This window comes from Arthrobacter sp. LAR12-1-1.1 (assembly GCF_040676555.1).
In the GTDB taxonomy this organism is placed as follows: Bacteria; Actinomycetota; Actinomycetes; order Actinomycetales; family Micrococcaceae; genus Arthrobacter.
Window position 1 is genome coordinate 117,285 of record NZ_JBEGIG010000078.1, and the last position, 55,469, is coordinate 172,753.

Below are 55,469 nucleotides of genomic sequence, written 5' to 3' on the forward strand. Positions count from 1 at the left end.
TGCCCGCAGGCCGCGCCTACATCAAAATCTACGGCGAAAACAGCCAGGCAAGCTGGGGCAGGACCTACACCCTCAACACCACCCTGACCGCGGGGACCGGCGAACTCGAACCCAACAGCAGCACCGCAGCCGCAACAGTGGTGCCCCTTGGAACCACCATTTCCGGTTCAACACTTAGCGCAAACTACTACGACACCGATTACTACGCGATCGACCTGCCCAAGGCAGGCAGGGCCGGCCTGAACTTCAAGTTCCCCGCCGGCCTCGGCACCGGTTCCCTCTATACGCTCAGGATCTACAGCGCCAACGGCACCGAGCTCTACGGCTTCGACCTCGACGGCACCGACGCTGACGGAACCTCGCTCGCCAGCCAACAAATCAACCTCCCCGTTGGCCGCGCCTACATCAAAATCTACGGCGAAAACAGCCAGGCAAGCTGGGGCAAGACCTACACCCTCAACCTGGGCTGGATTTGGTCCACAACTCCGGTACCAGGCATCTCCGGGACTGCCCAAGTGGGCCGGACCCTGACCGCGGTTACTGGAACCTGGTCGCCCACGCCGGACGTACTGCGTTTCCAGTGGTTCCGCTCCGGAACCGCCATCACGGGGGCGACAGGGAACGCCTACACCCTGCTTGCCGCCGACTACGGCAAGATCATCACTCTGAAAGTCACCGGGAGCAAGGCCGGGTACCCCAGCATCACCAAGACCTCCGCCGCCACAGCAGCAGTCGCGAAAGGCTCCCTAATAGCGCCGATACCGACCATCACGGGCACGGCTAAGGTCGGCTTGATCCTGACGGCGACGCCGGGAACCTGGGGACCATCACCGGTGACCCTGACGTATCAGTGGAAAGCCAACGGCGTCGCCATCACCGGCGCGACCGCCACAACCTACAAGCCTGTTGCAGCCGACGTCGGCAAAACCCTCACCGTCACCGTCACCGGAACCAAGACCGGCTACACCACCGCCGCGAAGACCTCCGCCGCCACAGCAGCAGTCGCGAAAGGCTCCCTAATAGCGCCGATACCGACCATCACGGGCACGGCTAAGGTCGGCTTGATCCTGACGGCGACGCCGGGAACCTGGGGACCGTCACCGGTGACCCTGACGTATCAGTGGAAAGCCAACGGCGTCGCCATCACCGGCGCGACCGCCACAACCTACAAGCCTGTTGCAGCCGACGTCGGCAAAACCCTCACCGTCACCGTCACCGGAACCAAGACCGGCTACACCACCGCCGCGAAGACCTCCGCCGCCACAGCAGCGGTCGTTTGACGGCGGTAGATGGATCCGGCCGCCTAAATTAACGGTCAGACACCACTGCTTCTACCTGCGGGCGCAGATCAAGGCGTAGGAGCCAGCACGAATTGCAGCTCCCAAGCCTTTCGTCGGAATGGAAAGCTGCGGTGCAGCGTTTGCGCCGCCTGGGCGAGCCCCACGTACGTGCCCTGCCTTGGCCTCCCAGATCCACTCCCACTGCCTGGGCGGGGGCCGCCTCATCGCTGCGCTACTCCGGCACTTGTCGGGAATGGCGGCAGTTGGGGGTACACCCTTTTCCGGGCGCGGGAGGGTAGCGTTCCATTATGAGTGCGCAGCAGCCTGACGATGTGTACACGCACGGCCACCACGAGTCGGTGGTCCGTGCCCATGCCTCCCGCACGGCGGAGAACTCGGCAGCGTTCGTGCTCCCGCATCTGATGCCCGGGACCTCCGTCCTCGACGTCGGCTGCGGCCCGGGCAGCATCACCTGCGACTTCGCGGAGCTGGTGGCGCCGGGCATGGTCACGGGCCTGGACCGCTCCCCCGACATCATCGCCCAGGCCGCGGCCCTCGCCGTCGAGCGGGGCCTGGACAACGTCGGCTTTGCCGCCGGCAACATCTACGACCTCGACTTCCCGGACGAATCCTTCGACGTCGTCCACGCCCATCAGGTCCTCCAGCACCTCACGGACCCGGTCGCGGCGCTGCGGGAGATGCGCCGGGCGGCCAAGGCAGGCGGGATTGTGGCGGTGCGCGACGCCGACTTCCACGGAATGAGCTGGTACCCGGCCATCCCCGAGCTCGACGACTGGATGGAGCTCTACCAGCGGATCGCGCGCCGCAATGGCGCCGAGCCCGACGCCGGCCGCCGGCTCGTGTCCTGGGCGCAGGCCGCCGGCTTCACGGATGTGGCGCCGTCCAGCAGCAACTGGCTCTACGCCACTGGGCATGAGCGGCGCTGGCAGGCCCGGGTGTGGGGCGAGCGGGTGCTGCATTCGTCCTTTGCCGACCAGGCGCTCGAGTACGGCCTGGCCAGCGAGGCGGACCTGGCCCGGATTTCCGCGGGCTGGCACCGGTGGGGCTCCACCGACGACGGCTGGTTCCTGATTCCCAACGGCGAGGTCATCGCCCGGGCTTGAGCGGCCGTAGGCGGTCACAGGACCGGCACAGCATGCCGAAAGCGCAGCCATAACTCCACGTCTAAGGCTGGTTCCAGGCCGAAAACTCGGCCGGTCCGGCATCCGGGCCTCTGCGAAGGAGTTTCACAATGGCAAAGATCAACAAGACCACCGCGGGCATCATGCTCGCTGCGGTGATTGGCGGCGGCGCCATCGGCGCGTCGGCCATCCCCGCGATGGCTGCCGATTCGACCAGCAGCTCGTCCTCCACCCAGGCCACCGATGGGTACGGCACCGGCGGCCAGCGGGGCCCGCACCAGGCCAACGGCAAGACGGAGGAGGTCCTTACCGGCGACACCGCCACAAAGGTCGAGGCTGCGGTGAAGGCCGCCCAGCCGGACGCGACGATCGAAAGGATGGAGACCGACGCCGACGGCGCAACCTACGAAGCCCACATCACTAAGGCGGACGGCACCCGCGCTACCGTCCTGCTGGATGCGAACTTCACCGTGACCGAAACCCAGGAAGGCCAGGGCGGCCCCGGCGGAGGCCATGGCGGCCCGGGCAGCACCGCCACGGATGGGTACACTTCCAACGGCTAACCCTCAGCGGGCCTTGGGCGCGCCCCGGGCACGCCCAAGGCTCGCGGGGCTGGCGGCGCAGCCAGCCTCCGGGGCGGGTCGCTGACGAGATTTCGGCAGCCATTCCGTGCTTCCGGATCAGCGGATAGGGTGCACTAGAGACCCGCTAGAGACCCACGGTAAGGAGAACCCCATGCGCAAGTTGACGGCCGGCCTTTTCTGCTCAGTGGACGGCGTGGTTGAAGACCCGTTCCTGTGGCAATTCGACAGCTTCGACGAAGAGCTGGGTGCCGGAATGGGCGAGATGATGGGCCGGATCGACACCGCGCTCCTGGGCCGCGTCGGGTACCAGCAGTGGGCGGAGTACTGGCCAAACGCCGAGAGCGACGCCGACTTCGCCGGGTTCATCAATCCGCTGCCGAAGTTTGTCGCGTCCCGGACCTTGACCGGGGAGCTGGAGTGGCAGAATTCGCGCCTGATCGAGGGCCCGCTGGAGGACTTTGTTGCGGGCCTGAAGGACAGCGACGGCGGCGAAATAGGGGTTTTCAGCAGCATCTCTCTGGTCCACCAGCTGCTGTTCGCCGGGCTGCTCGACACATTGATGCTGATCGTCCATCCCGTGATCGCGGGCAGCGGGCGGCGTTTGTTCAACGACGGCGATCCCCTCACCCGGCTGGAGCTGCAGTCGTCCCAGCAGACCAGCAAAGGCAACATGATCCTCAGCTACGGCCTCCGCCGAGACTGACTCCCGTCATCAATCAGGCCGGCGGCGGCCTGGACCGTAAACTTGGCGGGTGCAACCCTCCCTTTGGCTGGCCCTGGCCGGCGCCGGCGTCCTGATCAGCTTCACTCCCGGCGCGGGCGCCATCAACACGATGAGCAATTCCCTGAACTCGGGATTCCGCCGTTCCCTCTGGGGCATCCTGGGCCAGCAGGCCGCCCTCGTGGTGCACATCCTGATCGTGGCCCTCGGCGTCGGGGTGCTCGTGGCGAGCTCACCGGTCGCCTTCAACGTGATCCGCTACGCCGGCGCCGCCTACCTGGTCTACCTGGGCATCCGGCAGTTCCTGCACAAGCCGGATCTGGACCAGGAGAAGGCCGCCGCCCTGCGCAACGAACCGGGCCTCTCCATGTTCCGCCGCGGCCTGTGGGTCAACCTGCTCAACCCCAAAGCCGTGGTCTTCTTCCTGGCCTTCATGCCCCAGTTCATCCGGCCGGAGCAGCCGCTGCTGCCGCAGTACGTGGTCCTGGCCGCCACCGTGATCGTGATCGACGTCCTCGTCATGTGGTTCTTCTTCGCGGCGGCGGCCCGATCCTTCCAGCGCTTCACCCGCGACGCCGGCGGACAGAAAGTGCTGAACCGGACATTCGGAGGGCTCTTTGTCGGCGTCGGCATCCTGCTGGCGGCGATCCACTAGGCACGTTCCACTAAGTTCGGGGGCCGCCGCCCGGACCGGATCACAGCCCGATCACCAGTCCGGGTCAGAGCCCGGGTGTCACCGACAGCGCCCGCGCCGTACCCGCCAGCTCGGGGGCTTCCCGGGCCACGATTTCCTCGACGTAGGCAGTGGCAGCGTCGGCGAGCCCGTCGTAGAGGCGGACAAGGAGTTCCCTGGCCTCTGTCCGCGGCCAGGCCTCCGGCAGGAGCTCGGCGGGAAGATCCGGGTCACTCCAGGGGAACGCCCGCCACGCATCCATCAGTTCAGTCCTGACCCTGAAGGCCTCCGCCGGGCTGACCGTTCCGGCGTCGAGGCGTTCAGCCCAGGGCGTGAATTTTTCGGTAAAGGGCCGGTATTGTTCCCTGAACTCCTGCGGTGACCAGGCCTCCACGAGCCGTTTGCCGCGGAGGCTGGATTCAGCGGTTCGGAAGATGACGTAGTCGTCCACGCCATAGCCCTTGCAGGTTTTTTCGAGTTCCTCGGAGTGGTCGCGCGGAGAGACCCACAGCGCCCCGAACAGCGGCGCGAATCCGCGCCACCGCAGGCGTGAGCGGAACATCTCGCGGACATCCCGCGACGTCTCCGGAATCGAAAACGCGATGACGGTCCAGTGGCCGTCCCATTGGCGGGACTGTTCGCCGAAGACGGAGACCTGCTCGAGGCCGTGACGGAGCCGGTTGCGCGCGCCCTGGGTGATGCGGTAGCGCGACGTACGCCCGGCACTGGATTGTTCGAGCACACCCCGGGACGCCAGGCGGCTCAGCGCCGTCGCCGACGCCGAGGCCGTAATTCCCAGACCCGCGGCCAGGGCAGCGATGAGCCGGGACGGCAGCCATTCCTCGCTCTTGAACCAGTAGTCAACCAGCAGGGTGAGCAGCTGGTGCTGGGTGGACGGCCCCTTCAAAGGCCGCGGAAAGTCGATGGCCAGGTCCGGGTCCATGCCGGGTAGGGAGGCCGGCCGCTCGCTCATCACGACTCCATCATGCCAGTCACATTCGCCGCCATTTTTATTTTGCACTTACATTGACGGACGCTGAATCAAGTGCATACTATTGCAACCAGAGTGACGGAGGCCACAGCCGACCCCGCCCGCCCTGCTCAGCATGCGAGCCCAAGATCTTCCCCCAGCCTCACCTTTCCCCGCTAAATCCCTGCCCACCTAGGAGATCCGCAATGACCGCTGGTCCCATCGTTCCGCCGACGCCGTTGACGCCGCCCGCGGACCAGGCCCGCCCCGTTTCCCCCGAGGGAACCAAACATGCCCGCCGCGCCGCCACCGCCAGCTTCATCGGCAGCACCCTGGAGTACTACGACTTCTTCATCTACGGTTCGGCGTCCGCCCTGATCTTCAACAAGATCTTTTTCCCCGGCATCGATCCCGCCCTCGGCACTATCCTGTCCATGGCCACCATCGGCATCGGCTACGTCATCCGCCCTCTCGCGGCCAGCGTCATCGGCCACTATGGCGACCGCCTCGGACGCCGTCAGATGCTGGTCCTGACGCTCGTGGTCATGGGCGTGGCCACCTTCCTCATCGGCTGCCTGCCGCCGGCATCCGCCATCGGTGCGGCCGCCCCGGTCCTCCTGGTCGTCCTGCGCGCACTTCAGGGTGCCTCCGCCGCCGGCGAATCCGTCGGCGCCGTCACCATGACCATGGAACATGCCCCCAGCAACAAGCGGGCCTTCTACAGCAGCTGGGTCAACACCGGCGCCGTCGCCGGGATCATGCTCGCCTCTTTGGCTTTCCTGGCAGTGTCCCTGCTCCCGCAGGAGGACCTGCTCAGCTGGGGATGGCGGCTGCCGTTCCTCGCCAGCATCCTGGTGGTCGCCGTCGGCCTCTGGATCCGCCTCCGGTTGCCCGAATCCGAGGTGTTCGAAGCCACGAAGGAAGCGGAAACCGAGAAGGAACTGCCCATCAAGGTGGTCCTCCGCGATCACTGGCGCACCATCGTCAAAGTCATCTTCTTTGGGCTCTGGAGCGTGGTGTCGTCGGTCTTCGCGGCCTTCGGGCTGGCCTACGCGACCGGAAAATTCGGAATCCCGTCCGCTGTCATGCTCGGGGTCACCATCGCCACGGCCGCCCTGGGCATCATCGCCCAGCCCTATGCCGGCATCCTGGCCGACCGGATCGGCCGCAAGCCGGTCTTCATCACCGGCAACATCATTTGCGCCGTGGCCGCCTTCGCCTACTTCTGGTCCATCAGCACCGCGTCCATACCGCTGATCTTCGCCAGCGGGATCCTCTTTATGACCGTCGGCTACGGGATGGTCAACCCGCTGGGCCCGGCCATGACGGCCGAAATGTTCCCGACGAAGATCCGCTACTCCGGTGCCGCCACGGCCTCGCAGCTGGGCCTCGTTGTCACCGGCTTCGCGCCGGCCATCGCCGCGGCCATTGTCCAACCCGGCCCCACCGGGTGGATTCCCGTGGCCGCCTTCACCGCGGCCTGCTGCCTTGCTTCGGCAGCCGTGACCGCCATCTGGGTCAAGGAAACCTACAACGTCCCCACCGAGGCGCTGGGTACCAGGGAATCCGCGAACGCCTAGATCCTGATTCCCGGACAGTGCGGAGGGGGCGGCCGGGCAGCATCTGGCCGCTCCCCTCCGCACTTCCCGAACAACCCACAGCCCTCGAACACACCACAGTCCCTGACCAAAGCAGTGAGGAACCCTTCCGTGACACCGCGCCCCGCGCTAAAACCCGTGCTAATTGAACAAGACGTCGAAACCCGGATGCCGGATGGCACCATCCTGCGATCCACGGTGTACCGCCCGGCGGACGGGGAACCGTGCCCGGTGCTGCTGACCAGGACGCCCTACGGACGCGACCTCTCCGTCAACTCCGCCTACTTCAACCCCGCAACCGTCGCGGCCGCGGGCTACGTGGTCATCATGCAGGACTGCCGCGGGCGCTTCGGCTCCGACGGGGTCTTCGACCCGTCCGCCAATGAAGCGTCCGACGGCGCCGCAACCGTCGAGTGGGCCGCACTGCTGCCGTACTCCAACGGTGCCGTGGGGATGTGGGGCCGGTCCTACTTCGCGGAGACACAGTGGCGGGCAGCGTCCCTGGCTCCAAACGGCCTCACCGCCCTCTCGCTCGGAATCTCCGCCGGGGCCAACGCGAACAACGGCTCCCTGTACCGCGGCGGCGCCTACGAGCTCGGCAGCCGGTTCAGCTGGGGCCACGCCTCTATCTCAGCCAACGAACTCCTCCGCGAATATGCGGGCGACCCGGAACTGCAGGGCAAGGAATTCCAGGCGTGGCTGGATCTGGACCGCTCATTTTCCGACGGCAGCGCCCTCGACACCCTGCCGCTGCGGGAACTCTCGGCACAGCTTGGCACATTCATGAACCGCCATGTCCTTCCTTCGGCCGGAGAATCGCCGGGCAACAGTTTCACGCGCCTGTGGGACGAAGCATCCATCAAGCCGGTGTCACTGCCTACACTGCACATCGGCGGCTGGTTCGACATCTTCTGCCCCAGCACCCTCTCCCAGTACGCGATGCAGCTCGAGCACAGCCGAACGGGGGCTGCACCTGCGCCCCGGCTTGTCGTGGGCCCGTGGGCCCACACGAACTTCTCCGGCAGCTACCCCGAGGTGAGCTTCGGACTGAGCGCGGCCGGGGGGATGATGAACGGCCTTGGGGATCTTTCCGGGCTCCAGACGGCCTGGTTCGACGCCGTGCTCAAGGACGAACCCGAGCGGCTCCACCACGTCCCGGCCGTGCTGCTCTACTTCATGGGCGAAAACCAGTGGCGCGGCTTTGATGAGTTGCCTTCGCCCCGCAGCCACCGCTCCTGGTTCTTCGGCGCGGACGGGTCGCTGCAGGACACTCCGGGATCCGGCGGCTCCGTCGAATACGACTACGACCCCCTGGACCCGGTCCCCACCGCGGGCGGCGCCACCATGATCCACGGGGTCTTTCCCGCGGGCCCAGCCATGCAGCACGCCGTGGAGTCCCGCGCCGACGTCCTCACCTTTACCTCAGAGGCGTTCGAGGAGCCGGTCACCCTGTTCGGCGAGGTCAGCGCCACGTTCTTTGCGTCTTCCACCGCCGTGGACACGGACTTCGTGGTGCGGCTCTGCCGGGTCGCTCCGGACGGCACATCCCTGGGCTTTGCCGACGGCATTGTCCGCGCCTCCTGGCGGGAAAGCCACGCCGGGACAGGGCTGTACCAGCCGGGCCACGCGCCGTCGCTGATCGAACCCGGCCGGCCGTATGAATACACCGTAAACCTCTGGCAGACGGCCTACACCTTTGCCCCCGGCGAGCGGCTCCGCGTCCAGGTCACGTCCAGCTGCCACCCGCGCTGGGACCGCAACCTCAACACCGGCAAGCTGGCCTATGACTCCACCGACGCGGTGGTGGCCACGCAGAGCGTACTGTTCGGTGCTAACAACCCCAGCCGGCTGACGGCTGGAATCCTGTGAGCGCGCCATCGCCTGAAGCCCCAGAAGCCCCGGGGCTGACCTTCCTCGCGGAACTCTCGGTCACCGTCGGCGAGCCGATCGACGTCGGGCCAACGCCGGAGGGCCACCGGCGCGTCATCCCGATCACGGGCGGAACGGTCAGCGGGCCGGCCCTGAACGGGCGGGTCCTCCCGGGCGGCGCGGACTACCAGCTCCTCCGGAGCGCCACGCTGACGGAGCTGGACGCCCGGTACGTCCTGGAAACCGACGACGGCCACCGGATCTTCGTGCACAATTCAGCGCTGCGCCACGGAAGCGCCGGGGACATCGAACTGCTGAACTCCGGCGCCGCCGTCGATCCTTCAAAGATCTACTTCCGCTGCTGGCCGCGGCTCACCACCGCGTCCCCGGCCCTGGAATGGCTGAATACACGCCTCATGCTCGGGACGGGCGAACGGCAGCCCGGGCGGGTGGTCATCAGGATCTTCACGGTCGATTAGCGGCCGCCCGCCTCCCCGACACACGGAAAGGCCGGGGGCGTCCCTGCTCCCGTCAGACGTGCCCGGGCGTCAGCTTCCTCAGGTCTGCCTTCCGGATCTTGCCGCTGGCCGTCCGGGGCATCTCGTCCACGAAGACCACGGACTTGGGGATCTTGTACCGCGCCAGCCGGCCCTCCAGGTGGGAGCGCAGCTGCTCTTCGGTGAGCCGGGCCCCGTCCCGGAGCAGCACCACGGCCCGCGGCACCTCGCCCCATTTCTCGTCCGGCACGCCGATCACCGCGACACTGCCGACGGCGTCGAGCTCGGCGATCGCCTGTTCCACCTCGGCCGGGTAGATGTTCTCGCCGCCGGAAATGATCATGTCCTTGAGCCGGTCGGAGATGAACACGAAGCCGTCCGGGTCCTTGTAGCCCATGTCACCGGATTTGAACCAGCCGTCCGCGGTGTAGGAATCCGCCGAGGCCTCGGGCCGGTTCCAGTACTGGTGGATGACGTTGGGCCCCTTGATCTGGATCTCCCCTACGGTTCCGGGCGCGGCGGGGCCCGCCTCCGGGTCCAGGGGATCGGCCACCCGGACATCGGTGAAGAAATGCGGCAGCCCCGAGGACCCGGCTTTGTCCCTGGACCGGGCCGCCGGCAGCGTGGTGGCGCCCGGGGCCGTCTCGGTCATGCCGTAGCCGTTGGAGAAGCGCAGTCCGCGCCGCTCGTAGGCTTCCAGGACCCGCATCGGCACGGCGGACCCGCCGCACGTCAGTTTGTTCAACGAACTGAGGTCCGTGGCGTCCCAGTCGGGATGTTCACACAGCATCTGGTACGTGGTGGGCACCCCGCTGATGGTCGTTGCGCGGTGCCGCTCGATCAGCTCCAGCGTCCGGCGCGGATCGAACTTGGCCTCCAGGACCACCGTGCCGCCCTTCAGGAGGGTGGGCAGGACGCCCATGTCGAGGGAGGCGACGTGGAACATCGGGGAGATCATGAGGGCGACGTCGGTGGAGGAAAAGTCGAAATCGACCAGTACGTTGACGCAGTTCCACGTGATGTTGCCGTGCGTCAGGAGCGCGCCTTTGGGGTTTCCGGTGGTTCCGGAGGTGTAAAGGATCATGGCCGCGTCGTCCAGGCCCACGGGCTCGTCCGGCGGCAGCGCCGCACCGGAGGCGATCACCGTCTCAAACACCTCAACGCCGGTTCCGCCGGCCGCACCGCCGTCGATGCCGTTGGGCCCTGTTTTGTCGGGCACTGATGAATCCTCGACGACGATCCGCGAACCCACCGCGGTGTCCGCCGAGCCGCGTTCCGCGAGCACCGCGAGCGCCGCCGAGTGGACCAGCAGGACCGCGCCGCTGTCCCGGAGCTGGAACTGGATCTCGGGCGGCGCCAGCCGGGTGTTCAGCGGGACGAAGACCGCCCCGGCCAGGCCGGCGGCGAAGAGGGTCTCCAGGAAGGAGGGATCGTTTTCGCCCAGGTAGGCCACCCTGTCGCCCTTGGCCACACCGCGGTCCCGGAGGGCGTTGGCGAGCCGGGTGGAACGATCCGCGAGCTGGGCGTAGCTCAGCTCCCTGTCCCCTGCGATGACGGCGCTCTTGGTGCCCGACTTCGGGCGGCGCCGTTGCAGCCACGAGCCGATGCCAAAATTCTCCACGGCAAATCCTTTCTAGTTAGACGGTAGCGCCTGCGGGCCGGTCAGGACCCGACAGCCTGCAGATCGTTGTTCTTGGGCTCGCGCGTCAGCAGGATGAAGACGATCGACACGACGGACATGATGGCCAGGTACCAGACCACCGAGGAGATGTCCTGTCCGGAATCCTTGAAGATCTGCGCCACGATGCCCGGCGTGAATCCCGCGCCAAGGAGCGTGGCGAGCTGGTAGCCCAGCGAGGCGCCGGTGTAGCGCGAGGTGGTGCCGAACTGCTCGGATACGAAGGCCGCGAGCGGGCCGAAAAGGGTGGAGTGGATCATCAGGCCGACGGCGAATGCCACGAAGATCAGCCCGATGTTGTTGGAGGACAGGAGCTGGAACATCGGCGTGAGGTACAGGATGAACAGCACCAGGCCGCCGATCATCACGGGCCGCCGTCCCAGCTTGTCGGAGAGCCGGCCGCCCATGATGACGAAGGCGATGGATACGAACGAAGCTGCCGCGAAGGCGTAGAGCACGCCCTGCCGGTCCGCGCCCTTGGACACGGCATAGGTCACGGAGAACGTGGCCAGCACCACCTGGAGCGCAAACCCGGCCGCGCCGGCCAGCATGGTGAAGATCAGGGTCTTGGGCCGGCGCAGGACCTGCAGGAGGGGAATCTCGCGGCGCACCGGCGCGCTGCCCTGCGCCCTCCGCTGCGGCTGGGCGTGGTCCTGTTCGGCCTGCTCCCGCTCGGCTTTCTCTTGTTCGGCCTTCTCTTGCTCCAGTGCCGCCTTGAAGATGGGGCTTTCGGAGACCTTGAGCCGGACGAACATGCCGATGCCCAGGAGGACGAAGGAGAGCAGGAACGGCACGCGCCAGCCCCAGGCCAGGAACTGCTCGTTGGGCAGGGCCGCGAAGACGCCCATGACCAGGGTGCCCAGCACCGCGCCGGTGGGGGCGCCGGCGTTGACGAACGAGGCCGCGAAGCCGCGCTTGCCCGATTCCGAATGCTCCAGCGCCATGAGGGCGGCACCGCCCCACTCCCCGCCCACGGCAATGCCCTGGCACACGCGGAGGAATACGAGCATCACGGCACCCCAGGCGCCGGCCACTGCGGCGCCCGGCACCAGCCCGATCAGGGTGGAGGCGATGCCCATGACCAGCATCGAGACGATCAGCATGTTCTTGCGTCCAAGCCTGTCGCCGAAGTGGCCGAAAATGATGCCGCCGAGGGGCCGCGCGACATAGCCGGCGGCGAACGTCCCGTACGCGGCCACCACGCCCACCCACTCATCCGCCCCGGAGAAGAACACCTTGGGAAAGACCACGGCGGCGGCCGTGGCGTAGAGCAGGAAGTCGTAGTACTCGATGGTGCTGCCGAGATAGCTGGAGGCTATGACGGTCCGTGCTTCACGGCGACGCGTACCCGCGTCCATGGCCTGCAACTGCGAAATTTGGGACATCGTTGTTCCTTGTGGGCAGAGGGATGAGGCAGAGGGATGGTGAAGTGGCTGGGGCGGCTTACTTGTAGAAGCGGGCGAGGAACTCGGCCACGACGGCCGGGCGCTCCTGGCCTTCGATCTCGATCGTGTTGGCCACCTTGATCTGGGCGCCGCCCTTGACCTCGGTGACCTCTGCGATGGTGGCCCGCATGCGGATGCGTGAACCCACCTTGACCGGCGAGGTGAAGCGGACCTTGTCGAGGCCGTAGTTGACCTTGGTGGTGACGCCGTCGACGTCGAAAAGCTCGCCCCAGAACGGGATGATGAGCGAGAGCGTGAGGAAGCCGTGGGCGATCGGGGCGCCGAAGGGGCCGTCCTTGGCGCGTTCCGGGTCCACGTGGATCCACTGATCATCGCCCGTGGCGTCGGCGAACTTGTTGATCTGTTCCTGGGTGATTTCGCGGTAGTCGGTGACGCCGAGGTCGGTGCCGGCGAGGGTGAGCAGTTTGTCGAAGTCGACGACGAGGTTGGGCATCTTTGGCTCCTGTGATGGTTTGGATGAGTCGAACGACGGCGGCGGGACGCGCCGTCGTCAGCGGGTCAAGGGCGTCAGCGGGTGAAGGCGCTTTCGCCGGTGAGGGCGCGGCCGACGATCAGGGCATTGATCTCGTGGGTGCCCTCGTAGGAATAGACGGCCTCGGCATCGGCATGGAACCGCGCGACGTCGGACGCGAGCGTGATGCCGTTGCCGCCCACCACTTCGCGGGCCAGGGCTACGGTTTCGCGCATCAGCAGGGAGGTCTGCATCTTGGCCAGGGCTGAGTCCTGGTCGCGGTAGATGCCCTTGGCCTGCTGTTCGGTCAGCCGGACCACGAGGGACAGCGACGAGGTCAGGTTTCCCAGCATCCGGGCGAGCTTCTCCTGGACGAGCTGGAAGGAGCCCAGCGGGCGGCCGAACTGCTGCCGCTGGGTGACATACTTCAGTGCCGCTTCGAAGGCCCCGGCCTGGATGCCGGTGGCGATCCACGCGACGTCCGAGCGCATGGCCCGCAGCATCGCGGCCACGTCCCGGAACGAGTTCACGTTGTGGAGCCGCCTGGCCTCGGGAACGCGGACGCCGTCGAGGGTGATGTGGGCGTTCTGCATCATCCGCAGCGCGGTCTTGCCGCGGATCTTCTCCAGGGTCACGCCGGCGGCCTCGCGGTCCACGAGGAAGGCCTTGACCTGCCCGTCGGCGACGTCCCGGGCGAAAACGGCCAGGACGTCGGCCGTTGCCGCGCCGCCGATCCAGCGCTTGGCGCCGTCCAGGACCCAGGTGTCGCCGTCCGGGCCGGGCTCCCTGCGGGCGGTGGTCGCGAGTCCCCCGGCGATGTCCGAGCCGGACTCCGGCTCGGTCAGCGAGAAGACGCCCTTGAGCGAGAAGTCGATGACCCTGGGCATCCACTCGGCCTGTTGTTCCGCGGAGGCGCCGACCCGGATGGCGGTCCGGAACAGCCCGGCCTGGGCCGTGTACCAGGTGGCCAGCGAGGCGTCCGTCCGGGCGAGTTCGAAGATCCGGAACCCCTGGTAGATTCCCCGGGCGGGTACCGGCTCTGCACCCGGAGCGCCGGTCAGTTCCGCCGGTTCCATGAGGTCCAGATCGGTCAGCGGCCGGGCCAGCTGGTCCGGGAACTCGCCGCGCTCCCAGTAGTCGGCCAGGAGCGGGCGGGCCTGGGTGTCCAGGAACTCCCGCAGCCGCCCCAGCACTTTCCGCTCCCCGTCCGTGAGGAGGGATTCGGCATCGTAGTAGTCGCACACGCTGTAGAGGCGCTCCTGCGCTGTCTTCTGGGGGGCGGTTTCCACGGACACCTCAGCCACCGAGCCCGAGCAGGCGGACAGCGTTGTCCTTGAGGATCTTGGGCCGAACCTCGTCCTTGAGCGGCAGGTCCGCGAAGGCGCCCAGCCATTTCTGCGGCGTGATGAGCGGGAAGTCGGTGCCAAAGAGGACCTTGTCCTGCAGGACCGAGTTGGCCATGCGGACCAGGGACTCGGGGAAGTACTTCGGAGACCAGCCGGAGAGGTCGATGAAAACGTTCGCCTTGTGCGTGGCGATCGAGTTGGCCTCGTCCTGCCACGGCACCGAGGGGTGGGCCATGATGATCTGCAGTTCCGGGAAGTCCGCGGCCACGGCGTCGAGCAGGAGCGGGTTGGAATAGGCCAGCTTGATGCCGTAGCCGCCGGGGAGACCGGCGCCCATGCCGTTCTGGCCGGTGTGGAAGATGGCCGGCAGGCCCAGCTCCTGGAGGGTTTCCCAGAGCGGGTAGAACTGCTCGCTGGAAGGGTCGAAGCCCTGCAGGCTCGGATGGAACTTGAAGCCGCGGGCGCCGAGGTCCACGGCCTGGTGCTTGGCGCCCTCGATGGCATCGGTGCCGGTCCGGGGGTCGACGCTGCCGAAGGGGATCAGGACGTCGTTGTTCCGGGCTGCGCCGGCGATGAGTTCGGGGATGCTGTTGGGCTCGTGCTTGAGCTGGGTCCGGGCGTCGACGGTGAAGACGACGGCGGCCATGTTCAGTTCGCGGTAGACCTCGGCAATCCGGTCCAGCGAGGGGCTGCGGTCCTCGGCCTTGAAGTACTTGGCGGAGGCCTCGGTCAGGGCCGCAGGAAGGGATTCGTGGCCGTGGCCGTCCACTTCGAGGTGGACGTGCATGTCGATCGCATCCAGGGCGGCGGCGTCGATGCCGAGTTCGTAGCGCTGCGCGGCCATCTCAGCGGACCTGTGCCGTTACTGCGGCCGGTGCCGCCTGCGAGGGTGCGGGCTGCGCCGGCTGCAGGTCCGCCGGCAGCGGCAGGAAGTCCTCGCCCACGCTTTGCAGCTTGTCCCCGAAGAGCGCGCCGAAGTTGTCCACGAGGTCCTGGTAGCCCCAGCCGCCCTCGCGGTACTCGGTGGCGGCGGCCTCGGGGTGGGTCCAGAGCTGCAGCCGGTCGCCGCCGGCGCCGATCGCCTGGCCGGTGACGCCTGCGGCAGCGTCGGAGGCGAGGAAGGCCACCAGCCCGGCAACGTCGTCGGCCGTACCAAAGCCGAGGTCGTGGCGGAAGAAGGCCGGCATCGCCTCGCCGCGCTCATCGGCCTCGACAGCCTTCTGGAAGTACGGGACGGTCTTGGTCATGGCCGTGGCGGCCACGGGAATGACGGCGTTGGCGGTGACGCCTGCCTTCTTCATTTCCAGGGCCCAGGTGCGCACCATGCCCACGATCCCGGCCTTCGCGGCGGCGTAGTTGGTCTGGCCGAAGTTGCCGCGCTGGCCGGTCGGGGAGCCGATGGTGATGATGCGGCCGGCAATGCCGTGCTCCTTGAAGTGGCCGAACGCCTCCCGGGCGCAGGTGAAGGTGCCGCGCAGGTGGACGTTGATCACGGCGTCGAAGTCCTCGTCGGTCATCTTCAGCAGGCTCTTGTCGCGCAGGATGCCGGCGTTGGTGACCAGGATGTCCAGCCGGCCGAACTCCGTGACGGCCGCCTGCACCAGCTGCTTGGCGACGTCGGAGCTGCCCACCGGGGCCACGACGGCGGCTGCGCGGCCGCCGTCGGACTGAATCGTCCGGACGGCATCGGCGGCGACGCCGGCGTCCACATCGTTGACGACGACGGCGGCGCCCTGGCGGGCCAGTTCCCGGGCGTAGGCTAGGCCGAGGCCCCGTCCGCTTCCGGTGACGATTGCTACTTTTCCTGACAGGCTCATTGCCGCTCCTTTGCTAGCTGCCTTGTGCATCCGGCCCCGCGGCATGGGATGCTGTTCTGTATCCATGAAAATATGGATAGTTGAAAAAGTCAACGATTTATTTTTTGGACTATTGGAGTTGGGCATGGCGACCGAAGTTGACGACAAGCCGGGCAGCGAGCCGGCGGAGAAGCTCATGGCGGCGACCATCAGCCAGGACGCGGGCTTCCTGCTGGCCAAGCTGCATGCCGGCGGGTCGGTCCTGAACAACCACGCACTGGCCGCGTTCGATCTCAAGGAGCGCTCGTATTCGGTGCTGGCCCTGGCCAACAGCGAGCTGGAACCAACCCAGCGAGAGATGGCCGAATTCCTCAGCCTGGACCCGAGCCAGATTGTCGCCCTGCTCGATGAGCTGGAGCAGCGCGGGCTGGTGATCCGGGCGCCCGGGAAGCTGGACCGGCGCGCCAAGATCGTCTCCTCGACCCCGGAGGGGGCAGCGGTCTTCCGGCGGGCCGAGGCGGCGGCGCGGGACGCGGAATCCGCCGCCCTGGCCGGCCTCAGCGCCACGGAGATCGCCACACTCAAGGGGCTGCTCCGCAAGGCGCTGTGGGGGCCAGCGGCCTGATCGCGGGCCTGATTCCGGGCCGGGGGCATAGCCTTGGGGCAGGAGGAGCCATGACCGTTCGGAGCGCCGGCATTCTGCTGTACCGGCTAGGAAGTGCATCCCCGCCCAGCGGCGCGCCGCCCCACTCCGGCAGCGCTCAGCAGCTTGAGGTCTGGATAGCGCACATGGGCGGACCGTTCTGGGCCCGCAAGGAAGCTCAAGGCTGGTCCATCCCCAAGGGTGAGTACCCGGCTGACGAGGACCCGCTGACGGCTGCGCACCGCGAATTTGCGGAGGAAATCGGCACCCCGGCACCCGCTGCCGACTACCAACGGCTCGGCGACTTCCGCCAGCCCTCCGGCAAGATCATCACGGTCTTCACGGCCGAATCGGACTTTCAGCCGGAACGAATCGTGAGCAACACCTTCACGCTGGAGTGGCCGAGAGGATCCGGCACGATCAGCAGTTTCCCCGAAATCGACCGCGCCGAATGGACCGCCGAGCCCGAAGCCCGGTCCAGGCTGGTCAAGGGCCAGCTGCCGGTCCTCGACGCGCTGGTCCGGCACCTTGGGCTCGGCCCGGCAGCCCGCGATGCGCCCGCCGACGGGAGGGCGTGACAAAAATTGAATATAGGTTGACATTTGTTGTAATACTTCGCGGGGGCCAGCTAGCCAACAGGCCCGGGATCGTTCATGCTTAGCTATGACCTCAATGTCGAGCCAGTACCGGATCATCGCGGTCTGCACCGGAAACATTTGCCGGTCTCCGATGGCCGAACTCATGCTGGCGGAGGCATTCCGGGCCGGGCACCTCACCGGGGCCGTGGTCGATTCCGCCGGCACCACCGCGTATGAGGCCGGCCGGCCCATCGATCCCCGGGCCGCGCGCAAACTCACAGCCCACAACATCGCATCGGACCGCCACGTGGCGCGCGAATGGCGGCCCGAATGGTTCGCAAACCGGGAGCTGATCCTGGCCCTCGACGTCGACCACTACGGCTGGCTGCGGCAGGCAGCACCGGACCAGGAATCCCTGGCCAAGATCCTCATGCTCCGCAGCTTCGACCCCGCCGTGGCGGACAAGGACCCGCTGGAGCAGGGCATCGAGGACCCGTGGTACGGCGGCCACACCGACTTCGACACCACCTGGAACCTCATCCGGGCCTCAGTTCCGGGGATCGTGCAGCACGTGCGCACCGAGCTTCAGCGGCAGAACGGGCAACATCACGGCAGCGAAGGTCAGCGGGTACGCTCTATTTCATGAGCCCCGCACCCGTCATCATCGCAATCGACGGACGGTCCGGCTCCGGCAAGACCACCCTGGCCATCGAACTGGCGGCGCGGCTCAGGGAACACCACAAAGTCTCGCTCTTCCACCTCGAGGACATCTATCCGGGCTGGAACGGGCTCGCCGCCGGGATTGAACGCTATGTCACCACCGTGCTCTCGCCCTTGCGGCGCGGGGAGAGCGCGGAATGGGTCAGCTGGGACTGGGAGCGGCACTACGACGGCGATGCGCGCACCACCCGCCCTGCCGAAATCGTCCTGGTGGAGGGCGTCGGCGCCGCCGCAGCGGCGGCACTCCCCCTGCTGGACGCCGTGATCTGGGCGGACTCCTCCGACGACGACCGCCGGGCCAGGGCACTGGCCCGGGACGGCGACACCTACGAACCGTTTTGGGACCAGTGGGCGGCCCAGGAAGCGGAGTGGCTGGCGGCCGACGACGTCCCGGCCCGCGCGGATGTGCACGTACTTAACCGTGCGGACGGCACCGCCCCCGACGACGTCCTCCAGGCCCTCCAGTACATCCCGGCCGTCGCCCCCGCCCTGCTGCCTGAACGCGCCGCCCGGCGCGGCCTGCAGCTGCTGGCCGAACGGATCGACGCCCAGCCCGAGGCCGAGCAGCTGTTTGCGGCGCTTTTCGGCGATTCGGCCAACGCCGTATGGCTCGACTCCTCCCTCGACCCGGCAGGCCTCGCCCCGGAGGCCGCGGAGCGCAGCCGCTTCAGCATCCTGGCCGACGACGGCGGCCGCTTCGGCCAGGCCGTCCGGCACAGTTCCGGACGGACCCGTGTCAGTACGGGCCGGGCCACAGCGACCACCGACGGCCCGTTCTTCCGCTGGCTCGACGGCGTTTGGGGGCGCCGGGCGCTCCATGCGCCCGCGGCCTACCCGTGCGAGTTCACCCTGGGCTGGCTCGGGTACCTCGGCTATGAGCTCAAACGCGAAACCGGCGGCAATGACGTGGCCGCCGCCACCCCGGACGCCTGCCTGATCTTCGCCGGCCGCGCCGTGGTCCTTGACCGCGCCGAGGGCACAGCCTGGCTGCTGACCCTGGACGCGCCCGACGCCGGGGACTGGCTCGAGGCGGCCCGCGCGGCCGTCGCCGCGGCCGCATCGGCGCCCGCATCCGCGCCGTCCGCGTCCACGTCCACGTCCACGTCCACGTTCAGTGCCCGGCAACTGGCTGCCCCGCGTTTCACTGCACGGGACACGGAAGCCGGCTACAAGGCAAAGGTCACTGAGGCCCAGCGTGAGATTGCGGAAGGCAATACGTACGAGGTCTGCCTGACCACGGCGCTCACCGCTGCCTCGCCTGCGGGCCGTCAGGGGATGGATCCGTGGCCGACCTATCTGGACCTGCGGCGCCGCAACCCGGCCCCCTTCGCCAGCTATCTGCGGTTCGGCGAGCTCGCTGTGGCGAGCACGTCGCCGGAGCGCTTCCTGCGGATTGCCGCGGACGGCAGGATGCGGGCCGAACCTATCAAGGGCACGCGCCGCCGGGACGCGGAACCGGGCGCGGACGCTGCCCTGCGGGAGGAACTGGAGTCCTCGGCCAAGGACCGCGCGGAAAACATCATGATCGTGGACCTGCTGCGCAATGACCTCAGCCATTTCGCCGTCCCGGGCTCGGTGGCCGTCAGCCGGCTGTGTGCGATCGAGAGCTACGCCACCGTGCACCAGATGGTGAGCACCATCGATGCCCGGCTGCGGCCCGGACTGCCGCGGGCCGAGGCGGTCGCCGCCTGTTTCCCCGCCGGCTCGATGACCGGCGCCCCGAAGGTCAGCACCATGGCCATCCTGGACCGGCTGGAGGCCGCGCCGCGGGGCGTGTACTCCGGCGCGATCGGCTACTTCTCCCTGAACGGGGCCGCCGACCTCTCCGTGGCGATCCGGACCCTCGTGATCAGCGCCCTGGGCGACGGCACCGCCGACGTGAGTCTCGGCGTCGGCGGCGCCGTCACCGCCGACTCGTCCCCGCAGGAGGAGTACGAGGAAGTCCGGGCCAAGGCGTTCGGCGTGCTCTCGGCGCTCGGTGCCGAGTTCCCCCAAGGCTGACGTTCACGACGGCTGACGTTCACGACGCCTGACGTTCCGAAGGCTGCCCCGCCGGCGGCCGGACTACTGCAGGGTTGCGCTCAGCCTTGCCACGTTGTCCACGTACTTGGCTTTCATGGGCCGTTTCATCCAGTCCTCCAGCAGGAGTTCGTGCGAAATGCTCCGGTATGTGTCCTCCACGGCGCGGATCCTCTGCACGATGTCCTCGCCGAGGAGCATCACGGAGACCTCGAGGTTCAACGAGAAGGAGCGCATGTCCATGTTGCTGGAGCCCAGCACGGCAACCTCGTCATCGATGGTGAAGTGCTTGGCGTGCAGCACGAACGGCGCCTTGTAGAGGTAGATCCGCACGCCTGCCTCGAGCAGGGCCTGGTAGTACGACTGCTGCGCGTGGTGGACCAGGAACTGGTCGCCCTTTTCCGAGACGAACAGTTCCACCTCGACGCCGCGCTGCGCCGCCGTGGTCACCGCGTAGAGCAGCGAGTCGTCCGGGACGAAATAGGGGCTGCAGAGCGAGATCCTGTGCTGCGCCGAATAAATGAGGGTGTTGAACAGCCGCAGGTTGTTCTCGGTGACAAAACCCGGGCCGCTGGGGACCACCTGCGCCGTGATGTTTCCGGCGTGGGGCTCGGGCCGGTGTTCCAGCTGCCCTTCAAGGGATTCGTCGGTTTCGCTGAGCCAGTCGGTCGCGAAGGCTACGTTCAGCGTGGTGACAATCGGCCCGCGCATGCAGGCCATGAGCTCCACCCATTCACGGCCCACTTTGCGGTGCTTGGGGTTGTTGTAGGACGGCTCGATCAGGTTCTGGGATCCCGTGAAGGCGATCTCGCCGTCGATCACCATGATCTTGCGGTGGTTGCGGAGATCCGGCCGCCGCCACTGCCCCTGCAACGGGTTCAGCGGCAGCATGGGCCGCCAGCGGATCTTGCTGGCGTTGAGCCGGGCCTTGAGCTGCTTGTAGCCCTTGATGCGAAGGCTGCCGAGGTGGTCGAACAGGACGCGGACCTCGACGCCGCGCTCCGCCGCCTCTTCCATTGCGGTGAACAGATCGTCCGTGACGTGGTCGGTGCTCATGATGTAGAACTCGGCGTTGACGAAGGATTTGGCGCCGCGGACGGCCGCGGCCATCGCCTTGATGGAGTCGGGGTAGCCGGGCAGCAGCTCCACGCTGTTGCCGTCCACCATTGGCAGCGAGCCCAGCGTCTTGTTCAGTTCAGCGGCGGAGGCCACCCATTCGGGTCCGTCGTAGCGGCTTTCGACTTCTTCCAAGTCCGACGTCCCGGCCCGGATCCGGGTGTTGACAGCGTCCTGTTGGGCACGGCGCCGGCGGGAGAGCCGGAAGTTGCCAAACAGCAGGAACAGGGCCAGCCCAAGGATGGGCACAATGAAGATGCCCAGCAGCCACGCCATCGCTGTGGTGGGCCGCCGGTTCCCTGGGATGATGCCCAGGACCAGGACGCGGATGGCGAAGTCGATTACCGTCAGGATCAAAACCGCCCAGGACGGTAAAGTTTCCGCCAGCGGAAATGGCCACAGCACAGGCGAACCCCTAAAAGTACAAGCCCGCGGAACAGTTCCGGAACGGGCAACGAGCAAATCCTATCCCGGGACCACCGAGACTAAGCTGGAGCCATGATCTCTGCAGCCCCTGTTCCTGCGCCCGCGACCGTGCTGGTCTTCCTCGACCCGGCGTTCGACGGCGGCCGCGTTGCCGACGCGTCGCAGCCGCAACTGATGGCCACGGACCTGGGCGCCACCCGCGGCGACGGCGTTTTCGAATCCCTCCTGGCTGTGGGCGGCCGGCCCCGCAAGATCCAGGCGCACCTGACCCGGCTGGCCGGCTCTGCCCGGCTGCTGGAGCTGGACATCCCTGCCGAGGACGCGTGGCGGCGGGCAGTGGAAACCGTCCTCCGCGAGTTCCGGGGGAAGGATCCTGCCGCGGCTGCAACAGGCGGCGCGGACGAAGACGAGGTTGTGGTGAAGCTGCTCGTGACCCGCGGGCCGGAGGGCGCCGCCGCCCCCACGTGCTGGGTCCAGGCCTCCGCGCCCGCGGCCGCGGGCCGCCGGCAGCGCGAGACCGGAATCGACGTCATCCTGCTGGACCGTGGCTACGACAGCGAAGTCGGCGAGCGCGCCCCCTGGCTGCTGCTCGGCGCCAAGACCCTCTCCTACGCCGTGAACATGGCGGCGCTGCGCTACGCCCACCGGCACGGCGCCGACGACGTCATCTTCACGTCCGCGGACGGCCGGGTCCTGGAGGGACCGACGTCGACCGTTCTGCTGGCCCACCTGGAAACCGCGGACGACGGCGCCGGTGGCGTCCGCACAACCCGGCGGCTCATCACCCCGCAGCTGGACAGCGGCATTCTGCCGGGGACCTCGCAGGGCGCCCTGTTCACCGCCGCCAAGGCCGCCGGCTGGGAGCTGGGCTACGGCCCGCTGGAGCCGAAGGACCTGCTGGATGCCGACGCGGTCTGGCTGATCTCCAGCATCCGGCTCCTGGCCCCGGTGAACCACATCGACGGCCAGGAAATCGGCACCCCGGAACTGCGACGCCAGCTCACGGCCGAACTCAACGCCCTGTTCGCCACCATCGAATAGTGCGGCCAGGCCGGTGCTGCACGGCAGGCGCCGCTGATACTCACCGGTTTTGCGGCCAGGGACCGCAGTAACGACGGCGGTTTGTGGGAACACGCCGTCCTCCGGCCTCAAAGGTGGGGAGACTCAGCGACTGCGTGAGCACACCGTTCTGCCGGGCCGCGCTTCACCCCAGGGCGTCCGCGGGAACCGCCGGGCACCGCCGGAACGAGGCCGGGTTGAACGCCGGGAGCATGAACGTGGCCAGCACGGCGTCGAGCATTTCCGGGGCCCAGGTGCTGTTCTCTCCCAGGGTCGCGCAGACGCCCAGTACCACGGGGGTTCCGTCCGCGCGGCGGCGAATCCGGACCTGGACCGGCCCGGTCAGCCCGAGCGTGCGGACGGCGGCCAGGCCCAGCTTCCGCACGTCCCCGGCCTGGCTCGCCGGCACCCTGCGGCTGACTTCGTCGCTGCCGGCGTGTCCATACGGGGTCCTGGTCTTCTCGAGGACCACCGCCACCGGCGCCATCGCGTTGCGTGCCGGAGTGCCGAACACCAGGCACACGTAGTCGGCGCCCGGGACAAACTCCTGGACAAGTTGCCCCGCCGGCATGTTCTTCCAGCTAACCGAGGCGGTTCCGGCCAGCACGTGGACACCATGGGAGCCTTTGAAGACCCGCGGCTTGACCACCACGGGCCCGGTGAGGGAGGCGAGGGATGCCGGCGCGGCGGCGAGGTCGCCCGGAACCGCGAACTGGGGCACCGGAATCCCGGCTGCCTGCAACGCCCAGGTGGTAAACAGCTGGTCGTTGGCGAGGGCCACCGCGGCGGGGTCGCCCACGATGATCCGCACGTCCTGGGCGAAACCGGCACGGGCCGCGGCCAGGACCGGAAGTTCCACAGTCAGGGTCGGAATGATGACGTTGATGGCTTCACGGTCCACCAGCCGGCGCAGGTCCAGGATCATGTCCGGGTCCGTCGCCGGCAGGAGCCTGACCGCGGCCGCGGCGGGGGCATCCTCCGCCTGGCGGGAGTCGGCGCGGGCGTCGGAGCCGAGATACGGGAGTCCGCGGGCTTCGAGCTGGGCCGCGACGGTCCGGCCGGCGGCGCTTGCTATCCCGGTAACCAGTATGCGCGGGCCCACAATTGCTCCATTCCGCCGTCACCGGCCGGGCCATGGCTGTAGCTCCGACGGTTCCGGCCACTGATTCACAGACAACTTGTTTTGATGGACAGACGGCTCGATTCACGGACAGCCCGAATAACCTGAGAATCCGGCCGACACGTCGGCCATGTCCTCCAGTAGACGGCGAATCGTCCGCGCACACACGAGTGGGCTGTACCCGAAATTGGAGCCCGCCACTACTCGGCCGCGCCCCGCCCCACGCTGGGCCCGGCCGGCGCCAGCGCCTGGGCGTGGCCCGGTTACGGAACATGACGACGACGGCGGTGCGGGCCGGCGTCGTAGGTGTTACGTTTTTGGGGAGTAATGAGAACCGGTGCCAAGCCCTGACTGGCCGGTCGGCAACCCTCCCTTTTCGCGGCGGGGTGCCTCAGGTGAATACTCGGCAATCGAGAATTCGAGCTGCAAGCGTGAAAGAGGAGATCCGTCGTGCCCCCCACGTCAACACCCGCGGTACCCGAAATACTCAGCACCACAGCACGCAGTGCACCACCTGCCGGCGAGGAAAGACTGGCCTACCGGCTGTTCACCGGCACGGATGACCGCGCCTTTTGTGAGCGCGTGTCCGCCGCCCTGGCCGAGGGCTATGTCCTGCACGGAAGCCCCGCCGCCACCTTCAACGGCAGCACCGTGATCGTGGCGCAGGCGCTGGTCCTGCCGGCCGCGATTGCGAGCGCGGACGCCGCCGTGGCCAATGCAGTCGATGAGCTCGATGCCGACGAGATTGACGCTGTTGGGGCATTCGAGGGCCACGCATGAGCTACGCCGGAGACCTCAGCCCCCATGAGGCGTGGGCCAAGCTGGAGGCTGGAGCCCTCCTGGTGGATGTCCGGACCGAGGGCGAATGGGCCCACATCGGCATCCCGGACACGACGTCCGCGGGCGGAAAGCGGAACGATCCGCTTTTCATCCAGTGGAACCTCGCCGGCGGCGTACCGAACCCGCACTTCGTGGAACAGCTAAGGCGAGAGGCACCGGAGGACTCCGCCGTCGAACTGGTGTTCCTTTGCCGCTCCGGTGTCCGCTCGATCGCCGCCGCGACGGCCGCGACGGCCGCCGGATACACCTCGTACAACGTTCTTGAGGGCTTCGAAGGCGAGACCGACCGTTTTGGCGACCGCACCGTCAACGGCTGGAAGAACCGCGGCCTGCCCACCAACCTTGGAAAGATCTGATGACTTTCAATCCCGACGCCGCCGGCTGGGCCGCCGACACCCAGGCTGTCCGCGGCGGCCTTGACCGCACCGGCTTCCAGGAAACCACCGAGCCGATCTTCCTCAACTCCGGATTCGTCTACGAGTCCGCGGCCGCCGCCGAGCGTGCCTTCACCGGGGAAGACGAGCGCTTCGTCTACTCCCGCTACGGCAATCCGTCCGTCGCCACGTTCCAGGAGCGGCTCCGGCTGCTCGAGGGAACCGAGGCGTGTTTTGCGACGGCGTCCGGCATGTCCGCCGTCTTCACCGCGCTGGGCGCGCTGTTGGCTGCCGGCGACCGCGTAGTCGCAGCCCGCTCGCTGTTCGGCTCGTGCTTTGTGATCCTCAACGAGATCCTGCCGCGCTGGGGTGTCGAGACGGTCTTCGTGGACGGCCCGGACCTGGAACAATGGCGCTCTGCCCTGTCCGAGCCGGCCACGGCGGTATTCTTCGAGTCGCCGTCGAACCCCATGCAGGAAATCGTGGACATCGCCGCGGTGAGCGAACTGGCGCATGCGGCCGGGGCCACGGTGGTGGTCGACAACGTCTTCGCCACCCCGCTGCTGCAGCGCTGCGGAGAGCTCGGCGCGGACGTGGTGGTCTACTCCGGCACCAAGCACATCGACGGCCAGGGCCGCGTGCTCGGCGGGGCGATCCTGGGCACCAAGGAATTCATCGACGGGCCCGTCAAGCAGCTCATGCGGCACACCGGTCCGGCGCTCTCGGCCTTCAATGCCTGGGTGCTCACCAAGGGCCTGGAGACCATGGCCCTGCGCGTCAACCATTCCTCGGCCTCCGCCCTGCGGCTGGCCGAATGGCTCGAGGGACAGCCTGCGGTCAGCTGGGTCAAGTACCCGCTGCTGCCATCCCACCCGCAGTACCCACTCGCCGTGAAGCAGATGAAGGCCGGCGGGACGGTGCTCACGCTGGAGCTTTCGCCCTCGCCGGGACGCACCGCGAAGCAGGCCGCCTTCGCGCTGCTGGACGCGCTGCGGATCATCGACATCTCCAACAACCTGGGTGATGCCAAGACGCTCATCACGCATCCTGCGACTACGACGCACCGCGCGATGGGCCCGGAAGGCCGTGCGGCGATCGGGCTCAGCGACGGCGTGGTCCGGCTTTCGGTGGGCCTGGAGGACGTGGAGGACCTGATCCGCGACCTCGGCCAGGCGCTCAAGCAGGTCTAGCGCTCAAGCAGGTCTAGCGCTCAAGCAGGTCTGGGCCAACGCAGGTCTGGGCCAACGCGGGCGGGGTGGCCGGGAAGGCCCCGGTCCGAAAACCGGACCGGGGCCGGGACGCGGGCTAGAGGTTTGCCAGCAGGGCCTTCATTTCCTGGATTTCAGCTTCCTGGGAGGTCACGATTGCCTTGCTGAGGATGAGGGCTTCCGGGTTCTTGCCTTGGCTGCTTTCAGTCTTGGCCATCATCACCGCGCCCTCATGGTGGGCGATCATCCGGGTCAGGAACAGCTTGGCCGCATCGGTTCCCTGGGCGGCGTCGAGCTTGGTGAGATCGTCACCGCCCATCATTGCGTCGCCCATGCTGTGGCCGCCGGCCATCTGGGTGGGTTCGTTCCAGGTCTTGAGCCAGACCGTCATCTTTTCGATTTCGGGTGCCTGTGCAGCCTTGATCTTCGTGGCGAGTGCGGCGATCCGGGCGTCCATGCTCTGCTTCTTGAGCATCATGTCGCTCATTTCCACGGCCTGGGCGTGGTGCGGGATCATCTCCTGGGTGAACATGGTGTCTGCCGCGTTGTGGTCCGAGGCGGCGGGGGCCGGGCTGGACGACATGCCCATGCCGCCGCTCATGCCGGGCATGGTGCCGGCGGGTGAACTTCCGGAGTTGCCCGCGCAGCCGGCAAGGGCGATGGCGGCGGCGATGCCAAGGGCAGAAATGGTCAGGGTCTTCTTCATGGGGGTCAAGTCCTTCAATAGCCAAAATGGCGTTGTTGCACGCCTGCGGATGGCACGCCCGCGCCGGGGGAAAAATCCGGCCGGAACGTGTGGGGTAAGGAGGGGCGCCGGGCACCACACGGCAAGGCCCCGTCTTACGTCCGGCTGATGGACAGATCGCCCGGCGAAGGACTTGCGGGCAGATACGAGTAGGTCAGGATCGCGCCGCCGGCGCGCGCGTCCGGGTTGTGGAGCGACGCCGGAGCCATGCCGGGAGGGGGAGCGGCCAGGGAGCCCGCGGCCGCCGACGGCACGCAGGCCGGGTGCATCGACGCAGGATCGGTGCAGCTCGACTGGCACACACACGACGCCGATGGCAGGGCGGCCCTGCCGCTACCTGTCAGCCCGGGACCCGGACTGGTCGCAGGCGGCGGAGCCATCGCGTCATGGGCAGTTGCCCCGGCCCGCGGGGAATGGGCCGCGGGATCGGATGCGAAACTGTGTGCCGTCTGGGAGGACAACCCTGCGGGGTCCGTGGAGGAAGTCACCGCCGTCATGGCATGAGCGCCATGCATACCGGTCATGATGTGCATCCCTAGGAATCCGGCCATGACGGCAAGCAAGCCCACGAGCAGGAATCCGCGGCGAAGCGCGGCTGCGGCATGGTGCATGAACGCTGCGGCCATGGCATTCTCCCTCCGGACAGCAGTGATCGGATGTCGGACAGGCTAAGGCTACATGCCGGGTGTTGGCCGGGCCGTTGCCGGGACACGTGCTGCCGTGCCTAGCGGACCTCGATCACTCCCATCATTCCTTGGTCCTCGTGGTCCAGGATGTGGCAGTGGTACACGGAGCGGCCGGCGAAATCCTTGAAATTGATCCTGACTTTCACCTGTCCATTGGCGGGCACGTTGACGACGTCCCGCCAGAGGGGTGCGTCCGGGGTGGTGCCTCGTGCCTCGATGATCTGCATCGGCCAGACATGCAGATGAAAAGGATGGTCCATCGGGCTGGGATTTATCAGGGTCCACTCTTCCACTGTCTGCGCGGCCGCGGTGGTGTCGGTCCGGCTTGCGTTGAATTCGCGGCCGTTGATGGTGAAGCTCATCATGCCCATCCCCATACCCATGCCGCCGGCGGCGAAGGTCAGCTGCCTGTGCGCGGCAACGACCGCGTTCCTCAGGTCCGCCGGCGCAGGCTGAGTTGGCACCGCCGGTGGAGCCGGGGCCGGGGCGCCGGACACCGACAGCGTCGCCAGCACGATGTCCGCTGTGCCCTGGCCGCCGTTTGGCGCTGGCCCTGCCGGTCCCATCATGCCGGCCATGCCGCCACGGTTGTAGTAGGCAGCCCTGAGAGTGGCGTCGCCCGCGGCCGCTGTGACCAGGACATCCGCACGGTTGCCCGGCGCCAGCAGCAACTCGTCCACAGTCCCGGGCGCGGGGTAGCGGCCGGAGTCCATGCCGCGAAGCTGCATCTGCTGCCCATCCAGGCGCAGCCGCAGGTAGCGGGCCACGCAGGTATTCACGATGAGCCACCGCTCACGCTCGCCTGGCCGGGCGGAGAGTTTCGGGTTGCTTTGTCCGTTGACCAGGACGAGGTCACCTTCCCGGCCGGTCATTCTGTCCATCGGCGAGGCGTCGGCGACGGTCCCGGACCCGTCCAGGGTGATGTCGGAAATGACCATGACACGTTCCCGGCTGGTGGCCACGGGGTCAGGGTCCTCGACGATGATCGCGCCAAACAGGCCAGCGAATATCTGATCCGCCACCATGCCGTGATGGTGGGGGTGGTACCAGTACACGCCGGGCGGGTGGTCCGCGGGGAGGCGGTACTCGTAGCTGAACGAGTGGCCCGGCTGAACCACAACAAACACGTTGTCTCCGTTGCCCTGGGGAGAGACGTGGAGTCCGTGGACATGCAGGTTGGTCGGGACGGCCATGCTGTTGACCAGCTCGACGGCCAGCACGTCTCCACCCCGCAAGCGCAGGGTTGGGCCGGGTACTCCTCCGTTGTAGCCCAGCGCCGATGCCTGTTGGCCGCCGAGCCGCACCGAACCCGGGGAAGCCTCGAGCCGGACCTGCAGCCGTCCGCTGCTGCTGCGCAGCGCCTCCGGCTCAGTGAACTCAGCGCCCGCTACGGGGGAGAACCGGGAGCTCACCGTCCACCAGAGCCCGGCCCCGCCGGCGACGATGCCTGCCGTGCCGAGGCCTCCCAGCAGGAGCGCATCCCGGCGGCTCATTGGGCGCACTACTGGTCCTCGGCGAGAACCTTTAGCTGCTCACGGTATTGCTCCGCGGTCAGCTCACCCCGGGCAAAGCGTTCATCGAGGATCTGCCGGGCCCGGCTCCTGCCCGGGTAGGGCCCCGGCGGTCCCTGCATCCCGCCCTGACTCCCGCCTCCGGCAAACATGCGCACCGCGACCAATACCAGCAGCGCTATTCCAACGAGCAGGAGGCTGCCCCACAGCCACATCCAGCCCATATTCATGCCATAGCCCCACATCAAGACCGGCGCCCTTTCGCCTCAGACCATTGATATTCAGATTCTTTGGCCAGCCCTGGACCACCGGTAGAGTCCGAAGGCCTCCTCGCCGGGGAACCCCGTCGCCGTCGAGACCGTGGAAGGCCGTGCGGCCATCCGGTTCAGCCCCGGTGCAGCCGGTCCAGGGGCACGTTCCCGCCGAGCGGTTCCCCGGTGGCAGCCCCTTGGGTCGTCACCTCGACGGCCCGTTCGACGACGGCGGCCAGCCCGCCTTCCCGGTGAGGGCCCCGCTGCAGCTGCGAGCCGGTGCCCTCCGTCAGGATCCTGTCGACGCCTTCGCGCACCAGATCCAGCTCGCCCTGCTCCTCCAGCACGGGGGCCACAAAGTCCACGAGGGCCCAGACCACATCCGCGGCCGGGGCAGGGGTGAATGTTCCGAAGTCCAGGAGCTGTCCGCGGAGTCCGCAATTGCTGGCCTGCCACGCGGCCATCCGCAGCAGCAGCGTGGGCACCGGGGCGGGGTCGACGCCGTCGTTCCATTCCCGCGCCGCGGACTCCACGAGGGCGCGCACCAGCACGGCGATCAGCGCCGCGTCCTCGGCCCGCAGACAGACGTCGGCGACCCGGACTTCCACGGTGGGATGCAACCGGGCCAGCCGTGCATCGAAATAGACCATCCCCTCGTCCATGAGGACGCCGCTTTCCACCAGCCGGGTGACCAGCCGCCGGTAGACGGGCAGGCTGCCGAAGATCATGGTGGGGCCCGACCCCGGCCAGCGGTTCCACGCCTGCGTGCGGTAGCTTTCGAATCCCGTCTCCGCGCCGTTCCAGTACGGGGAATTCGCGCTGAGGGCGAGCAGCACTGCAAGCTTGTCGCGGATCCGGTCCATCACGGCCACGCCCTCCTCCGGGGACTCCACAAAGGTGTGGACGTGGAGGCCGCAGGTCAGCTGGTTCCGCACCGTGAGCCCGAAGCGTTCCTGCATGGTCATGTACCGCTGATTCGGTGTGAGGTGCGTGGCGGCGCCTTGGGGCGAGGTGGCCAAGGCTGCGACGCGGCCGCCATGCGCGCGGGCGGCCTGGTCCGCCCGGGCCCGGCTCTGCCTGAGCTGGCGGAGAAGGTCTGCGTAGTCCAGGCAGGGCCGCGTCTGGGTCTCAATCTGTTCGAGCTTGAGCTCGTAGCTAAAGTCGGCGCCCTCGTGGACCGGTTGCTGCCCTGGGAGAACTTGGGCGGCGTCCTGCCTCTTTGGCGGAACCAGGCTGGGCAGCATCAGGTCGGCGAGGGCAAGCAGCATCCCCGATTCGGGGTCCACTATCAGCAGTTCTTCCTCCACGCCGAATGTGCGCATGAATCTATTGTGCGTCACGATCCGCAGAAACGCCCCTACACCAACACGGGATCAGTCTGGGATCAGTCTTGGAAGTACTCGATCTTCGCGCCGATGGTGTTGAGCCGTTCGGCCAGGTCCTCGTAGCCGCGCTCAATGACATAGATGTTCCGCAGCTCCGAGACGCCGCGGGCCGCCAGCATGGCCAGCAGCAGGCAGGCGGCGGGGCGGAGGGCCGGCGGGCAGCCAACCTCGGCGGCACGCCACTTGGTGGGCCCGTTGACGTATATCCGGTGGGGATCGAGCAGCTGCACCTGGGCGCCCAGTTTGTTGAGCTCGGTCAGGTAGATGGCCCGGTTCTCGTAGACCCAGTCATGGATCATGGTCTGGCCGTGGGCGTTGGCGGCGATCACCGCGAAGAACGGCAGGTTGTCGATGTTCAGGCCGGGGAAGGGCATGGGGTGGATCTTGTCCTCCGGCGCCCGCAGCTCCGAGGGCTTGGTGGTGACGTCCACCAGGCGGGTGCGGCCGTTGCGGGCAAAGTATTCCCCGGAAACCTCGAGTCGCTGGCCCATCTGTTCGAGCGTGGCGAGTTCAATTTCCATGAACTCGATCGGGACGCGGCGGATGGTGACTTCCGAGTTCGTCACGATGCCGGCGGTGATGAGGCTCATCGCCTCGATCGGGTCCTCGGACGGGAAGTATTCGATGTCGGCGTCGATCGACGGGCGGCCGGTGATCTCCAGCGTGGTGGTGCCAACCCCCGCGATTTCCACGCCGAGCATCTGCAGGTAGAAGCAGAGATCCTGCACCATGTAGTTGGGGCTGGCGTTGCGGATGACGGTGGTGCCGCGGCGGTGGGCTGCGGCCATGATGGCGTTCTCGGTGACGGTGTCGCCGCGTTCGCTCAGCACGAAGGAGCGGTCATGACCGTCCGACGGCGGCGCCTGCACCGCGTAGAACCCGGATTTCGCCTCCACGCTCAGGCCGAACTGGCGCAGTGCCTGCATGTGCGGCTGCACGGTGCGGGTGCCGAGGTCGCAGCCGCCGGCGTAGGGCAGCCGGTAGGTGTCGGCCTCGTCCAGCAGCGGGCCCAGGAGCATGATGACGCTGCGGGTCCGGCGGGCCGCCTCCACATCCATGGATGCCAGGTCCAGGACCGCGGGGCGGCGGATCTGGAGGTCGTTCGCGTTGAGCCAGGTGCACTCGACACCGATGCTGGTCAGCACCTCCACGATCCGGTTGACTTCCTCAATCCGGGCCAGCCGGCGCAGCGTGGTGGTGCCGCGGTTGATGAGGCTGGCGCACAACAGCGCGACGCCGGCGTTCTTGCTGCTGTTGACGTCCACCGCGCCGGCGAGCGTGCGGCCGCCCTCGACACGGAGGTGGGTCATCTGGGGCCGGCCCACCTTGACGATGCTGTGTCCGACGATCGCCTCCAGGCGCTGGATCATCTTCAGGCTCAGGTTCTGCTTGCCCTGTTCCATCCGGGCGATGGCGCTCTGGCTGGTGCCGAGCTCGGCGGCGAGTTGTCCCTGGGTCCAGCCCTTCGCGCCGCGGGCTTCGCGGAGCAGGAGGCCTACGTGTTCAGCAGTCGGTTGAGTCATGTCCCGAAAATATCACGGATGATTTATTAACCCCCGGCATTCCCGCCGGAGTGCCGTTAATCTCACAGGGATACCCGCATCATGCGATAACCGGCGGCTTGCGGCGCGCCGCGGAGCCGGAAACAGTTGGCGGCGCGCTACTGGCGCGCGAGGAAAACGAGGTTCCAGGTGCCCGCGCCGAGGGCCGCTGCGACGGCGGCTGCCGCGATGCCCAGTCCGCCCAGCAGTACCCAGACGTCGAGTCCGCTGTACGTGGACGGCCTGGCCCAGGTCCGCGCCGCGCCGCCAAACCCGCGGGCCTCCATGGTCACCGCGAGCCGTGAAGCGCTCCGGATCGCCTGCACCAGCAGGCCGAAGCTCTGGCCCAGGGCGGCGCGGAACCGCTGGTAGGGGTTGCCGCTCGATCCCACGCCGCGGGCCCGCCGGGCCATGCCGATCGTCTGCCATTGCTCGGCCATGATCCCGACCAGCCGCATGGCGGCCAAGGTGCCCAGGACGAACCGGTGCGGCAGTTTTGCGTTCTGGGCCAGGGCGTCGGCAAGGTCTGTGGGGTCCGTGCAGCTCATCAGCAGCACCGCAGGCAGTGCGATCGCTAGCCCGCGGAGCATGAAGCCGATCCCCAGTTGCAGGGAACCGGCGCTGATGGACCAGATCCCGGCGTCGAGCAGGACGGATCCGGCGTCGGGCGCCAGGATGGCGGTGCTCCAGCCACCCAGCGCCGCCGCGAGGATCAGCGGCCAGCCGCGCTGCCACAGCAAGGCCAGGGTCAGGCCGGCCAGCGGCAGGAGCAGCAGTTCGAAGGCCAGCGCCACCGACGCCGAGACCCAGTCAATGGACAGCGCCAGGACCAGCGTGATCAGGGTGACCGCGGTGAACTTGGCGAGCGGGTTGGCGCGGGTCAGCAGCGCATGGTTGCCGCGCAGGCTCAGTGCGTCCCTCATGGCGAGGCCCCCTCCGGCAGCTCAAGATCCGGGCCGGGAGCATCCGCGGCGGCAGTTTCCCGCGGCCGGAGTCGGAGTTCGGTGCCGCCGAGGACGGCGCTGAATTCGGCGTCATGCGTCACGGAGACGACGGCGGTGCCGGCGTCGAGCAGCTCGGACAGGAACGAGGCGAGTTCGGCCCAGGTATTGGCGTCCTGGCCGAAGGTGGGCTCGTCCAGGACGAGCAGCTGCGGGTGCGCGGCCAGCACGGTGGCTACCGAAAGGCGGCGCTTCTCGCCGCCGGAGAGCGTGTAGGGGTTGGCCTCCACGAGTTCGCTGAGCCGCAGCCGTTCCAGCAGTTCGTCCACGCGGTCTGCGCCGTAGCCGAGGTGGCGGGGGCCGAACATGAGCTCGTCCAGGACCTTGCCGGTGACGAACTGGTGCTCGGGTTCCTGGAACACTGTGCCTATCCTGGCGATCAGCTGCTGGGCCTTCCACCGGTACGGATCGGTTCCGGCGTCACCGCTGAGCTTCGGCGCGGCCGAGACCGTTCCGGCAACGGGCCGCAGGAGGCCGGCCAGCGTCAGCGCCAGGGTGGACTTCCCCGCGCCGTTCGGTCCCGTGATGGTCAGGGCCTCGCCGGCGTGGACCTGGACGGAAACTCCGGACTGGACCGGACGCGGCGCGATCGTGCGGAAGCCGTCGCGCAGCCCGGCCCGCCGCGGCCGCGCGCGTGACACCGCGAGCCCGTCGGCCGCGAGCAGGAGCTGACCTGCGTCCCATGCCGGCAGCCGCAACCGCGTCGCCGGGACGTAGCCCGGCACCCAGACGCCCGCACCGATGAGCATGTCCCGCGCCTCGGCCAGGACCCGGTCCGGCGGTCCGTCAATCAGCACGGCGGAGTCCGTGGCGGACCCGGGCTGCAGCACCACGATCCTGTCCACCAGGTCTTTCCAGACCCCCACCCGGTGCTCCACGACCACCAGGGTGGCGCCGGTCTTGTCCAGGCAGCGGCCCACAGCGTCGCGGACCTCCAGGACGCCGGCGGGATCGAGGTTGGCGGTCGGCTCGTCGAGCAGCAGCAGCCCCGGCCGCATCGCAAGGATCCCGGCGAGCGCCAGCCGTTGCTTTTGTCCGCCGGAGAGTGCCGACGTCGGGTGGTCCAGCGGCAGCCGGCCCAGCCCGACGTCGTCGAGTGCCTCGCGCACGCGCGGCCAGATCTCCGCCGCCGGGACGGCGAGGTTCTCCGCCCCGAAGGCGACGTCGTCGCCGAGGCGGGAAAGCACCACCTGGGTTTCCGGGTCCTGCTGCACAAGCCCGGCGCGGCCGCGCTGCGCCCGTGGTGGGGCACCGTCGATCAGCAGGCTTCCGGTCTCGTCTGAGTCTTCGGAGTCGCCGGCCGGCCCCGAGGCGCCGGCCGCGCCGTCGCCCAGCACGCCGGCCAGGGCGTGGAGCAGCGTCGATTTGCCGGCGCCGGAGGGGCCCAGCAGGAGCACGCGCTCCCCCGGCCGGATGTCCAGGTCAAGGCCGCTGACGGCGGGCCGGGGCCTTCCAGCGTGCCGCCAGCCCCAGCCGCGGGCCGTGACGGCGGCCGGCCGGACGCCTGTTGAAGATCTCATGGGTGCTCTGCAGAGTTCAGGATAAGAGGGTTCTGGAGAAGCGATCAGGAGAAAACAGGCTCCGTGGCGGCCTTGCGGGAGGCAAAGGAGCCCAGCACTCCGGTCTTGGCCAGGCCGCGGGTGGCGAGCCAGGACAGTCCGCCGGCAATCACTGCGCCGGAGATTGTGGTGAAGGCGATGTAGGCGAGCTTGTCCCCGGCTGCGTAGGCGATGTTCCAGCCCCACGGCAGGAAGGAATCGTTGAGGCCGCAGAACAGGCCCGCGCCGGCTCCGGCGAGCAGGGACACCGGCAGGTTGAACTTCTTATAGAGGAAGGCCGCGAAGACCAGTTCCGCGCCGAGGCCCTGCAGGATGCCGGAGATCAGCACCGTGGTGCCGTACTGCGAGCCCATGATGAGCTCGCCCGTGGCCGCGACGGTTTCGCAGAAGAGCGCTGCGCCCGGCTTGCGGATGATGAGCATGCCCAGCACCGCCGGGATCATCCAGCCGCCGGCGTAGAGTCCGCTGAGCGGCGGGTAGAGCGCGTTGACCGGGACCGAAATGAGGTTCGCGCCCTGGGACCAGGCCCAGAAGATGACGCCGCCGGCAACGGCGATCAACGCGGCCACCACAATGTCCACCACACGCCAGGTGTAGTTGCGCCGGGCCGATGATGGGCCGGCGGAACCATGCTGTGCTGAAATATCTGTCATGTCGTCCTCCTGAGGAACAGGAGGGGAGGGTGCTCCGGCCGGCTTCGGCTTCCGCCGCCCTCCGCGCACCCTGAGAACTCGACTCCCTTGCGCCGGTACTAACCGGATCAGGTTCGAGGGTCTGCGGCTGTCCGCACTCTCAGCGCCCACCTAAGGTTTCCCCGGATTTTTCCGGTGATGCCCGACGGCGGCGCTCCCCTGTCGTAAATTGTTTCGCCCTTGTGGGCTGGCTCAGTTTACACCCGGAGGGCCGGGTTTTCAGCGGCGTGCCGTCACAATCCGGGACGGGGCAAAGCCGGTCTCCGCGGCCGGGAACGCCCCGCTTGGTAGAGTCGACGTGTCGGACACCCGGACCCGCCAGCGGGCGGCCTCGTCACCCACCGGAAAGCTGGATTATTTTGACGCAGACACCAGCCACACAAGATCCCTCCGGGGAATACGACCCTGACTCGAGGGAGCCGCAGCCGCAGGGATCCCTGGCGGTGCTCATCGGCCGGGTACTGGCCGAGATGGACGCGCTCCAGTTCGCGTCGTTCAGCAAGGACGACGCCCTGGACCTCGGGCTCCTCCTTGTCGAGCTGGGCAGGCAACGCTCGCTGCCCATCGCGGTCGACATCACCAAGGGCGAGCAGGTGCTCTTCCACGCAGCGCTGGACGGTGCCACGCCGGACAATGAGCGCTGGATCAACGCCAAGAAGCGGACCGCCATGCGGTACGAGGTCCCGTCCCTGCTGGTGGGCCTCCGGGCCCGCGCTGCCGGCGGAATGATCGAGGACAACGCCTGGTGGGACCAGACGGAGTTCGCCGCCCACGGCGGGGCGTTCCCCATTTACGTGCGCGGCACGGGCGCTGTCGCCGTCGTCACCGTCTCCGGCCTGCCCCAGAAGGCGGACCACGAACTCGTGGTCGAGGCCCTGCGGATGGTCCTCATACCGGAACGCTAGGCTAGGGAGAGACCCAGTTCCCGTCCCAAGGAGACCGAAGAATGAACATCATCATCAAGCTGCTCGGCACCGGCATCAGCCTCCTGGCCGGCTTTGCCGGCACCAAGCTGGTGGACACTATCTGGGAAAAGTCCACGGGCAACAAGCCGCCCAAGGGCCACGACGACGACGTCCCCACCACGCTGCGCTCGGCCCTGACGTTCGCCCTGATCTCCGCATCGGTCAGCGCCATCATCCAGGTGCTCGCCAACCGCGGCACCCAGCGCGCGATCACCCGCTTCGCCAAGACCCAGGACATCGTCTGACCGGACTCGACTAGCGGCGGCGCCGGTCGAAGCGTCGGTCGATGTGCCGGGCTGCCGCGCCGGTCACCGAACGGGCTCAGCGGCCGGCTTCGTCGTCGTCCACTCCGTGTTTGGCCGCCTGCTGGCCCGCTGCCTGTTGAACTATGGCTTCGAGCTCGTCGGAGCTCAGCAGTTCCGGATGCAGGTGCTTGGTCCGGTAGCCGGCCCGGCCCACCATGTGGGCCGACACGGGGACGGTGAGCAGCTGGAAGAGCCAGGCCACCACCAGGACGGGCCACACCCACCAGCTGCGCATCTGCAGGCCAAGCGCCGCCAACAGCAGGAACAGGCCGAGGACCTGCGGCTTGGTGGCGGCGTGCATCCTGCTCATGAGGTCCGGGAACCGCAACAGACCGATCGCGGCGCCGAGTGACATGAGCGCGCCGGTCACCATGAACACGGCGGAGACGGCATCGATCACTGTTTCAGGATTCACGGACGCTCTCCCTTCTCTCAGCCACGAACCGGGCCACAGTGACCGAGCCGACGAACCCGATGAGGGAAATCGCAACGAGCAGCATCAGGTTGTTGAGGTGCCGGTTGACGGCCATGTCGATGCACAGGGCCGCCCCAAAAATGGCCAGCAGCACGTCGGCGGCGAGAACCCGGTCCAGCAGCGAGGGGCCCCGCCCGATCCGGACGATCGCCCCCGCGGCGGCCAGGGAAAGTACGACGGCGGTCACCGTCAGGACGGTCTGCATCATGCGGCGATCTCCTGTGTGAGGGCGGACAGTTCGTCTTTGGTCCCCATGATCCTGATCAGCCCGGCCTCGGTGTCCCGGACCTCCTTGCGCAGCTTGGCCGCGTCCTCGGCATTGCGGACGTTGATGCCGTGGATGTAGAGCGTGGACGTTGACCTGTCCACCTCCACCACGAGGGATCCCGGAATCAGCGAGATCACATGCCCGGTGGCAGTGACCAGGAGGTCGGAATGGCTCCGGAGCGGCACGGCGACAATGGCGCTGACCACGTTGGGGCCGCGGACCACGGCGAGGTACAGGACCTGGAAGCTTGCCGCGACGACCTTTCCGAGGAAGATGAGGGCGAAGGGCACGGCGCGGAGCACGTTGAAGCGGCCGCCGAGCTCCACGGGGGGCAGATAGAAGATGCGCGCCACAAGCACGGCGATGAGGGCCCCGAAGAGGAGATTGCCCGGGCTGAAGTTCTGCCACAGCGCGCCCCAGACAAAAACGAGCCACACCAGCAGCGGCAGTTCCTGGCGCAGCGAGATCCTTTTCCGGTTCATTTGCCGCCACCCTGCAACTCGCCCTGCCCGGGCTGGGCCGCCGGAGGCACCGGCGGCACCGGCGCGTCCTCGCCAAGCACGGCCTGGATATAGGAGGACCTGTCCAGCATCTCCCCGGCGGACTGGTCGGCCACCCTGAACAGCGGCCCGGCGAAGACTGTCAGGGCCACGCCAAAGACCACCAGGCCCAGGGTGGAGCCCACCATGGTGCGGGGCAGCAGGGTCACGTTCGTCCTCCCGGCCCGGTCCCCGGTGGCGGAGTCGGCCGGTGCCGCCAGGAGCACCGGATCGGGGTGCTCAGCGTCCCCGGGCTTGCGCCAGAACGCCCGGTTCCAGACCCTCGCGATCGCCAGCAGGGTCAGCAGGCTCGTCAGCACGCCGCCGATCACCAGGGCGTAGGCCAGCGGTGTGCCCAGTTCGACGCCTGCCTGTAGCAGCCCCAGCTTGCCCAGGAAACCCGAGAACGGCGGGATTCCGGCCAGGTTCATGGCGGGAATGAAGAACAGGACCCCCAAGACCGGGGAGAGCTTGGCCAGCCCGGCCACGCGGTCCATGGATGAGCTGCCGCCGCGGCGTTCAATCAGTCCGGTCACCAGGAACAGGCTGGTCTGGATGGTGATGTGGTGGGCCACGTAGAACACCGCGGCGCCCAGGCCGGCCACCGTGGACATGGCCAGGCCGAACACCATGTAGCCAATGTGGCTGACCAGCGTGAAGGACAAGAGCCTCTTGATGTCGCTTTGGGCCAGGGCGCCGAGGATACCCACCACCATGGTCAGCAGCGCCGCGACCATCAGCGGGGCGTTGAGCGCATCCCCCGGGAAAAGCAGCGTCTCCGTGCGGACCATCGCATACACGCCCACCTTGGTCAGCAGCCCGGCAAACACCGCGGTGACGGGGGCCGGTGCAGTGGGGTAGGAGTCGGGGAGCCAGAAGGACAGCGGGAAGACGGCGGCCTTGATGCCGAAGGCCACCAGCAGCATGACGTGCAGCAGCGTCCGGGTGCCTTGGTCGAGGTCCCCGAGCTTGATGGCGAGATCCGCCATATTGATGGTTCCGGTGGCGCCGTAGACCATGGCGATCGCGATCAGGAACAGTACCGAGGACACGACGGAAACCACCACGTAGGTCACGCCGGCCCGGATGCGCGGGCCCGTGCCGCCGAGGGTGATGAGCACGTAGCTGGCCGTCAGCAGAATCTCAAAGCCGACGTAGAGGTTGAAGAGGTCTCCGGAGAGGAAGGCGTTCGACACCCCGGCCACGAGGATCAGGTAGGTCGGGTGGAAGATCGAGACCGGCGCGTCGCGGTCGCCGTCGGCCATGCCCTGTCCCGTTGCGTAGATCAGCACCGCAAGGCTCACGGTCGAGGACACCACGAGCATGAGCGAGGAGAACTGGTCCACCACCAGCACGATGCCCCAGGGCGGCAGCCAGCCGCCGATGTCCACCGCGGCCGTCCCGCCTTCCCAGACGGAGGCCAGCAGCCAGCACTCCAGCAGCAGGGTCAGGGTCAGGACGGCGATGCTGATCGCGCGCTGGGCCCGGGTGTGATGGATGAGCAGGAACGTCAGGGCGGCGCCCAGGATGGGGAGTACGACGGCGAGCGGGGCAAAGCTGGTGATGTTCACTCTTCGCCTCCTTCCGGGCTGGGGTCAACGTTCAGGGAACCGGGCTGCTCTTCAGAGGCGGCCTTGTCGGCCCGCACGGGGCGGTCACCGGACATGACCGCGGCCGTGCCGCCCCCTGTGCCGGGAGCGGGAGCGGAGGCTGTGGCCTTGTCTATGGTTCCGGCGCCGTCGGAGCCGACCATGGCCAGCGGGAACTCTGACGTCTCGGCCGGGATCACGGAGTCGTCCTCGGCATCGAAGCTGGGCGTTTCTGCGACGCGGCGGTCCTCGGCGTCGTCCTGGATTTCATCCTGGCGGGCCAGGACCCAGGTGCGGTAGATGATGCCCAGCATAAACGCCGTGACGGCGAAGGAGATCACGATCGAAGTCAGGATCAGGGCCTGCGGCAGGGGGTCGTTGTAGTCCCCCGCCGGGGTGTCCTTGTCGAAGATCGGCGCCAGCCCGGCGTAGCCGCCGGTGGCGAGGATCAGCAGGTTGGTGGCGTTGGCCAGCAGCATGAGGCCCAGCAGGACCCGGGTGAGGCTGCGTTCGAGGATCAGGTAGATGCCGCAGGCGTAGAGGGCGCCCATGACCGTCAGCAGGGTCAGGTTGACGCTCATGTTCTCCCCCTGGAAGTGGTTTCGGCGTCGTCGGCCTCGACGGGGGCCCCGGCGGGGACTCCGCCGCTGTCCTCGTCTTCGGAGGGCTCGGCGGGCTCTTCGAAGTGCTCGTCGATTTCCGCACCGAGGCTGCGCAGCACGTCCAGGACCAGTCCGACCACCACGATGTACACACCGATGTCGAAGATGGTCGAGGTGACGAACTTGATGTCACCGAAGACCGGTAGCCACAGCTCCACGATGGCGCTCTGGAACACCTGGCCGCCCAGCAGCAGCGGAGTCATTCCGGCGGCCGCCGCCGTGGCCAGGCCGATCCCCAGCAGGGTGCCGGCGCCGACGGGCGTGGCTTCGCGGAGTTCGAAGCGGCCGCCTGCCAGGTAGCGGATGGTCAGGGCGAGGCCGGCGGTGAGGCCACCGGCGAAGCCACCACCGGGCAGGTTGTGGCCGGCGAGGAGCAGATAGAGGGAGAACACGATGATCGAGTGGAAGATGAGGCGGGTGACCACCTCGAAGATGATCGAGCGGCGTTCGGGTGCCAGGGTCCGGCCGGCCACCAGCCAGGCGTCGCGCGTCGCGGCAGCAAACCGCCGGTTCATCGCCAGGGCGGCATCATCCCTGGTGCTGCCCCTGGCTCCGGTCCGCCGGCCCACGGTCCCTTCCTCGACCGACGCGGACGTCTGGAGGCGGTCGCCGCGGCCCCGGACGAAAATAAGGCTGGCCACGCCGGTGGCGGCCAGGGCAAGGACGGAGATCTCGCCAAAGGTGTCCCAGGCCCGGATGTCCACCAGGGTCACGTTGACGACGTTGAGGCCGCCGCCGCCTTCATAGGCCAGTTGCGGGAACTGCAGGGAGACCGGCGCTGCCACCCGGGCGCCGAGGGCGTAGATGGCCACGAAGATCATGGTGACGCCGAAGGCCAGGCCGATCACCACGCGGATGACCCGGTATCTGCCGCCGGTGCGGTCCCGCAGCCCCGGCGGAAGGCTCCGCATGGCCAGCACGAACGCCACCAGGATGATGGTTTCGACCAGCATCTGGGTCAGGGCAAGGTCCGGGGCCCCCTGCAGCGCGAACATCAGGGCAATCCCGTAGCCGGTGACGGACACCATCAGGACGGCCAGGAACCGTTTGTTGGCGCGCACCGCGGCCAGCGCCCCGATCACGATCCCGGCGCCGGCCACCAACTGCAGCGGCGCACCGGGATCGATGAAATACAGACCCTCCGGCAGCGGCTTGTTGGCCATCAACAGCGCCGTCAGCGGCAGGACGAACGCCACGGTCAGGATGACGGAGAGGTAGAAGAACAGCGAGCCTCGCTGGGTGCGGCCGGTGATCCAGACCGCGGCGTCGTCCAGGGCGCCGATCGTGTGCTGGTAGGCGCGGTCGCTGTCGATCCAGCCCGGCACCAGTGCCTGCAGCCGGGCCACGGCGTTGCGGCCGTAGAACATGGCCAGGCCCAGGACGAACGTCACCGCGGTCAGCCCCAGGGCCGGGGTGATGCCGTGCCACAGCGCCAGGTGCCCGGGCGAGGACGTGGAGCCGTCCACAAACAGCTCCGCATAGGGCTGGATCCAGCCGTCCACGGGGGCGGGCCATAGTCCGTAAAGGACCGTGAGGAGGCTCAGGATCGCAGGCGCGGCCAGGAAGGCGGGTTTGATCGGTTTGAAGGACGTGGGCTCCACGCCGGGCTTGACAGCGAAGGCGCCCCACATGAACCGGGCGCTGTAGGCGAAGGTCAGGACGGAGCCCAGGACCACACCTCCCAGCAGCCAGGGCCCGGTCCCGGACTCCGAGCTGTATTGGATGAAGGCCTCGTACACCGATTCCTTGGCGACGAAGCCGGCCAGCGGGGGTACGCCCGCCATCGAGGCCGCGCCGATCGCCGCGACGATCGCCAGTGCCCGGGCCGAGCCGTAGACGCCGGAGAGCTCGCGGATGTCCCGGGTCCCGGCCTGGTGGTCGATGATTCCCACCACCAGGAAGAGCGTGGCCTTGAACAGCCCGTGCGCCAGGAGCAGGGCTAGCCCGGCGAGCGCCGCCTCGGGGGTGCCCAGGCCCACCACCATGATCATGAAGCCCAGCTGGCTCACGGTGCCGTAGGCGAGGATGAGCTTGATGTCGGTCTGCCGCAGGGCCCGGTAGCCGCCCACCAGCATGGTGGCCAGGCCCAGGCCGAGGACGATCGGCAGCCAGGGCGCGGTTTCCGCGAATCCGGGGGCCATCCGGGCAACCAGGTAGATCCCGGCCTTCACCATGGCCGCGGCGTGCAGGTACGCGCTGACGGGTGTGGGGGCGGCCATCGCGCCGGGGAGCCAGAAGTGGAACGGCACCAGGGCGGATTTGGTGATCGCACCGATCAGGATGAGGACGACGGCGGCGCTCACGGCCCCGCCCGCGGGGCCGGCGACAAGGGCGGGTGCCTCGTCCACGATGGCCTGGATCCGGTAGGTTCCGGCCGTCGAACCGAGGATGATGAGCCCCACAAGCATGGCCAGCCCGCCGGCGGTGGTCACCACCAGCGCCTGCAGCGCCGAGCGCCGAGCGGAGAGCCGGGTGCGGGCGTAGCCGATCAGCAGGTAGGACAGCACCGTGGTCAGTTCCCAGAAGATGAACATCAGCAGGAGGTCATCGGCGGTAACGAGGCCGAACATCGCACCTGCGAAGGCCAGGAGCTGGGCCCCGAAACCGCCGAGGTACTCGTCCTTGTTCTCGAAGTAGCGGGCGCAATAGACCAGCACCAGCGCACCCACTCCCAGCACCAGCAGGGACATGACCCAGGCCAGGGCGTCCATCCGGAACGCGAGATCGAGCTGCAGCCCGGGAATCCAGGGCACCACTTCCGTGATCGCCCCGTCTGGAACTGAATACACTGCCTCATGCTGCAGGAGCAGCCAGATAAAGGAGGCCGCGGGGACCGCGGCCAGGGCGAAGAACGAATTCCTGCCAAACTTTCGGAACAGCAGCGGGGCCACAGCAGCCACCGCAAAGTGCACGGCAAGGACTGTGATCACTGGTATCTCCGCAACGTCAGAAAAGTCGATTGTCAGCAAGTTGGAGCAGGCGGGTCATTTGTTAGGTTCGGTGCCGACAGTTTACCAAGCGTGTACAAATTCTTTTGGCAGGGACACCGGCCGCTGAACAATTCGAAGCCAAAGCGGCGCCGGAGCTTACCAATGCCGGGCAAAACCCGCCGGAGACCCTGCACGCTGCCCCGCGGAGGAGACCCTGGGCAGTTACCATTCAGGCTATGAATACTGCCGCCGCCCCAGAGGCAATGCGCCCCTCGGAACTGGAATCGGGAAGCCCTGTCTCGCACAGGGGCCGGGTCCTCGCGTGGGCCGCGTGGGACTGGGGTTCGGCTGCCTTCAACGCCGTCATGACAACGTTTGTTTTCACCGTCTACCTGACCTCCAAGGCATTCGGCGGGGAGGACCAGGCCTCGGCGGTCCTGGGCGCCGCGCTGGCGGCCGCCGGTGTGGCCGTCGCCCTCCTGGCCCCGGTCACCGGGCAGCGCTCGGACACCGGGGGCCGGCGGAAGCTGTGGCTGGGAGTCAACACGGCCGCCGTCGCGCTCCTGACCGGGCTGTGCTTCTTCGTCTTTCCCCGGCCCGACTTCCTGATCCTCGGCGTCACGCTGATAGCACTGGGCAACGTCTTCTTCGAATTTGCGGGGGTCAACTACAACGCCATGCTCACCCAGATCTCCACCCCGCACAACATCGGCAAGGTCAGTGGCTTCGGCTGGGGAATGGGGTATCTCGGCGGCATCGTGGCGCTGCTGATTGTGCTCCAGCTCTTTGTCCAGCCCAGCTTCGACTGGTTTGGCGCCTCCACCGCGGACAGCCTGAACATCCGGCTGGTGGCAGTGTTCTCGGCCCTGTGGTTCTTCATCTTTGCCCTGCCGGTGCTGTTTGCGGTGCCGGAGCTGCCACGCTCCGAGCGGGGCGCAGGCATTGGGTTCCTCGCCTCCTACGGCCTGCTGGTCCGGCGTATCAAGGCGATCTACCGGACCAGCCCGCACACCATCTACTTCCTTCTCGCGAGCGCCATCTTCCGGGACGGGCTGGCCGCGGTTTTCACCTTTGGCGGGATCATCGCGGCCGGCACCTTTGGCTTCGAACTCAAGGACGTCATCTTCTTCGCGATCTTCGGAAACGTCGTGGCGGCCGTCGGCGCCATCCTCGGCGGCTTCCTGGATGACAAGATCGGGCCGAAGTCCGTGATCATCGCGTCCCTCGCCGGCCTGCTGGTGGCGGGCACGGCAATCCTGGTCCTCGGCAACGGGAGCTACGAGTTCTTTGGCATGGCCTGGGCCGGGACCACCACATTCTGGATTTTCGGCCTGCTGCTGTGCCTCTTCGTGGGACCGGCCCAGTCGTCCTCCCGCGCCTACCTCGCCCGGCTCGCCCCGCACGGCGAATCCGGCGAGCTCTTCGGCCTCTACGCCACCACGGGCCGGGCCGTGAGTTTCCTCGCCCCCGCCCTTTTCACCCTGTGCATCACAGTCGCCGCTCCCTTCGTGGAAGCCGGCGAGGCCCAGCGCTGGGGCATCCTCGGCATCATGGTGGTGCTGCTCGCGGGCCTGCTCGTGCTCCTGCCGGTCAAGGCCCCCGACCAGACCGAAATCGCGGTGGTCCCCGAGGCGTGAGGCGGCCGAAAAGCCGGTTCGCGCACTAGGCTGATCATATGAACGTGGATGAGACGGACCTCCCCGGCCTCGGCCGGCGCAAGGACTTCATGACTGCCTCCGGACGCCGGATCGGCGTGGTCGAATACCGGGAGGGCCAGACAGAACTCATCGTCTCGACCTGGGACGATCCTGACACCTGCCAGGCCTCCGTCCCGCTGACCGCGGACGAGTCCGCCACCCTGGGCAACCTCCTGGGCGGCCAGCGCCTTGCAATGAAACTCTCCGAAGCCCACCGGGAAATTCCCGGCATCGTCACGCGCCAGTTCTCGATCAGCGCCGAGTCCCCCTTCCAGAACCAGCCGATGGGCAAAGCGTGCATCCGGACCCGCAGCGGGGTCTCGATCGTGGCCATCATGCGCGAAGGCGAGGTCCTGCCCTCCCCGGGACCCGACGTCGTCCTTCACCCCGGTGACCTCCTCGTTGCGGTGGGAACGCAAGAAGGCCTGGACACGGCGGCCGGCATCCTGCGCAACGGATAAGCGGCATGGATCCGCTCGCCCTGACCCTGATCGAGCTGGGGGCCGTCGTCTTCTGTCTCGGCCTGCTGGCCAGACTGGCCGGGCGGATCGGCATGTCGCCCATCCCGCTCTATCTGGTGGGCGGGCTGTTCTTTGGGGCCGGCGGCCTCGTCAAACTCGAAGGCATGCACGAGTTCGCCCATCTTTCCGCCGAGATCGGCGTGATCCTGCTCCTGCTTATGCTTGGACTGGAATATACGGCAACCGAACTCGTCACCGGGCTGCGGCGGTCCTGGCAAGCCGGCATCCTCGATCTGCTGCTCAATTTCCTGCCCGGCGCAGGGCTCGCGGTGATGCTGGGATGGGGCGTCGTGGGGGCGATGGTGATGGGCGGCGTCACCTACATTTCTTCCTCCGGGATCGCGGCCAAGGTGATTACCGATCTCGGCCGGATCGGCAACCGGGAAACCCCGGTGGTCCTGTCCATCCTGGTCTTCGAGGACCTGGCCATGGCCGTGTACCTGCCGGTCCTGACCGCCACCCTGGCCGGCGTCAGCTTGCTGATGGGCCTGCAGACCGTGGGCATCTCCCTGGCCGTCGTCACCCTGGTCCTGGTGGTGGCCCTGCGGCACGGGCACCACGTGTCCAAGGCCGTGCACAGCGAGAACTCCGAGGTGTTCCTGCTCAACCTGCTGGGCGCGGCGCTTCTTGTGGCGGGGCTCGCCGCCGCCATGCAGGTTTCCGCGGCCGTCGGAGCGTTTATGCTCGGTATCGCGATTTCCGGCGCCACGGCCCACAGCGCCACCCGTGTCCTGGAACCGCTCCGTGACCTCTTCGCGGCGATCTTCTTCGTTGTCTTTGGCCTCAACACAGACCCCCGGTCCATCCCGCCGGTCCTTGGCTGGGCCCTGTTGCTGGCCGTGGTGACGGCAGCCACCAAGATGATCACCGGGTTCTGGGCCGCCAAACGGGCCGGAATCGGCGTTCCCGGCCGTTACCGTGCGGGGGCCGCCCTGATCGCGCGAGGCGAGTTCTCGATTGTCATCGCCGGCCTGGCTGTCGCCTCCGGCGTGGTGCCCTCGGATCTGGCAGCCCTCGCCACCGCCTACGTCCTGATCATGGCGATCGTGGGGCCGCTGGCCGCCCGCTTCGTGGAGCCGCTGGTCCGGGTCCTGCGCCGTCCGGTGAGGGGACCCGCGTTCAGGACCTCCGGCCCGGCGTGAGGCTGCCGCCGGTACGAGCCGCGGCGCTGGATGTCGGCGTCAGATTACAGCGCCTGAAATGGGCTAGATGTCGGTGAGGTGGAAATTCAGGTGGCTGCGGCTGGCAGTGGGACCGCGCTGGCCCTGGTAGCGGTTGCCGTATTCCCCCGAACCGTAGGGGTGCTCCGCGGCGGAGGACAGCCGGAAGAAGCACAGCTGGCCGATCTTCATGCCCGGCCACAGCTTGATGGGCAGCGTGGCCATGTTGGACAGTTCCAGCGTGACGTGGCCGGAGAATCCGGGATCGATGAAGCCTGCCGTCGAGTGCGTCAGCAGGCCGAGCCGGCCAAGGGAGGACTTGCCCTCGAGGCGGGCCGCGATGTCATCCGGCAGCGTCACGGTCTCGTAGGTGGAGCCAAGGACAAACTCCCCCGGGTGCAGGATAAACGGCTCGCCGGACTCCACTTCCACCAGGCGGGTCAGCTCGGGCTGCTCTTCGGCCGGGTCGATGTGGGCGTATTTGTGGTTATCGAACAGCCGGAAGAACTTGTCGATCCTGACGTCCACGGAGGACGGCTGGACCATGGCGGGGTCGAACGGTTCGAGGACAATCCGCTCGGAGTCAATTTCGGTTCGAATGTCGCGGTCAGAGATCAGCACAGGTTCAAAAATACCGCACGGCGCCCTGCCGGGCCGCACGGACGGACGCAGCCGCCCAGTGTGACATCCCCGGGGCGTCTGCACCCAGACGTCTATTCCGCGGCAGGCATATCTTCGAGGAGGGACTTGAGCCGTTCGAGCTGGCCCACCTCGGCCTTCATCCGCCGGCGGAACGGGCTGGTCATCCGGACCATGAATCCCTTGGGCTCGTAGTTCAGGGCGAAACGGACGCGGGTACTGGGACCCTCCGTGCTCAGGTAGTAGCCGCCGTGCGGCCGGGCAGGGCCGACGAGGACCTGGTACTGGATCTCCGCGCCCGTCCGGGCCGCGATGATTTCGAAGTCCGCGGCCACGGGACGTCCGCCGGGCCCTGCGACCGTCTGCCGGTACACAGCACCTTTGGCACCGGCGGCGCCGGAGAGCAGTTCCACGCTCCTGACCCCTTCCCGCCACAGCGGCAGATGGACCGGGTCCAGGAGGAAGTTGTACACGCTCAGGGCGTCACGGTGGATGATGACGTCGTACTCTGCGAATGCCACGAAAATCCTTGCTCGGCGGACGGCAAATGGGCGTAGCCCGCTTCCCCCGAACTGCAGCTAACCATTTCAGGATAGACAGCAAGGCCCGCCCCGCGCGGCTGCGGGACGGGCCTTTATCGAAGAGTTATCGCCCCCGGACTGCATCCAGGCTGCGTGTCGCTCAGTGACTGCTTCGCAGGGGCTGCTACAGGGACTACTTTTCGGTTAGCTTCGGCACCGAGAACACCACAATGGCCCCGATCACGGCGAACGCTGCGAACATGTAGAAGTTGAGCTGCCAGCCGAAGGCCATCCCGGCAATCAGCCCGCCGATCAGCGGCCCGCAGATGGCGCCGATGCGTCCGATGCCCAGGGACCAGCTCAGGGCGGTGGCACTCAGGGACTGCGGGTAGTGGGTGGCGCAGTAGCCGCCCACCAGGATCTGGGTTCCCACCGAGCCGAGGCCGGCGAAGGCGACAATGACGAGCAGCATCGCCAGCGGCAGCTGGAGGCTCAGCATGAGGATCGCCACGAAGGCCAGGATGAAGGAGCCGGTGACCACCTTGCGGATGCCGATCTTGTCCGCCAGCACGGAGGCGCTGATGGAGCCGACTATCGCGCCGGCGTTGAGGACCAGCAGGAACGTCAGGGCATCCCCGAGCTGGAAGCCGGCCTGGCGCATGATCTGCGGAAGCCAGGTGTTCAGCCCGTAGACCAGCAGCAGCCCGCAGAAGTTCGCGAGCGCAAACAGGACGGTGGAGCGGAGCCACTTGCGGGTGAACAGGGTCTTCATGGCTGACTTCGGCGCCTCGGCACCGGTCTTGACGTCCTCTGCGGTGACGATGTCCGAGTAGACCAGGCCGTAGCGGTCCGCGGTGGCCCTGGCTTCTTCGATGCGCTGTTTGCGGGCCAGGTACGCCACCGATTCGGGCAGGACCTTCCAGGCGACGGGGAGCAGGGTGAGAAGAGGCAGGGCGCCGATGGCGTACATCCAGCGGAAGTCGATGTGCGGCAGGAGGTTGATGGCAAGCAGCGAGGCGCCGACGCCGCCCACGGAGTACCCGCTGAACATCACCGCGTTGGCGATCTGGCGGCGCTCCTTGCGGGCGTATTCGACCGTCAGCGCAATGCAGGTCGGCACAATGCCCCCCAGGCCCAGGCCTGTCAGGAACCGCAGGAAGCCGAACACCTCGGCGGACGGCGCGAAGGCCGTGAGCAGCATGCAGATGGAGAACCACGCGATGCAGGCGAGCATGATGCGGCGGCGGCCCAGCTTGTCTGTCAGGATGCCGACCGAGAGCGTGCCGACCAGCATGCCCACCAGGGCGAGGCTGCCGATCAGGCCGGCCTGCGCGGGGGTGACGCCCCATTCCTGGAATTTCAGGATCGTGGGGACGGTGGATCCGTAGACCACCAGGTCGTAGCCATCAAAGACGATGGCCAGGAAACACAGGATGAGGACGGCGTGGCCCTTCCAGCGGGTCGTGGCCTCGTTGCGCAACTCAGTCGACATTGACTGCGTCATGGATCTACCTCTCGTTGAGATTTCATGGGGATTTGTGCGGTGGCTCACATGCTGTGCCCACTGTGTCACGCTTTGATTCCGACAGTAAACAAGTCAGTATATATCGTTTACGTAACGATCGTCAGGTATTATCCGGCCGGCGTCAGTGGCCCTTGAACGCCTCGGCGAGCCACCAGGCGCCGCCGTCGGACGAGATCTTGGCATCGATGACCAGCGGGCGGGCGGGCCTCTCGCGCACCCAGGCGCGGACCTCCTCGAGATCCGCCACGCTGCGGACCGTCACTGCGTCCGCGCCGAAGCCCCGGGCGATCGCGGCGATGTCCGTGTCCGGGAAGGTCACGGTACTCAGATCGACGGCGGGGCCGACGGCGGGACCGTTACCGTCCGCAGCTCCCGCGCCAAAGTGGTGGACTTCCGCCCCGTAGCCTGCATCGTTGTAGATGATGCAGACGAGCGGCAGCTCCAGCCGGACGGCGGTCTCCAGTTCGCTGATGCCCATCAGGAAGCCGCCGTCCCCGGCACCGAGCACGGGCAGCCGGTCCGGCCGGGCCAGCGCAGCCCCGATCGCGGTGGAGAGCCCGAGACCGATCGACTGGAAGGCCTGCGTGAAGCAGAACCCGAACTCGTCCGGGACCTTCAGATAGGTGCTGGGATAGCCCATGAAGTTGCCGGAGTCGATCGAGACGATCCGCTCCGCCGGCAGGATGGCGTCCAGTTCGCGGCTCAGCTCCCGCGGATCGATCCGTCCGCCGCCGGAGAGGTCCGGCGTTTCGACGTCGTTCCAGCGCGAGCGTTCTGCGATGGCCGCCGCGTTCCGCGCGGTGCGGTACCGCTGCGCCGGGGCCGGCTGGAGCGTCCGCAGCTCCGTGAGGACATCCGCCGCTGTCAGCGCGGCATCCCCCACCACGCCCAGGCCGATGGGCCGGTTGGCACCAAGCGCGGAGTCCTCGACGTCGACCTGGGCCACGGCGGTCCCGTCCGAGATCAGGTGGCCGTGCCGCATGGTCCACATGTTCAGGGCGCAGCCCCAGCCGACGATCAGGTCGGCGCCCTGGATCAGCTCGGCGCTCAGTGGTGAGGAGAATCCGCCCGAGATCCCGAGGGCGAACTCCTCGTTGTGGAACAACCCGTTCGCCACCGCGGACGTGGCCACGAGGGCACCGGCGTGGGCGGCAAGGCTGAGCAGTTCCTCCCGCGCATTCCTTGCCCCGCGGCCTGCCACAAAGACCGGGCGCTCCGCGGCGTTGATCAGGTGTGCCAGGCGCCGGACGCTGGGGGCGGCGGGGCGGACCGGCTGGGCTTCGGCGACGGCGGCCGGGTGCGCTGCCGCCCGTGCGCTTGCCGGCGCCGGGGCGGACTGGACGTCGAGGGGCAGGTTGAGCACCACGGTGCGGCGTTCGTTCCGGGCGGTGCGGAAGGCCCGGAGGGTGTCCGCGACGGCGGTGGCCGGGGAATGGATCCGCTCGCTCACGGCTCCGACGCTGCGGGCGAGGGCGTCCTGGTCGATCTTGAAGTTGGAGCGGACAGCGGATCCCTGGGTGTCGGCCGTCAGCACGATCAGCGGCGTGCGGCTCTTGGCGGCTTCCCCGATCCCGGTGACGGCGTTGCTCAGCCCGCAGCCCTGGTGTGTGCTCACGACGCCCACCCGGCCGGACATCCGGGCGTAGGCGTCGGCCATTGTGGCGGCGCCGCCCTCGTGCCGGGCGGCGGTGAAGGGCACCCCGGCCAGGCGCAGGGCGTTGGTCACCTCGAAGTTGCCGCTGCCGACGACGCCGAAGACATGCCCGACGCCGAGCTCCGCCAGGGTCCGGCCCACCAGCTGGGCGACCGTCCCGGCTGCCTGCTGCGCCGGAGCCCCGTCTGTGTCCCGGGCCGTGTCCCGTGCCGCTTCGACGGGCTCGCGGGAGGCTTCAAAGGTGCCGGGGGAAATGTGTGAAGCTACTACCATGGACTTACCTTCCATTGAGTAATGCACCGGTTGAGTACTGCACTGGTTGAGTGCCGCACTGCTGCTGACTGCTCTTCGAACTTCCAGGCGGCATCCATGAACCCCACCCAGTCCCTTCCGTGCACGGCCACGACGGCGACTCTGGAACGGACCATCGAATGGGTGGATACGGATGCCGCGGGGCACCAGCACAATTCGGCGGTGCTCCGCTTTGTTGAGGCCTGCGAGGCCAAGTTGTTCCGGGACCTGGATCTGCCGGAGTATTTCCCGACGGCCCCGCGGGTTCGCCACGAGGTCAACTACCGGGCGAAGTTGTACTTCGGCCAGCAGGTCACCACCACCGTAGTGGTGGAGAAAATCGGCCGCACGTCCATGACGTTCAGCTTTGAAGTGTGGGGCGAGCCGTTCCGCGGCGAACCCCGCGCCCTTGCCGCCCACGGGTCCTTCGTCACCGCCCATGTGGCCCAGGGCGGCACGGCCGCCACCCCGTGGCCGGCGGAGCTGACGGCCAAGGTCACCGCCCGCGAGGCCTCCGGCCGGGACTAACCCGTCCGGACGCTGCCCGGCACCGCGCCTTTGCGGCACCGGGCATTGGGCCCGGGCAGCGGCCCTCCAACCGGCGCTAGACCGACGCCGGCACCTTGGCCGGCGTCCAGCGCAGGTGCGTCGGCAGTTCGGCGGCCTCCGGCTCCCGCACGAGCGCCAGCCGGGGCCGGACCGCGTCGGTGCGCGCCGCCGGTGGCTTCCGGCTGCCGGCCCGGAACTGCTGCGGCCAGGCGGCGCCGGGCCCCCGGTAGTCCTGCTCGATCGCCGCATGCAGGGTCCACTGCGGATCGAACAGGTGCGTACGGCCGAGGGCGCAGAGGTCCGCGCGGCCTGCCAGCAGGATTGAGTTGACGTCGTCGTAGGAGGACACCGCCCCCACCGCGATCACCGCGACGCCTGCCTTGTGCGCCACTTCCTGCCGGATCCGGTCCGCGAACGGCGTCTGGTAGCTGCGGCCGTAGGCTGGTTTCTCCTCCTTGACCACCTGGCCGGAGGAGACGTCCACGCCGTCGGCGCCGTGCTCCACGAACGCCCGGGCAATCGCGACGGCGTCGTGCTCGTCGTTGCCGCCGGGGGCCCAGTCCGTCGCCGAAAGCCGCACGGTCAGCGGCTTGTCCGCCGGCCAGGCGGCGCGGACGGCGTCGAATACCTCCAGCGGGTAGCGCAGCCGGTTCTCCAGCGGTCCGCCGTATTCGTCGCTGCGCCGGTTGGCCAGCGGCGAGAGGAACGAGGAGAGCAGGTAGCCGTGCGCGCAGTGCAGCTCCAGCAGGTCGAAGCCCGAGGCGGCCGCACGGACGGCGGCGGCGACAAACTCGTCCCGGACCCGGTCCATTTCAGCGCGGCTGATTTCCCGCGGCGCCGGGCTGCCGGGGCCGTACGGGATAGCCGAGGGGCCCACCGGCTCCCAGCCGCCCTCGGGAAGCGGTTCGTCGATGCCTTCCCACATGAGTTTGGTGGAGCCTTTGCGGCCGGAATGGCCAAGCTGGACGCCGATGGCCGCCGTCGAGCGCTCGTGTACGAACTCGACGATCGTGCGCCAGCTCTCCTGCTGGGCCTCGTTGTAGAGGCCGCTGCAGCCCGGCGTGATGCGGCCGGTCTCGGAGACGCAGACCATCTCGGTCATGACCAGGCCGGCGCCGCCGAGGGCCTTGCCCCCGAGGTGGACCAGGTGGAAGTTGCCCGGGACGCCGTCGGTGGCGGAGTACATGTCCATCGGGGAGACGACGATCCGGTTCTTCAGCTCCAGCCCGCCGATCCGGTACGGCTGGAACATGGCAGGGGCACTGGACGCGATGCCCTGCGTGCGGGCGAATTCCTCATCCACGCGGGCCGCGAACTCGGGATCGCGCAGCTTGAGGTTGTCGTAGGTGATCCGGCGGCTGCGGGTGAGCAGGTTGAAGCAGAACTGCACCGGGTTCTGGTCCTTGTACATGCCGATGTTCTCGAACCATTCCAGCGAGGCCTGGGCTGCGCGCTGGGTGGATTCGACCACGGGCCGGCGCTCGGTTTCGTAGGCTGCCAGGGCGGCCTCGAGCTCGGCGTGCTCGTGCAGGCAGGCCGCCAGGGCGAGGGAGTCCTCCATGGCCAGTTTGGTGCCGGAGCCGATGGAGAAGTGCGCGGTGTGTGCGGCATCGCCGAGGAGCACGATGTTGCCGTGCCGCCAGGACTCGTTGCGGACCGTGGTGAAGTTGATCCACTTGGAGTTGTTGACCAGGACTTCGTGGCCCTCAAGCTCCTCGGCGAAGATGGCACGGATCGCGTCGACGGCCGCCTCGTCGCTTTCGCCGGGCCGGAAGACCTTGTGCTCGGTGGCGTCGAATCCGGCGTTGCGCCACACGTCCTCGTGCATTTCGACGATGAAGGTGCTGCCCTCGTCCGAGTACGGGTAGCCGTGGATCTGCATGACGCCGTGCTCGGTGTCCTTGACGAAGAACTTGAACGCCTCAAAGACGAGGTCGGTGCCCAGCCACATGTACTTGGACTTGCGGACGTCCAGGCTGGGCCGGAACACCTCTGCAAAGCGGGAGCGGACGGCGGAGTTCAGGCCGTCCGCGGCGAGGACCAGGTCGTAGTCCGGGCTGAGTTCCTCAACGTCGGGCGCCAGCGTGCTGAAGCGCAGGTCGACGTCGAGTTCGGCACAGCGGCGCTGCAGCAGCTCGAGCAGCTCCTTGCGGCTCATGGCGGCGAAGCCCTGCCCGCCGACCGTGTGCTGCGCGTCCTTGAAGTGGATGTCGATGTCGGTCCAGCGGGCGAAGCGCTCGGACATGTACTCGGCGATCACGGTGTCCGCGTTGCCGATGCCGCCCAGGGTCTCGTCGCTGAAGACGACGCCGAAGCCGAACGTGTCGCTTGCGGCGTTGCGTTCCCAGACGGTGACCTCGTGGTTCGGGTCCAGCTGCTTCATGAGGGCGGCGAAGTACAGTCCGCCCGGACCGCCGCCGATGATTGCGATTTTCATGTGGTGCCTCTCAGGCGTTCTGGTGTTCGGGGGTGGCGGCGTCAGCGGCCAGCTGCTCGCGCAGCCGGAAGTGCTGGAGTTTGCCGCTGGGGTTGCGGGGCAGTCCGTCAACGAAGTTCACCTGCCGCGGGTACTTGTACGGGGCGATGGCCTGCTTGACGAAGTCCTGGATTTCCTTGCGCTTCGCGTCATCGGCCTCGACGCCCTCGCGCAGCACGATGAAGGCGCAGACCACGCTGCCCCGGTCCGGGTCGGGCCTGCCGACGACGGCGTTTTCCATCACGTCCGGGTGCTGGTCAATCGCGGCTTCCACCTCCGGGGCGCCGATGTTGTAGCCGGAGGACACGATCATGTTGTCGGAGCGGGCCTGGTAGTAGAAGTAGCCGTCCTCGTCCCGGCGGAAGGTGTCGCCGGTGACGTTCCAGCCATTGACGACGTAGTCCAGCTGGCGGGAATCGTTGAGGTAGCGGCAGCCGGTGGGCCCGATCACGGCGAGGCGTCCGACGGCGTCCGGGCCGAGTTCCCCACCGTCGTCGTCCAGAATCGTGGCGCGGTAGCCGGGGACGGCCGTGCCGGTGGCGCCGGCGCGGATGTCCTCCCCTGCCGCGGAGATGAAGACGTGCAGCATTTCGGTGGCACCGATGCCATTGACCAGCTTCAGGCCGGTGCGTTCATGGACCGCGCGCCAGGTCTCGGCCGGCAGGTGCTCACCGGCTGAGACTGCCGTGCGGAGGCTGGCGAGCAGCCCCTCGGCGCCTTCCTTGAGGATCGCCTTGTAGGCCGTCGGTGCGGTGAACAGGATGGTGGCCTTGGCCGCGTGCACGGCCTGCGCCAGTTCGAGCGGGGTGGCTCGTTCGGTCAGCAGCGAGGCGGCCCCGAAGCGCAGCGGGAAGACCACCAGGCCGCCCAGCCCGAAGGTGAAGGCCAGCGGCGGGGACCCCGCGAAGACGTCCTCCGGCGTCGGCGCAAGGATGTGCCGGGCGAAAGTGTCAGCGTTGGCGAGGATGTCGCGGTGGAAGTGCATGGTGATCTTCGGCGTTCCGGTGGTGCCCGACGTCGGGCCGAGCAGGGCGACGTCGTCCGCGGCGGTCGGGACGGCGCTGAACTCGCCGCTCTTGGCAGCACAGCGGGCGGTGAGGTCCGTGCCGGTGCTGCCCCCCATGGCCAGCACCGGCACGTCGTTTCCGGCTGCCTCGG

At 67.9% G+C, this 55,469-nt stretch carries 51 protein-coding genes, 1 pseudogene and 2 riboswitches (1 of these 54 only partly in view); of the genes and pseudogenes, 23 read left to right on the forward strand and 29 right to left on the reverse strand.

Annotated features, from left to right (window positions below):
* The 5 genes and pseudogenes from MRBLAR12_RS22640 to MRBLAR12_RS22660 form a co-directional block, all read left to right on the forward strand.
* A pseudogene (locus MRBLAR12_RS22640) lies at positions 1 to 1,280 on the forward strand (hypothetical protein); the annotation flags it as partial.
* Positions 1,281 to 1,588: 308 nt separating this feature from the next.
* The gene (locus MRBLAR12_RS22645) at positions 1,589 to 2,404 is read left to right on the forward strand and encodes a methyltransferase domain-containing protein (protein ID WP_364748624.1); all 816 of its coding nucleotides are present in this window, start codon (positions 1,589 to 1,591) and stop codon (positions 2,402 to 2,404) included.
* A gap of 128 nt (positions 2,405 to 2,532) precedes the next feature.
* Positions 2,533 to 2,985, forward strand: coding sequence for a hypothetical protein (locus MRBLAR12_RS22650; protein ID WP_364748627.1), 453 nt, complete (start codon positions 2,533 to 2,535; stop codon positions 2,983 to 2,985).
* 172 nt (positions 2,986 to 3,157) lie between these two features.
* Complete coding sequence (locus tag MRBLAR12_RS22655) at positions 3,158 to 3,709, forward strand: dihydrofolate reductase family protein (protein ID WP_364748629.1); 552 nt, start codon at positions 3,158 to 3,160, stop codon at positions 3,707 to 3,709.
* 49 nt (positions 3,710 to 3,758) lie between these two features.
* A complete protein-coding gene (locus MRBLAR12_RS22660; RefSeq protein WP_229994348.1) occupies positions 3,759 to 4,382 on the forward strand; it encodes a LysE family transporter in 624 nt (207 codons plus the stop codon).
* Between the two features lie 64 nt (positions 4,383 to 4,446).
* Here the strand turns inward: MRBLAR12_RS22660 and MRBLAR12_RS22665 are convergent, their stop codons facing one another.
* Entirely contained in the window at positions 4,447 to 5,373 is a 927-nt protein-coding gene (locus MRBLAR12_RS22665; protein WP_364748632.1) for a PaaX family transcriptional regulator C-terminal domain-containing protein, read from the reverse strand.
* A 203-nt stretch (positions 5,374 to 5,576) separates the two neighbouring features.
* On the opposite strand from MRBLAR12_RS22665, the gene MRBLAR12_RS22670 reads away from it, so the two are divergent.
* The 3 genes from MRBLAR12_RS22670 (at position 5,577) to MRBLAR12_RS22680 (ending at position 9,316) form a co-directional block, all read left to right on the forward strand.
* Positions 5,577 to 6,950, forward strand: coding sequence for an MFS transporter (locus MRBLAR12_RS22670; RefSeq protein WP_229993140.1), 1,374 nt, complete (start codon positions 5,577 to 5,579; stop codon positions 6,948 to 6,950).
* A gap of 129 nt (positions 6,951 to 7,079) precedes the next feature.
* Entirely contained in the window at positions 7,080 to 8,837 is a 1,758-nt protein-coding gene (locus MRBLAR12_RS22675) for a CocE/NonD family hydrolase (protein ID WP_364748634.1), read from the forward strand.
* The gene (locus MRBLAR12_RS22680; protein WP_364748637.1) at positions 8,834 to 9,316 is read left to right on the forward strand and encodes a DUF3237 domain-containing protein; all 483 of its coding nucleotides are present in this window, start codon (positions 8,834 to 8,836) and stop codon (positions 9,314 to 9,316) included. The genes MRBLAR12_RS22675 and MRBLAR12_RS22680 overlap by 4 nt, the downstream gene beginning before the upstream one ends.
* Positions 9,317 to 9,368: 52 nt before the next feature.
* On the opposite strand, the gene MRBLAR12_RS22685 is transcribed toward MRBLAR12_RS22680, so the two are convergent.
* The 6 genes from MRBLAR12_RS22685 to MRBLAR12_RS22710 all read right to left on the reverse strand — a co-directional run bounded on the left by MRBLAR12_RS22685 (position 9,369) and on the right by MRBLAR12_RS22710 (position 16,092).
* Positions 9,369 to 10,955 (reverse strand): acyl-CoA synthetase, encoded by a 1,587-nt coding sequence (locus MRBLAR12_RS22685; RefSeq protein ID WP_364748640.1) that lies wholly within the window; start codon positions 10,953 to 10,955, stop codon positions 9,369 to 9,371.
* A gap of 41 nt (positions 10,956 to 10,996) precedes the next feature.
* The gene (locus MRBLAR12_RS22690; protein ID WP_364748642.1) at positions 10,997 to 12,397 is read right to left on the reverse strand and encodes an MFS transporter; all 1,401 of its coding nucleotides are present in this window, start codon (positions 12,395 to 12,397) and stop codon (positions 10,997 to 10,999) included.
* A gap of 58 nt (positions 12,398 to 12,455) precedes the next feature.
* Positions 12,456 to 12,911 carry a MaoC family dehydratase gene (locus tag MRBLAR12_RS22695; protein ID WP_018774069.1) on the reverse strand — a complete coding sequence of 152 codons (456 nt, stop codon included), beginning with the start codon at positions 12,909 to 12,911 and terminating at the stop codon, positions 12,456 to 12,458.
* A gap of 74 nt (positions 12,912 to 12,985) precedes the next feature.
* Positions 12,986 to 14,218, reverse strand: a complete 1,233-nt coding sequence (locus MRBLAR12_RS22700) for an acyl-CoA dehydrogenase family protein (protein WP_229993135.1) — start codon at positions 14,216 to 14,218, stop codon at positions 12,986 to 12,988.
* Between the two features lie 7 nt (positions 14,219 to 14,225).
* The gene (locus MRBLAR12_RS22705) at positions 14,226 to 15,119 is read right to left on the reverse strand and encodes an amidohydrolase family protein (RefSeq protein ID WP_229993134.1); all 894 of its coding nucleotides are present in this window, start codon (positions 15,117 to 15,119) and stop codon (positions 14,226 to 14,228) included.
* A gap of 1 nt (position 15,120) precedes the next feature.
* A complete protein-coding gene (locus MRBLAR12_RS22710; RefSeq protein ID WP_229993133.1) occupies positions 15,121 to 16,092 on the reverse strand; it encodes an SDR family NAD(P)-dependent oxidoreductase in 972 nt (323 codons plus the stop codon).
* Between the two features lie 124 nt (positions 16,093 to 16,216).
* On the opposite strand from MRBLAR12_RS22710, the gene MRBLAR12_RS22715 reads away from it, so the two are divergent.
* The 4 genes from MRBLAR12_RS22715 to pabB all read left to right on the forward strand — a co-directional run bounded on the left by MRBLAR12_RS22715 (position 16,217) and on the right by pabB (position 20,013).
* A complete protein-coding gene (locus MRBLAR12_RS22715; RefSeq protein WP_364748647.1) occupies positions 16,217 to 16,696 on the forward strand; it encodes a MarR family winged helix-turn-helix transcriptional regulator in 480 nt (159 codons plus the stop codon).
* A 50-nt stretch (positions 16,697 to 16,746) separates the two neighbouring features.
* Positions 16,747 to 17,292 (forward strand): NUDIX domain-containing protein, encoded by a 546-nt coding sequence (locus MRBLAR12_RS22720; RefSeq protein WP_229993131.1) that lies wholly within the window; start codon positions 16,747 to 16,749, stop codon positions 17,290 to 17,292.
* An 85-nt stretch (positions 17,293 to 17,377) separates the two neighbouring features.
* Positions 17,378 to 17,938: a low molecular weight protein-tyrosine-phosphatase gene (locus MRBLAR12_RS22725; protein ID WP_229993130.1), complete on the forward strand. Its 561-nt coding sequence runs from the start codon at positions 17,378 to 17,380 to the stop codon at positions 17,936 to 17,938.
* Complete coding sequence (gene pabB / locus MRBLAR12_RS22730; protein WP_364748651.1) at positions 17,935 to 20,013, forward strand: aminodeoxychorismate synthase component I; 2,079 nt, start codon at positions 17,935 to 17,937, stop codon at positions 20,011 to 20,013. Before MRBLAR12_RS22725 ends, pabB begins: the two co-directional genes overlap by 4 nt.
* 63 nt (positions 20,014 to 20,076) lie before the next feature.
* On the opposite strand, the gene cls is transcribed toward pabB, so the two are convergent.
* Positions 20,077 to 21,552 (reverse strand): cardiolipin synthase, encoded by a 1,476-nt coding sequence (gene cls / locus MRBLAR12_RS22735; RefSeq protein WP_414645567.1) that lies wholly within the window; start codon positions 21,550 to 21,552, stop codon positions 20,077 to 20,079.
* A gap of 93 nt (positions 21,553 to 21,645) precedes the next feature.
* Between cls and MRBLAR12_RS22740 the strand changes: the two genes are divergently transcribed.
* On the forward strand, positions 21,646 to 22,614 hold the full coding sequence (locus MRBLAR12_RS22740; protein WP_364748654.1) for an aminodeoxychorismate lyase: 969 nt from the start codon (positions 21,646 to 21,648) through the stop codon (positions 22,612 to 22,614).
* A 163-nt stretch (positions 22,615 to 22,777) separates the two neighbouring features.
* Here MRBLAR12_RS22740 and MRBLAR12_RS22745 read toward each other — a convergent pair whose 3' ends face one another.
* Positions 22,778 to 23,734: a hypothetical protein gene (locus MRBLAR12_RS22745; protein ID WP_364748657.1), complete on the reverse strand. Its 957-nt coding sequence runs from the start codon at positions 23,732 to 23,734 to the stop codon at positions 22,778 to 22,780.
* 341 nt (positions 23,735 to 24,075) lie between these two features.
* Positions 24,076 to 24,190: riboswitch (SAM riboswitch) on the forward strand.
* Positions 24,191 to 24,202: 12 nt separating this feature from the next.
* Between MRBLAR12_RS22745 and MRBLAR12_RS22750 the strand changes: the two genes are divergently transcribed.
* From MRBLAR12_RS22750 to MRBLAR12_RS22760, 3 genes are read left to right on the forward strand one after another with little or no spacing between them, the layout of a single operon-like run.
* Positions 24,203 to 24,532 (forward strand): DUF1737 domain-containing protein, encoded by a 330-nt coding sequence (locus MRBLAR12_RS22750; RefSeq protein ID WP_414645568.1) that lies wholly within the window; start codon positions 24,203 to 24,205, stop codon positions 24,530 to 24,532.
* Entirely contained in the window at positions 24,529 to 24,948 is a 420-nt protein-coding gene (locus MRBLAR12_RS22755; protein ID WP_364748659.1) for a rhodanese-like domain-containing protein, read from the forward strand. Before MRBLAR12_RS22750 ends, MRBLAR12_RS22755 begins: the two co-directional genes overlap by 4 nt.
* A complete protein-coding gene (locus tag MRBLAR12_RS22760; protein ID WP_364748662.1) occupies positions 24,948 to 26,156 on the forward strand; it encodes an O-succinylhomoserine sulfhydrylase in 1,209 nt (402 codons plus the stop codon). Before MRBLAR12_RS22755 ends, MRBLAR12_RS22760 begins: the two co-directional genes overlap by 1 nt.
* A gap of 115 nt (positions 26,157 to 26,271) precedes the next feature.
* Here the strand turns inward: MRBLAR12_RS22760 and MRBLAR12_RS22765 are convergent, their stop codons facing one another.
* A complete protein-coding gene (locus MRBLAR12_RS22765; protein ID WP_364748665.1) occupies positions 26,272 to 26,880 on the reverse strand; it encodes a DUF305 domain-containing protein in 609 nt (202 codons plus the stop codon).
* A 246-nt stretch (positions 26,881 to 27,126) separates the two neighbouring features.
* Between MRBLAR12_RS22765 and MRBLAR12_RS22770 the strand changes: the two genes are divergently transcribed.
* Positions 27,127 to 27,423 carry a hypothetical protein gene (locus MRBLAR12_RS22770; protein WP_229993123.1) on the forward strand — a complete coding sequence of 99 codons (297 nt, stop codon included), beginning with the start codon at positions 27,127 to 27,129 and terminating at the stop codon, positions 27,421 to 27,423.
* Positions 27,424 to 27,643: 220 nt separating this feature from the next.
* Here MRBLAR12_RS22770 and MRBLAR12_RS22775 read toward each other — a convergent pair whose 3' ends face one another.
* The 7 genes from MRBLAR12_RS22775 to MRBLAR12_RS22805 all read right to left on the reverse strand — a co-directional run bounded on the left by MRBLAR12_RS22775 (position 27,644) and on the right by MRBLAR12_RS22805 (position 35,506).
* Positions 27,644 to 29,098, reverse strand: a complete 1,455-nt coding sequence (locus tag MRBLAR12_RS22775; protein WP_229993122.1) for a multicopper oxidase family protein — start codon at positions 29,096 to 29,098, stop codon at positions 27,644 to 27,646.
* A gap of 8 nt (positions 29,099 to 29,106) precedes the next feature.
* Positions 29,107 to 29,364: an SHOCT domain-containing protein gene (locus tag MRBLAR12_RS22780; RefSeq protein ID WP_229993121.1), complete on the reverse strand. Its 258-nt coding sequence runs from the start codon at positions 29,362 to 29,364 to the stop codon at positions 29,107 to 29,109.
* A gap of 137 nt (positions 29,365 to 29,501) precedes the next feature.
* On the reverse strand, positions 29,502 to 30,689 hold the full coding sequence (locus tag MRBLAR12_RS22785; protein ID WP_364748667.1) for a glutamate--cysteine ligase: 1,188 nt from the start codon (positions 30,687 to 30,689) through the stop codon (positions 29,502 to 29,504).
* A 62-nt stretch (positions 30,690 to 30,751) separates the two neighbouring features.
* Complete coding sequence (locus tag MRBLAR12_RS22790; protein ID WP_229993119.1) at positions 30,752 to 32,275, reverse strand: UDP-N-acetylglucosamine 1-carboxyvinyltransferase; 1,524 nt, start codon at positions 32,273 to 32,275, stop codon at positions 30,752 to 30,754.
* 137 nt (positions 32,276 to 32,412) lie between these two features.
* A complete protein-coding gene (locus MRBLAR12_RS22795) occupies positions 32,413 to 33,216 on the reverse strand; it encodes an energy-coupling factor transporter transmembrane component T family protein (RefSeq protein WP_364748669.1) in 804 nt (267 codons plus the stop codon).
* Positions 33,213 to 34,814 carry an ABC transporter ATP-binding protein gene (locus MRBLAR12_RS22800; RefSeq protein ID WP_364748671.1) on the reverse strand — a complete coding sequence of 534 codons (1,602 nt, stop codon included), beginning with the start codon at positions 34,812 to 34,814 and terminating at the stop codon, positions 33,213 to 33,215. The genes MRBLAR12_RS22795 and MRBLAR12_RS22800 overlap by 4 nt, the downstream gene beginning before the upstream one ends.
* A gap of 44 nt (positions 34,815 to 34,858) precedes the next feature.
* The gene (locus MRBLAR12_RS22805) at positions 34,859 to 35,506 is read right to left on the reverse strand and encodes an ECF transporter S component (RefSeq protein WP_364748674.1); all 648 of its coding nucleotides are present in this window, start codon (positions 35,504 to 35,506) and stop codon (positions 34,859 to 34,861) included.
* A gap of 66 nt (positions 35,507 to 35,572) precedes the next feature.
* Positions 35,573 to 35,716: riboswitch (TPP riboswitch) on the reverse strand.
* Positions 35,717 to 35,904: 188 nt separating this feature from the next.
* On the opposite strand from MRBLAR12_RS22805, the gene MRBLAR12_RS22810 reads away from it, so the two are divergent.
* Together MRBLAR12_RS22810 and MRBLAR12_RS22815 are read left to right on the forward strand one after the other, a co-directional pair.
* Positions 35,905 to 36,450, forward strand: a complete 546-nt coding sequence (locus tag MRBLAR12_RS22810; protein WP_364748677.1) for a heme-degrading domain-containing protein — start codon at positions 35,905 to 35,907, stop codon at positions 36,448 to 36,450.
* Between the two features lie 41 nt (positions 36,451 to 36,491).
* The gene (locus MRBLAR12_RS22815; protein ID WP_229993114.1) at positions 36,492 to 36,755 is read left to right on the forward strand and encodes a DUF4235 domain-containing protein; all 264 of its coding nucleotides are present in this window, start codon (positions 36,492 to 36,494) and stop codon (positions 36,753 to 36,755) included.
* A gap of 76 nt (positions 36,756 to 36,831) precedes the next feature.
* Here the strand turns inward: MRBLAR12_RS22815 and mnhG are convergent, their stop codons facing one another.
* From mnhG to MRBLAR12_RS22845, 6 genes are read right to left on the reverse strand one after another with little or no spacing between them, the layout of a single operon-like run.
* Positions 36,832 to 37,230, reverse strand: coding sequence for a monovalent cation/H(+) antiporter subunit G (gene mnhG, locus MRBLAR12_RS22820; RefSeq protein ID WP_364748680.1), 399 nt, complete (start codon positions 37,228 to 37,230; stop codon positions 36,832 to 36,834).
* On the reverse strand, positions 37,220 to 37,498 hold the full coding sequence (locus MRBLAR12_RS22825) for a monovalent cation/H+ antiporter complex subunit F (protein ID WP_090579929.1): 279 nt from the start codon (positions 37,496 to 37,498) through the stop codon (positions 37,220 to 37,222). The genes mnhG and MRBLAR12_RS22825 overlap by 11 nt, the downstream gene beginning before the upstream one ends.
* On the reverse strand, positions 37,495 to 38,040 hold the full coding sequence (locus tag MRBLAR12_RS22830; RefSeq protein ID WP_229993113.1) for a Na+/H+ antiporter subunit E: 546 nt from the start codon (positions 38,038 to 38,040) through the stop codon (positions 37,495 to 37,497). Before MRBLAR12_RS22830 ends, MRBLAR12_RS22825 begins: the two co-directional genes overlap by 4 nt.
* The gene (locus MRBLAR12_RS22835; RefSeq protein WP_364748684.1) at positions 38,037 to 39,668 is read right to left on the reverse strand and encodes a Na+/H+ antiporter subunit D; all 1,632 of its coding nucleotides are present in this window, start codon (positions 39,666 to 39,668) and stop codon (positions 38,037 to 38,039) included. Before MRBLAR12_RS22835 ends, MRBLAR12_RS22830 begins: the two co-directional genes overlap by 4 nt.
* A complete protein-coding gene (locus tag MRBLAR12_RS22840) occupies positions 39,665 to 40,267 on the reverse strand; it encodes a Na(+)/H(+) antiporter subunit C (RefSeq protein WP_364748687.1) in 603 nt (200 codons plus the stop codon). The genes MRBLAR12_RS22835 and MRBLAR12_RS22840 overlap by 4 nt, the downstream gene beginning before the upstream one ends.
* Positions 40,264 to 43,278, reverse strand: a complete 3,015-nt coding sequence (locus MRBLAR12_RS22845; protein ID WP_229993110.1) for a Na+/H+ antiporter subunit A — start codon at positions 43,276 to 43,278, stop codon at positions 40,264 to 40,266. The genes MRBLAR12_RS22840 and MRBLAR12_RS22845 overlap by 4 nt, the downstream gene beginning before the upstream one ends.
* Positions 43,279 to 43,514: 236 nt before the next feature.
* Between MRBLAR12_RS22845 and MRBLAR12_RS22850 the strand changes: the two genes are divergently transcribed.
* From MRBLAR12_RS22850 to MRBLAR12_RS22860, 3 genes are read left to right on the forward strand one after another with little or no spacing between them, the layout of a single operon-like run.
* Complete coding sequence (locus MRBLAR12_RS22850) at positions 43,515 to 44,915, forward strand: MFS transporter (protein ID WP_364748690.1); 1,401 nt, start codon at positions 43,515 to 43,517, stop codon at positions 44,913 to 44,915.
* A 38-nt stretch (positions 44,916 to 44,953) separates the two neighbouring features.
* Complete coding sequence (locus tag MRBLAR12_RS22855) at positions 44,954 to 45,436, forward strand: cation:proton antiporter regulatory subunit (RefSeq protein ID WP_229993108.1); 483 nt, start codon at positions 44,954 to 44,956, stop codon at positions 45,434 to 45,436.
* A gap of 5 nt (positions 45,437 to 45,441) precedes the next feature.
* Entirely contained in the window at positions 45,442 to 46,638 is a 1,197-nt protein-coding gene (locus MRBLAR12_RS22860) for a cation:proton antiporter (protein WP_229993107.1), read from the forward strand.
* A gap of 63 nt (positions 46,639 to 46,701) precedes the next feature.
* Here MRBLAR12_RS22860 and dcd read toward each other — a convergent pair whose 3' ends face one another.
* From dcd to MRBLAR12_RS22880, 4 genes are all read right to left on the reverse strand, one after another.
* The gene (gene dcd / locus MRBLAR12_RS22865; protein WP_090579904.1) at positions 46,702 to 47,277 is read right to left on the reverse strand and encodes a dCTP deaminase; all 576 of its coding nucleotides are present in this window, start codon (positions 47,275 to 47,277) and stop codon (positions 46,702 to 46,704) included.
* A 92-nt stretch (positions 47,278 to 47,369) separates the two neighbouring features.
* Positions 47,370 to 47,816, reverse strand: coding sequence for an SRPBCC family protein (locus MRBLAR12_RS22870; RefSeq protein WP_229993106.1), 447 nt, complete (start codon positions 47,814 to 47,816; stop codon positions 47,370 to 47,372).
* A gap of 193 nt (positions 47,817 to 48,009) precedes the next feature.
* Entirely contained in the window at positions 48,010 to 49,320 is a 1,311-nt protein-coding gene (locus MRBLAR12_RS22875) for an MFS transporter (RefSeq protein ID WP_229993105.1), read from the reverse strand.
* Between the two features lie 142 nt (positions 49,321 to 49,462).
* The gene (locus MRBLAR12_RS22880) at positions 49,463 to 51,268 is read right to left on the reverse strand and encodes a thiamine pyrophosphate-binding protein (RefSeq protein WP_229993104.1); all 1,806 of its coding nucleotides are present in this window, start codon (positions 51,266 to 51,268) and stop codon (positions 49,463 to 49,465) included.
* Between the two features lie 96 nt (positions 51,269 to 51,364).
* On the opposite strand from MRBLAR12_RS22880, the gene MRBLAR12_RS22885 reads away from it, so the two are divergent.
* The gene (locus MRBLAR12_RS22885; RefSeq protein ID WP_229993103.1) at positions 51,365 to 51,814 is read left to right on the forward strand and encodes an acyl-CoA thioesterase; all 450 of its coding nucleotides are present in this window, start codon (positions 51,365 to 51,367) and stop codon (positions 51,812 to 51,814) included.
* Between the two features lie 76 nt (positions 51,815 to 51,890).
* Here MRBLAR12_RS22885 and MRBLAR12_RS22890 read toward each other — a convergent pair whose 3' ends face one another.
* Complete coding sequence (locus tag MRBLAR12_RS22890) at positions 51,891 to 54,272, reverse strand: bifunctional salicylyl-CoA 5-hydroxylase/oxidoreductase (protein WP_364748696.1); 2,382 nt, start codon at positions 54,270 to 54,272, stop codon at positions 51,891 to 51,893.
* A 10-nt stretch (positions 54,273 to 54,282) separates the two neighbouring features.
* Positions 54,283 to 55,469 carry the 3' portion of an AMP-binding protein gene (locus MRBLAR12_RS22895; protein WP_364748699.1) on the reverse strand. The gene runs 463 nt beyond the window's last position, so only the last 1,187 of its 1,650 coding nucleotides appear in the window; the start codon falls outside the window, past its right edge; the stop codon is at positions 54,283 to 54,285.

What these genes read in the sequence shown, in the direction of transcription:
- MRBLAR12_RS22790 (WP_229993119.1), bottom strand. Translation starts at nt 32,275, where the DNA reads ATGACTCAACCGACTGCTGAACACGTAGGCCTCCTGCTCCGCGAAGCC.
- MRBLAR12_RS22785 (WP_364748667.1), bottom strand. Translation starts at nt 30,689, where the DNA reads ATGCGCACATTCGGCGTGGAGGAAGAACTGCTGATAGTGGACCCCGAA.
- MRBLAR12_RS22795 (WP_364748669.1), bottom strand. Translation starts at nt 33,216, where the DNA reads ATGAGGGACGCACTGAGCCTGCGCGGCAACCATGCGCTGCTGACCCGC.
- MRBLAR12_RS22765 (WP_364748665.1), bottom strand. Translation starts at nt 26,880, where the DNA reads ATGAAGAAGACCCTGACCATTTCTGCCCTTGGCATCGCCGCCGCCATC.
- MRBLAR12_RS22860 (WP_229993107.1), top strand. Translation starts at nt 45,442, where the DNA reads ATGGATCCGCTCGCCCTGACCCTGATCGAGCTGGGGGCCGTCGTCTTC.
- MRBLAR12_RS22805 (WP_364748674.1), bottom strand. Translation starts at nt 35,506, where the DNA reads ATGACAGATATTTCAGCACAGCATGGTTCCGCCGGCCCATCATCGGCC.
- pabB (WP_364748651.1), top strand. Translation starts at nt 17,935, where the DNA reads ATGAGCCCCGCACCCGTCATCATCGCAATCGACGGACGGTCCGGCTCC.
- MRBLAR12_RS22890 (WP_364748696.1), bottom strand. Translation starts at nt 54,272, where the DNA reads ATGAAAATCGCAATCATCGGCGGCGGTCCGGGCGGACTGTACTTCGCC.
- MRBLAR12_RS22825 (WP_090579929.1), bottom strand. Translation starts at nt 37,498, where the DNA reads ATGATGCAGACCGTCCTGACGGTGACCGCCGTCGTACTTTCCCTGGCC.
- MRBLAR12_RS22755 (WP_364748659.1), top strand. Translation starts at nt 24,529, where the DNA reads ATGAGCTACGCCGGAGACCTCAGCCCCCATGAGGCGTGGGCCAAGCTG.
- MRBLAR12_RS22670 (WP_229993140.1), top strand. Translation starts at nt 5,577, where the DNA reads ATGACCGCTGGTCCCATCGTTCCGCCGACGCCGTTGACGCCGCCCGCG.
- MRBLAR12_RS22650 (WP_364748627.1), top strand. Translation starts at nt 2,533, where the DNA reads ATGGCAAAGATCAACAAGACCACCGCGGGCATCATGCTCGCTGCGGTG.
- MRBLAR12_RS22740 (WP_364748654.1), top strand. Translation starts at nt 21,646, where the DNA reads ATGATCTCTGCAGCCCCTGTTCCTGCGCCCGCGACCGTGCTGGTCTTC.
- MRBLAR12_RS22695 (WP_018774069.1), bottom strand. Translation starts at nt 12,911, where the DNA reads ATGCCCAACCTCGTCGTCGACTTCGACAAACTGCTCACCCTCGCCGGC.
- MRBLAR12_RS22850 (WP_364748690.1), top strand. Translation starts at nt 43,515, where the DNA reads ATGAATACTGCCGCCGCCCCAGAGGCAATGCGCCCCTCGGAACTGGAA.
- MRBLAR12_RS22770 (WP_229993123.1), top strand. Translation starts at nt 27,127, where the DNA reads ATGCCGGGAGGGGGAGCGGCCAGGGAGCCCGCGGCCGCCGACGGCACG.
- MRBLAR12_RS22775 (WP_229993122.1), bottom strand. Translation starts at nt 29,098, where the DNA reads ATGAGCCGCCGGGATGCGCTCCTGCTGGGAGGCCTCGGCACGGCAGGC.
- MRBLAR12_RS22875 (WP_229993105.1), bottom strand. Translation starts at nt 49,320, where the DNA reads ATGACGCAGTCAATGTCGACTGAGTTGCGCAACGAGGCCACGACCCGC.
- MRBLAR12_RS22665 (WP_364748632.1), bottom strand. Translation starts at nt 5,373, where the DNA reads ATGAGCGAGCGGCCGGCCTCCCTACCCGGCATGGACCCGGACCTGGCC.
- MRBLAR12_RS22645 (WP_364748624.1), top strand. Translation starts at nt 1,589, where the DNA reads ATGAGTGCGCAGCAGCCTGACGATGTGTACACGCACGGCCACCACGAG.
- MRBLAR12_RS22760 (WP_364748662.1), top strand. Translation starts at nt 24,948, where the DNA reads ATGACTTTCAATCCCGACGCCGCCGGCTGGGCCGCCGACACCCAGGCT.
- MRBLAR12_RS22690 (WP_364748642.1), bottom strand. Translation starts at nt 12,397, where the DNA reads ATGTCCCAAATTTCGCAGTTGCAGGCCATGGACGCGGGTACGCGTCGC.
- MRBLAR12_RS22830 (WP_229993113.1), bottom strand. Translation starts at nt 38,040, where the DNA reads ATGAACCGGAAAAGGATCTCGCTGCGCCAGGAACTGCCGCTGCTGGTG.
- MRBLAR12_RS22725 (WP_229993130.1), top strand. Translation starts at nt 17,378, where the DNA reads ATGACCTCAATGTCGAGCCAGTACCGGATCATCGCGGTCTGCACCGGA.
- MRBLAR12_RS22655 (WP_364748629.1), top strand. Translation starts at nt 3,158, where the DNA reads ATGCGCAAGTTGACGGCCGGCCTTTTCTGCTCAGTGGACGGCGTGGTT.
- MRBLAR12_RS22800 (WP_364748671.1), bottom strand. Translation starts at nt 34,814, where the DNA reads ATGAGATCTTCAACAGGCGTCCGGCCGGCCGCCGTCACGGCCCGCGGC.
- MRBLAR12_RS22715 (WP_364748647.1), top strand. Translation starts at nt 16,217, where the DNA reads ATGGCGACCGAAGTTGACGACAAGCCGGGCAGCGAGCCGGCGGAGAAG.
- MRBLAR12_RS22855 (WP_229993108.1), top strand. Translation starts at nt 44,954, where the DNA reads ATGAACGTGGATGAGACGGACCTCCCCGGCCTCGGCCGGCGCAAGGAC.
- MRBLAR12_RS22880 (WP_229993104.1), bottom strand. Translation starts at nt 51,268, where the DNA reads ATGGTAGTAGCTTCACACATTTCCCCCGGCACCTTTGAAGCCTCCCGC.
- MRBLAR12_RS22885 (WP_229993103.1), top strand. Translation starts at nt 51,365, where the DNA reads ATGAACCCCACCCAGTCCCTTCCGTGCACGGCCACGACGGCGACTCTG.
- MRBLAR12_RS22815 (WP_229993114.1), top strand. Translation starts at nt 36,492, where the DNA reads ATGAACATCATCATCAAGCTGCTCGGCACCGGCATCAGCCTCCTGGCC.
- MRBLAR12_RS22710 (WP_229993133.1), bottom strand. Translation starts at nt 16,092, where the DNA reads ATGAGCCTGTCAGGAAAAGTAGCAATCGTCACCGGAAGCGGACGGGGC.
- MRBLAR12_RS22840 (WP_364748687.1), bottom strand. Translation starts at nt 40,267, where the DNA reads ATGAGCGTCAACCTGACCCTGCTGACGGTCATGGGCGCCCTCTACGCC.
- MRBLAR12_RS22720 (WP_229993131.1), top strand. Translation starts at nt 16,747, where the DNA reads ATGACCGTTCGGAGCGCCGGCATTCTGCTGTACCGGCTAGGAAGTGCA.
- MRBLAR12_RS22705 (WP_229993134.1), bottom strand. Translation starts at nt 15,119, where the DNA reads ATGGCCGCGCAGCGCTACGAACTCGGCATCGACGCCGCCGCCCTGGAT.